Below are 57,671 nucleotides of genomic sequence, written 5' to 3'. Positions count from 1 at the left end.
TGGCAGTTATATAAATCCCGTTTTCCTACAATCCCATTACTGAAAGAGTTACATCTTGGTGGTGGTACTCCTACGTTCTTTTCTCCCGAACACCTTGCAGAAATTCTGGTTCCCATCCTTGCAGATGTGGATATTGATGAGGAAAAAGCTTTCAGTTTCGAAGGTCATCCATCTAATACCACGCCCGAACATTTGAGGACGTTGAAAACCCTTGGATTTACGAGAGTAAGTTACGGGGTGCAGGACAACGATCCCCGAGTACAGGAAGCGATTAACCGCATACAGCCCTGGAGTGATGTGGAAAAGGCCGTGGATGAAGCGCGAAAAGCCGGGTACACTTCTGTAAACATAGACCTGGTGTATGGTTTGCCTTTTCAAACTGCGGAAAGCATGGAGGAAACTGTGAATAAAGTACTGGAATTAAAGCCAGATAGAATTGCATTTTACAGTTATGCACATATACCGTGGAAATCTTGCTCACAGCGGCTTTACGACGAAAATGATCTTCCTTCCGCGGCATTAAAACTTGAATTATATAATATTGGCCGCCGATTATTTACCGCTGCCGGCTACGCCGATATTGGGATGGACCACTTCGCCCTGCCACACGATGATTTGTATCAAGCCTGGGAAAACGGTAAACTCCACCGCAACTTTATGGGTTATACCAATACAAAAACGAATATGCTGATCGGACTCGGTGTTTCCAGCATCAGCGATTCGGGGAGTGGTTATGTGCAAAATCACAAAGAGTTAAAGACTTATTATGAAGCCGTGGAAAAGGGAATACTCCCCGTTGTAAGAGGTTTTTACCTGGATAATATCGATAAATTTTTCCGCCGGCATATTCTTGATATTGCCTGCAACGGCAAAACCGAATTCCACGTGGAACACCAGCAGTTATACGAAAAGTATTCGCTGCCAGTACTCATGCAATTACAAGATGATGGACTGGTAACCGTTTCGTTGAACGGCGTGAATGTAACAGAAACCGGAAAAAGATTTATCCGCAATATTTGCAGGGCTTTTGACTTAAAAGTGTTGCAGGTGCAGGATGCGAAACCACAGATGTTCAGCAAAGCAATATAACCTTACTTTTTTTCACGCAATCGCTTATATATTTTAATAGCGAGCATGAGCAGGGCGGTAAACAGGATGAGTCCTACGAGCCCCCAAATCATGCTCGCTAAACTTTTTAATACCACCAGGAACACGATGGCGACCAGGAAAATAGTAGCCACTTCGTTCCAAACCCTTAACTGTATTGAATTGTAACGGAATATACCTTGTTGCTGCTGCTTGAAAATGGAGTGAAGCAGGAAGAAATAAACATATAGGAAAAGCACAAAACCAAGCTTTATCCACAGCCACATTGGAATAACGCCGTACAGGTACAACATCCATGGGCCGAATATGAGGGTGAGGATGGCGGATGGCCAGGTGATACCAAACCATAAACGCTTCATCATGATCTTATACTGCGTTTGCAAAATGCTGCGCTCAGGTTCGGGCTTATCGTTGGCTTCGGCATTGTACACGAAAAGACGTACGATGTAAAACAGTCCGGCGAACCAGGTAACGATAAAAATGATGTGCAGCGCTTTAACGTAGAAAATAAGCATACCCCGCAAAAGTACGATTTTCGGATAATGTGCCTAATTGATACTGATCATCTCTTAAAGGTTTCCTGCACTTTGGGATGTGTGAGTACCAGGAATGCAACGTAGCCAGTGAAAGAAACCTTAATGAAATAAAACAGAAGGTCCAGCAATATCATTTCAAGCGCCATAATATTTGGGTGTAAGTTTGAATAAACGGTGATTTAGCCAGTCTTTTTGCGAAGTATGGCCTTCACCTTTGGATGTGAAAGCAGTATATAACCAATAGAAAGTGCAATTGCACCTTTGAAAAGGATAACGTTCGGTATTGCCAGGCATGGCAGTAAGTTTTGGATCAATGAATCTAATATACAGAAATTTCGAGAGGAAGTTTTGAGTACTTTGCATAAGCTGCTGCTGCTTTTGTCACTGCTTTTTCCCGGGCCGGACTAAACTGATCAAAAGGAGTTACGTCGATTTGCAGTTTATTTTTCTTCATCGTTCTTTTCCACACACCTGCTACCTTTCCGTTTATAACCACTGTGGATGCGAACTGTCCGTTTTTAGTGCCGGCTATCTTTTGATAATGTTGCTGATCTACCACATGAAAGCGATTGGTGTAACCTAACATATATTCATCAAAACCCGGAAGGAGGTGTATACTCCCGCCAGTATTGGAAACAGTCGCCGTTAACGGAATCCAGTATTCTTCACCATCAATCGTTTCACGTGAAAAATCTGCTTTTACCAGTTCGAAAGCTTCGGTGGCAATCGTGGGTGTAAGACCGCTCCACCACGAAAAATCTTTGATAGTCGCCGGGGCATGACTGGTTAAATACCTGGAAGCGAGTGTGGCTAACGCTTCTTCCCGCTCAAGTGGTTTTGTGGCCGGAGCCCATTCGTCCAGCAAGGCGAAAGTAAATTCTTTACCACGGCGCGGGCCGAAACAAATGAGCTGGTCTATAGCAGCGCGGCCAAGGAAGTGACTGAGGCGGTGTTCGTCGATCGCCAGTTTTTTCTGTAACAGCGCCTCTCCCAGTTCATCGCGTGTCAATATATTCCCACCTTCCAGTTGGTTCGTGATTACTTTCAACCCTTTAACCAGCGTTTTTTCATCGAGCCCCAGTAGCTTATTGCTGGATTTAGCGTTTTGAAGAAGCCGGTCGCGCAGCAAACTTAACATCCAGCGAACATCTTTCGGGGAAACAAAATGTAAGGTATTTCGAAGCGCCCAGGTGCGGATCACCTGTTTTTTGGCAATCGCATCATCAATATCATCTTCGGTGGCCTGCGGTAAACGCAGGGCTATCGACCATTTAGCGCCTGCAAAATCCTGTGCCTGCATAGCACCCAGGGCATGCACAACATCGCCGGCAGCTGTAAAAGGCTGATGCGAAATAAGTTGTTGCTGCAGGCGGAGTTTCGTTAACTGTGCGTTTTTCATTCCATTCTAATTTACGTGGTAATCAATTTACTACAAAGTAAAACGGCCTGGCGACAGCCTTATGTCAGCAGTCCTGATAAAAAATTGTGGGAGATCATCTTCATTATTGCTATTGAGCCGCCGTTGCGTCGCACACTGAGGGGATAGGATCACGATTGGGCGTTTTTAAAAATAAAGCATGTCGTAAATCAATCGTGCCGGGTGTTATAACATCTGCCGTGTCGTTATCTGCCCCTGTCGGGCGTCTTTAGTATCTATCGGGCAGTCTTTAACGTCTGTTTTGTCGTCATCAGCCCCTGACGGATCGTTTTTGCCATTTGTCACGTCATCTTTGCCATCTGTCTTGTCGTTATCAGCCCGTGACGGGTAGTTTTTGGCATCTATTATGTCGTCTTTTCCATCTGTCAGGTAGTTTTTGACATTTGTCGTATCATCATCAATATCTGCCAGGATGTTTTTAACGGCTGTCCGGCTATTTTGGACATCCGTCAAGGCATTTTTGCCTTCTGGCGCGTCCGCCTTAACATCTGTCAAAGTATTTTCGCTATCTGCATTTAAGCAACCTTCTTAAATACAGGGAAAACCGCGCCTGTCTATATTAGATAGTTATCTACCAATTACACCAGTTGCTCCCTCCTAACCGTTTCGCCGATCAGCGCCAGCGCCGGCAATAAATCTGGAGACGACCACTCCGAACCCAGAGCAATCCGTACGCGGTGCCTGTTGTCTGTAAGCGAAAAATCAGCACCGTCCATTACATCTATATCGCGGCTGCGTAGAAAATCCGTGAACTGATAAGTATCGAGCTGCCCCAATGAAAGCCAAATGTGAAAACTGCCAGGGAAGAGGTTATAATCGAGCCCCGTGAAGATCGTATCGATTTTTAATTTTAAATCTTTTGCAATTCGCTGTTTTTCAAGCATCAGCAGTTGCAATTCACCACTTTCCATCAACCACCGGCCGAAATCGGCAAACAAACTACAGCCGCTGCTGGTAGTTAACCGGATCAGGTTTTCTAATCCCGGAAGCAAATTTTTCGGGTGTACGATGTAAGCCGATTTCAGAAAAGGATTAAAGGGTTTAGAAAGACTGTACACATGAATGGTGCGTTCGGGCAGCAGGTTCAGAAACGCTGGTGGTGGATTGTCGTGTAAAAAGCGATAGGCGTCATCTTCCAAAAGATAAACATCTTTAAAAGACTTTACGATCTCCGCGATTTTCAGGCGGCGTTCAAGCGGCATCACAAAACAAGAGGGATTATGAACAGTGGGCTGTATATACACCAACCGGCTTTTGCCAGTAGCCAGGTATTGCTCCAGCGCTTCCGGTATTATACCGTATTCATCACATTCGATCATCCCCAATTTATAACCAAAATGTTGTGCGCACATTTTAAAACCCGGAAAAGTATTGTTTTCTACCCCCACCTCCTGCTCCCGGCCTTTAAACAAAGACAAAATGCAGAACAAAGCACTGTTCGCGCTCGGAATCGTTACAACATCCGAGGTTTCAGAAATTCTACCAATATCACACTTCAGCCAGTTTAACACTGTTTCCGCATCGCGATTACTTACATAAAAACTGCTGGGCGTGCGAAGTAACTGGTACTTATCGGGAGCCGTAAAGCCTGCCGTATATTTTTCAAACACATCCATTTCCTGCGGAATGGAAGGATAGTTAACCCGGAGATTGAGCATGGGGGGGAAATTTAAACAGGGCAAATATAAAGACGGATTCCCGAAACACCTCCGGACAATTGATCAGTAAATTCCGGTTGGAAAGTATCAGGCAAAAACGCACTCATTTTGTTTCCGTCATGATTTTCCTACCTTTGCCCTACCGAAGATCCTTCGGCTGCTGACATCTCTGCACGGGCCAGATGTTCCTACCCCAGGCCCACGAACTAATCTTTTTTACAAAAATTAAGGAATATGTCCTCTATTGGATTTTATTGCGATGCATCCAGCATTGAGCAAAATGCTTTGGAGCAATTGCAACTTTATGTACAGCAGCCGTATGTAGATGCCGTTTGTGCGTTTACTGATATTCACTATTGCGCAGAAAAAGCGCTGCCGGTAGGTGTTGCCTTCGAAACCCAGGATTACTTTTACCCGCTTATTACCGGAAAAGATATCGGTTGCGGGGTGATGTACCTGAAAATCAACAAGACACATTGGCTAAAGCCGTTCAACAAACATGAACACTACCAGGCTTTTTACCTCGCCCATCAAAAAATGACAGATGATGGTTTAGGCGGTGGCAATCATTTTCTGTCAATTGAACAAGACAGCGAAGCCGTATACATCATTTGTCATACCGGCACCCGCGATCGCGGTATAGCCCTCTACCAGCACTTCCGCCAGCTTACGCGCGAGTTTTCGGTGGAGAATGGAAAAGATGTGGAGTATATCCACCGCGATTTTCTGCAACCCGAATTGTTGGAATATTATAACAACACGCTGCAATTCGGGTACAACAGGCGGAAGAGCTTTTGTGTAAAAACGCTACTGTTCCTGCAACAGGCGAATTACATCGCCTGCAACAAAAAAGATATTCCTAAAAACTATCTCGCGCAAAATTTTGCGGAGCTGGATAATGAGGGCGTGCTTTTTGGAACACCTTACGTGCTGGAAGATTCCATTCACAATCACCTGCGTTTCCATGGTAACAGTATCGTACACCGAAAGGGCAGCACCGAGCTGGAAATGGGAAAAACGGCCGTAATTCCATTGTCGATGTCGCGTGGAAGTTTATTGGTACAACCAGTTAACAAAACCGCAATGGGTGCCGCATTAAATTCCTGCGCTCACGGAGCTGGCCGAAAGTTATCTCGCTACAGTGCCATGAAACATTGGAAAACAGTACTACGCGAGAAGGAGCGGAAAGCTTACAAAGCACAGTTCTCCGAATTGTTAGACCGGTCGGGTAATTTCCCTTCCGGTTATATCCAGGAATTCGACTTTGCGTATAAGGAAGATGCGGATATTTTAAAGCATCAGCACTATCTCAGGAAGGTAACTCGGACTGAGGCGGTGGTAACTGTGAAGTATACAGAGATTTAGAAAGATGAATGCAGCTTATTGTTTTGGTGAGTTGCATTCATCTTTAATTGATTAATCGATCTGGTTTTCTTTGCTTATAAGGTTTACGATGACCTTTACTATCATTTCTTTTTCATCGGGTTTACTTTCCGCAATCATAAGTGTGATCGCTACCAGGGTACTATTGTTAATTCGCCTGCTGCCGTTTTGTTTATAGAGTATCGCGTTTTTATCCAGAAACCAAACGAACAGGAAAGCGGCAATTCGTTTATTACCATCTGAAAATGAATGATTTTTGACAATAAAATACAAGAGGATTGCCGCCTTTTCCTCAATACCAGCGTAAAGATACTCACCGTCAAAAGTTTGATAAATTGCTGCCAGCGAGCCCTTGAACGACTGATCTTTTTCATTCCCGAATAAGCTACTGCCGCCGAATTTTTCGCGAAGACTATCAATCGCACTCATCGCTTCTTGATAATTAACCAGGAAAAGCTCCGGCGACTTTGAATGAGGAGTTTTCAATACCTGGTGATCGTATTGATCCAGAATATCCAGCGCAAAGGCATAATCAGTCAGCACTTTTGAGATAGGTGCAGATTCGGCATTCTGTTGTTTACGCATATCTTCATCCAGCAAACGGGTCTTTAAAATATTATTGACCCAATTGCGAAACAAAAGAGCTCTTTTCGAGCGCAGCCGATAGGCAAGCGATATCACGATATCAAGGCTATAAAAAGTTTCAGGCTGCATTTGGATATGGTTAACAGCGACCAGCTCTTCCTCAACCAATATGTCCTGCAAATGCTTGGCGATAATATACTGATTCTCACCGAATAGAATGGTGAGATGTTCGGGATACATTCCAAGGACATTGTTCTGGGAGTAAATATTTACAAGCCCGCCTTGGGGAAGTTGGTAAGCCAGGATTTGTTTGGCTATCATACGGTATTTTTTAGGGTGATGCGATTACATCAAATTAAAAAGATGTTTAGAATGTGTCTGTATCAAACAGACTTCTTACCCGATCAGGAAACAATACCCACCAAAAACAAAAAAGGCCTTGAAGTTTTACCTTCAAAGCCTTCGTGTTTTTTTCGTGGTGTGAGCCGGGATCGAACCGGCGACACATGGATTTTCAGTCCATTGCTCTACCAACTGAGCTACCGCACCATTTTTGTTTGTATCCCTTTATGTTGTAAGGGATTGCAAAGGTAAGGATTAGTTTGAAACAACCAAAAAAACAGCACAAAAAGTTTAAACTTTTTCACCCAATACCCCGCTCCAAAGTTTAGAACGCCATTCCAAAGCAGCTATGGAAGCGGATGTGGCTTCGTTCCATTTTTCTTCGTCGTTACCGCAGAGTTCTTTTACCATTTCCAAGGCAAGCTGTCCGTGATGACCACCATCTACCTCAATATGTCTTTCCAGGTAGTAAGTAAAAATGCTGAGCGTACCGGGGAATTTCGCATCCAGGTCTTTTACCAGTTCATGAAACATATCCGGGATCAGGTCTTCCCTGCCGAAGGTAAAAACAGCCGCCATTACATGCGGTTTGCCGGATGCAATTACGCCGAAAGTAAATTCCAGGAAGCCCTTAACGGATCCCGGGAAATTACTTTCGGCGAGTATTGTATTTATCGGTTTGCCACTGGCCACCTGTTCCAGTAAATGAGTAACAGGTTTGGTGTTCGCGCCGGCCTGGTCCATTGCCCGCAAATAGAGTTCAAAGTGGCTGCAGTGATTGCCCTGCTCGTCCACATCACTCTCCTCTCCACCCACAATTTCATTGATCAGGTAGCGGGTATTTGCAGCACCTTTCGGCACCCAGGGAAGGGTTACGCAGGTAAGTTCTATTTGCAACGCTTTTAACAGCGACATGAAATCCCACACGGCATAAATGTGGTGCTGCATAAATAACTTAACATCCTCCAGCGACTGTAAGTCTTTGTATAATGGATGCGATACTACATGCTCCCTGGCGGGAGCGATAGCCTGTTGTAACCCTTCTATGTTCATTTTCCGTTCTAGTTTCCGTATACCACCAGGAATTTAATACGCATGAGTTTTAACTGCTCCAGCGAATAATTTCCTTCTGATAACTCTTCTTTTGCCAATGCGAGGCTCGATGTTTCGCAGCCTTTAAAGTACTCCAGTATTTCCTCCTGCGCGTAGTCGTCCAGCTCCTCGTCAATACAGTAGTCGAGATTTAACTTGGTGCCGCTGGCTACAATGGTTTCCATTTCGTCCAGCAGTTGCGAGTACGTTAGCTCTTTGTTTTTCGCGATGGTTTCCAGTGTCATCTTTTTATCGATGTTCTGAATAATGAATACTTTGAGGCCGCTTTTGTTCACAACGCTCTTCATTACGAAGTCGTCAGGCTTCACAATATCATTTTCCTCCACGAATTTAGAGATCACATCTACGAACTGTTTGCCGTAGCGGGTGGCCTTACCCTTGCTCACGCCCTGGATTTTTTCCAGTTCCTGGACGGTGGTTGGGTATTGGGTGGCCATATCTTCCAGCGATGTTTCGAGGAAGATAACGAATGGCGGCAGGTTCTTTTCTTTCGCTACTTTTTTGCGCAGCTCCTTCAGCATTTCGAACAGTACGGGGTCGGCAGATGCCTGAGCCTCGGCTGCCGAATCCTCGTCCTCGTCGCCACCACCCTCTTCGTCGAACTGGTGGTTAAGCGAAACCATGATTGAATAAGGCTTCTTCAGAAACTTCTTACCTTTTTCCTGGATCTTGAGCAGGCCATATTCTTCTATGTCCTTCTCTATCAATCCTTCCAGCATCATCTGGCGGAGCAGGGAGTTCCAGAAGTGGGCGTCGAATTCTTTGCCTTCGCCGAACACTTCCAGCTTATCGTGCTTAAAAGTAGAGATCTGCGGATTGGTTTTACCGGTAATGATGTTCACCACATATTCGCCGCCAAAACGCTCTTCGAGCGACTGGATGGCTTTGAGGGCGATTACCACACGGTTTTTTACCTCGATTTTTTCCTTCGGGCTACGACAGTTGTCGCAGTTACCACAGTTTTCCTTTTCCAGCGGTTCGCCAAAATAGTGGAGAATAACCTTACGGCGGCAAACGGAACTTTCGGCGTAGGCCACAGTTTCGTTAATCAGCTGGGCGCCCATTTCACGTTCGCTCAGCGGTTTGTCGCGCATCAGGTGCTCCAGTTTCTGTACGTCCTTGTGGGAGTAGAAGCAAACACAAATCCCTTCGAGCCCGTCGCGACCCGCGCGACCAGTTTCCTGGTAATAGTTTTCGAGGCTTTTAGGAATGTTGTAGTGGATAACGAAACGCACGTCAGGTTTATCGATACCCATACCAAAAGCGATGGTAGCCACAATCACCTCGCATTCTTCCAGCAGGAACATATCCTGGCGGGAGGCGCGGGTACCGGAGTCGAGGCCGGCGTGGTAGGCAACGGCTTTAATGCCATTAGCGACCAGCATGTCTGCCAGTTCTTCGGTGGTTTTGCGGTTAAGGGTATAAATAATACCGCTTTTGCCTTTGTGAGAGTGGATAAACTTAACGATGTCCTTAATCGTTTGGTCCTTTTTGCGCTTCTGGCGGATTTCATAGTACAGGTTAGGGCGGTTAAAGGAAGAAATGAAGATCTCCGGGGTGCGGAGAACCAGGTTCTTCACAATATCGCTCTGTACTTTGGGAGTAGCCGTGGCAGTAAGGGCGATAATCGGCAGATCTCCGTTGATCATGTCTATCATCTCTTTTAACCGACGGTACTCCGGCCTGAAGTCATGACCCCATTCAGAAATACAGTGAGCCTCGTCCACCGCAATGAACGAAATCTCCAGTTCCTTAAAGAAATCGATGTTTTCCTGCTTCGTAAGCGTTTCGGGCGCTACGTACAGCATTTTGGTCTTACCGGTGGTAAGATCACTTTTAACCTTTTTAATCTGGGCCTTAGTTAAGGTAGAATTCAGAAAATGCGCTACATTATCCTTGCTGCTGTACGAGCGGACCAGGTCTACCTGGTTCTTCATCAGCGCAATGAGCGGCGATACGATCAGGGCTACCCCTGGCAGCATAAGTGCTGGCAGTTGGTAACACAATGACTTTCCACCACCGGTAGGCATTATAACGAATGTATCTTTACCCGAAAGGATGCAATTAATAATTTTTTCCTGGTTCCCCTTGAAGGAATCAAAACCGAAATGTTCGTGTAATGCATCCAACAAACTTACCTTTGCAACAGCCATTACATATGAAGTTTTTAAAATAAAACGCGATTATATATCATTCCAGAACCTACAGATGAAAAAAAGGTAGAATGTGTTTTTTGGGGACACGAAATTACTTAAAAAACACCTCTTAGTCAAGAAATTTAATCGGTAGAGGGCATCAATAAAAAAGTGATAAATTTGCAACTGCCGTATGAAACAACAGATACCCGTTAATATAAAAGAAACGGCCGTAAGGACCATAGGACTGGAAGCCGCCGCCATAAGCAGTTTGGAGCAATATATCGACGACGACTTCGAGCAAGCCGTAGAGCTTATTGCACATTGTGAAGGCAGGGTTGTGATTACCGGCATTGGTAAAAGCGCCGCAATTGCCCAAAAAATAGTTGCTACGCTCAACTCTACAGGTACACCGGCAGCATTTATGCACGCAGCCGACGCCATTCATGGCGATCTGGGGATGGTCCGTGATAAAGACATTGTGTTGTGTATCAGCAAAAGCGGCGAATCGCCCGAAATAAAAGTACTGGTACCGCTGGTGAAAAACTTTGGTAATACTTTAATAGCGATGGTGGGTAAGAAAGATTCTTTTCTGGCGCGCTCGGCACAATTTGTGCTGAATACCAGCGTCGAACAGGAAGCCTGTCCCAACAACCTGGCTCCTACCTCCAGCACCACCGCTCAATTAGTAATGGGGGATGCACTGGCGGTTTGCCTGATAGAACTGAAAGGGTTTACTGCAGCCGACTTTGCCAAATTTCACCCCGGTGGTACCCTTGGTAAAAGATTATACCTTAAAGTGGAAGATCTGCGTAAATTGCACGAGCCACCAAAAGTGAACATCAACAGCTCTCTCCGGGAAGTAATTGTAGAGATATCTTCTAAAATGCTTGGCGTTACCGCAGTATTAGATGATAACGGGATGCTGCAGGGGATAATAACAGACGGCGATTTGCGCCGTATGCTCGAAAAAAACATTGAGACCAAAGGAATTACGGCCAGAGAAATTATGTCTGTGAACCCGAAAGCGATCCAGGAAGATGAATTGGCGGTTAATGCTTTGGAAATGATGAGATTATACGATATCACACAACTATTGGCCATGAGAGGTGACCAGTATGCTGGAATTATTCATTTACACGATTTAATAAGAGAAGGAATTATTTAGCGATGACACCCTTGAATAACCATTTCTACGTGGCCATTATGGCCGGAGGTATAGGTAGCCGTTTTTGGCCTTATAGCCGCACCGATTACCCCAAGCAGTTCCTGGACATGCTTAATACGGGAAAAACTTTATTGCAGTGGACGTACGAACGTTTCCTGCAGTTCATTCCTCCCCAGAATATTTATGTGGTTACCCACAACCAATATGTAAACACCGTGGCCGAGCAGTTGCCTGCCCTGCCTGTGGAAAACATCGTTGGCGAGCCTTCGCGTAAAAACACGGCTCCTTGCGTGGACTACATTTCCCACAAAATTCATAAGAAAGATCCTAAGGCGAGCATTATTTGTGCACCGGCAGACCATCTTATACTGGATCCAACATCTTTCACCAGCACTTGCCTTAACGCCCTGCAATTTGTACAAAAACACAGCGCACTGGTAACCCTGGGTATTAAACCTACCCGTCCCGACACGGGCTACGGTTACATCCAGTTCGAAACCCAGCAGGTAGCGGATAATGTTTACCAGGTTAAGACCTTCACCGAAAAGCCCAATCTGGAATTAGCCAGGACCTTCTTAAAAAGTGGCGACTTCCTCTGGAACGCGGGCATTTTCGTTTGGAATACCAAAAGCATCCTGGCGGCCTTTAAAAACCATCTTCCGGAAATGGATGAACTGTTTATCCAGGAAGAAGCCAGCCTTAACACGCCTGCTGAGAAGGAAGTAATCGAAAGGATTTACTCCCAGTGTACCAATATTTCTATCGACTACGGTATTATGGAGAAGGCCGACAATGTGTACGTAATTCCTTCCAACTTTGGCTGGAGCGATTTGGGTACGTGGGCTTCTGCTTACGAAAACCTGGATAAGGACGATCAGGGGAATGCGATACAAGGTAAAAATGTGATGCTGGTAGATGCGGCCAATTGTATGGTGAAAGCACCGAACGATAAACTGGTGCTGTTACAGGGGCTGGATGATTATATTGTGATTGATACGGCCGATGTATTGCTGGTGTGTAAGAAGGAAAATGAGCAGCAGATTAAAGAATATGTAGCAGAAGTAAAAAGACATAAAGGAGATAAATATCTATAAAAAGATAAACGTCTTAAAAGCAAAGCGGCGGAACATTACGTTCCGCCGTTTGTTTTTTATCGCCCTTTTAACTCGATAACTAAGCATTAACGGCAAAAGCTTCGGCTCTTCTTTCCGCCAGCGTGAGGCCACCATTTAAGGTGTCGTCCATCCAGCTTACTTCGCCGGTTTCTACATCGTACATAGCGCCGATGATGCCGATTTCACCATTCTTCACCATTTCGTCCAGGATAGAGCTTTGTTCCAGGATAGCCTGTACAGAACGTTCTACGTGAATATGCGAAACGGCGTCCACGAAAGCGGGGTTGTGCGAGTTACGCTCCGTTTTAATTGTTTGCTCCTGCAAAACAGCCGGGCGGATTTTGTTGAGCAGACCAGTAAGGTTGCCCATTTGAACGCCATCGCACGCGCCTTTGATAGCACCGCACTTAGTGTGACCCAGTACAACAATGAATTTAGAACCCGCAACTTTGGTAGCATATTCGAGGCTGCCCAATACGTTGTCGGAAATAACATTACCGGCCAGGCGGATGCTGAAAATGTCGCCCAGGCCCTGGTCAAAAATAAGTTCCGCAGAGGTGCGGCTGTCCATACAGCTAACAATTGCAGCCATTGGCCATTGACCATCGCGGGTATCGTTTACCTGAGCCAGCAGGTTACGGTTAATGCGCAGGTTGCCCACAAAACGTTGGTTACCTTCTTTAAGAAACTGTAATGTGGTTGCTGGAGTAAGTCCTGCCTGTGATACTTTATCGTGCGTTCTCATGTTCAAATTATTTATTAGTTAAACTGTAATTCTTTAAGTAATTCTTTGTGCGTTCCGTTTGTGATCACCCCTACCGGCTTCTCTTTTGCATTTTCCAGGAAAAGGTGGTCAGTGTTGGAAATTTTATAAGCTTCTTTAAAACCCTTCAAAACAACCTTGATCTTATTCTGTGGCGCTTTGATCTGCGAAAACTCACGGATGATGTCGAGTACGTCCTGATCTATATACGCTGTTTTGCTTGCATCGATTTCTACGGTCGATTCTGCAGGCAGGCGGTCGAGCGTAAGCATGATGTCGGCTTTGTTGAGGAAAGACACTTCCTGAGCAAGTTCCAGGCGGATGAAATCGCCGGTGCGATACTTCTCCTTGGAAAACAGGTAAGGACTTTTCAGGTTACCACGCAGGATAGACAGTACGCTGGCTGCGAGACCAATTGCAACACCCACCAGCAGGTTTGTAGCGATAATGGCAACCACGGTTACCACGAAAGGAACCCATTGGTATTTGCCTTTAGCGAACATTTGCTTAAATACAGAAATCTTACAAAGCTTATAACCGGTTACCAGCAGTACAGCAGCCAGTGTGGCCAGTGGTATAAGATTAAGCAGGAAAGGAATGAGGGCGGCACAAACCAGCAGTAAAGCACCATGCGTGATGGAAGAGAGCCTTGTGCGGCCACCAGCGTTAATGTTGGCCGACGAGCGAACAATTACCGAAGTAATAGGCAAACCACCGATCATACCGCTGATCATGTTACCCACACCCTGAGCCACCAGTTCCCTGTTGGGAGCGGAGTGCCTTTTCAGCGGGTCGAGTTTATCCGTAGCCTCAACGTTCAGCAGCGTTTCAACGGAAGCAACAATAGCAATCGTGAAAGCTGTTATAAGAACTTTTGAATTGGTGATAGAACTGAAGTCGGGCGTTTTAAACTGGCCAATAAAGCTGTTAAAGTCGCTGGCAACTGGCAACGTTACCAGATGTTCTTTAGCAATGATAGCCAACGAAGAATCCGTAGCGATGAACAGCGCGTTCAGGCCCACGGCCGTTAAAACGGCAACCAGCGCAGATGGTACGGCTTTAACTACCGGTATTTTATTCCAGTAAAGAAGAATAAGGATGGAGATGACGGTGATAATCACCGCTCCGGGATGAACATTACCGATCATATCTGTAAGCGCCTGCACCGTGTATCCCTCATCAACATCCGCATTTTTATCGTACCCAAGGGCATGAGGAATTTGGGTGAGGATGATAGTGATACCAATGGCGGTAAGCATACCCGTAATTACATTGGATGGGAAGTAGCTGGCTACTGTACCCGCTTTTGCAAAACCTAAAGCCAGCTGAATGGCTCCTGCCAATACAACGGCCATCAGGAACAATTCGAACCTGCCCAGCGAAACAATCGCTGCAAGTACAATACTGGTCAGGCCTGCGGCCGGACCAGATACGCTCAGGTTAGAACCGCTAAGAGATCCGATAACGATACCGCCGACAATACCGGCGATCATACCAGAGAAAAGAGGTGCTCCTGAAGCCAGGGCAATGCCAAGGCATAAAGGAACGGCAATAAGGAATACTACGAGACCTGCGGACAGGTCTCCTTTCACATTCGAAAAGGGCGATGTCTTATTCATGGTTGTCGAGATTTGCCCAGACACATTAACTCCGTCGGCCCATCAATCGGCACCAGTCAGCAACATTATTGTAAAATAATAATGAAGCCACCATGCACGTGTCAGGACGTGGAAAAGCGTCTGCTAGTTGTTTATAAAAGTGTGAAAAGGTAATGCGCTCCAGGCTGGGGCGCTGTTGAGTTATATAAAATAGGTGTTCGGAGGAGGCGTGTGTATTTCCTTTACAGGACTTGTAGGGATATTCTCGAAAGATTGATAATGCGCAACACTTACAAAAATCGCGTGTTCGATATGCTCACTTAAATCGGAATTTCTTCCATAAAAGTCTTTAAGCAACTTAAACCCGCATTTGGATCCCGAGTTTTCCCCGGAACTGTCCACATGTTCTTCCACAATCTGGTTATTAAACAACAGCTTCCCTACTTCCTTGATAGGAAGCACCTGAATAGACATCAGGCAGAGAAATATGAAGCTTATAAACTTTTTCATTTGAAACACTGACTGTTGCAAAAATAGACCCCAGAGGTTATAATCAAACAAAATGCCGGGAAAAAAAATGTTAAATCGAAAACGTTTACAAAATCATGACTGGTATTTTCCACAAGTTATTCCCAAAACATTCATTTCGTCCCGGCAATACAACCGTTCGTCACTTTTCTTAAAAATGCGAAAAATTCGATTTTTCTTTGGAAAGTTGATGTGGGCGTGAGTCTCTTGTTTAAACAGGGTAATATCCTTAACCGATTATTTTGCTTTCTATGGTATTCGGTATTGCACAGTACTAAAATTCTTCCTACATTTGTGTTGTCAAGTTGATAATTCGAAAACAATTACTCGATAAGGCGAAAAAAACGACTTAAAGCTCACTTGCCATGAACATCGAAAATACACAATCACAAATGAGGAAGGGGGTGCTCGAATTCTGCATCCTGTCTATCATTAAGCAAGGCGAGGCTTATCCTTCAGACATTATTGAAAAGATGAAAGAGGCGAAGCTGGATATTCTTGAAGGTACCTTATACCCATTGCTCACCAGGCTCAAGAATGCGGAATTTCTAACCTACCGGTGGGTAGAAAGTAGTTCCGGCCCTCCCCGCAAGTACTTTTCAATGACTGAAAAAGGGGAAGCCTTTTATAAAGATCTTGAGAATACCTGGAACGAGCTGGCCAATGCGGTTCACCAGTTAACACAAAACACTCCTCCATCCGAATAATATAAGAGACCTAAAACCTAAATCACCGTTCGAAATGAAAAAGATTATCAACATAAACCTCTCCTCCCGCCTGATACCCATAGAGGACAGCGCCTACGAGATACTGCGACAGTATCTCGACAGCCTGAAGCGATACTTTTCGCAGGAAGAAGGTGCCGATGAGATTGTAAGCGATATAGAAAGCAGGATAGCAGAGATTTTCCAGGATAAACTGCGTAAGGGCGCACATTGTATTACCGATGTGGACGTTCTGGAGGTTAAAAGCTCCATGGGCACACCCGAGCAATTTGACGAAGATGCGAAAACTACTGCCGGCACAGAAAACGCGAAACAATCCCAGTTCGGCCCCGACCCCTACATGTTTGCCCGTCCGAGGAAACGTTTTTACCGAGACCCCGAAGGAAAAATCCTTGGTGGTGTGTGTGGTGGCCTGGGCGCGTATTTTAATATAGATCCGCTGGTATTCCGTATTGTGTTTGCACTGTTGGCCATTGGTGGCTTTGGTACCGGCATTGTAGTGTATTTCATCATTTGGATAGCTACACCGGAAGCACTTACTGCGGCAGAGAAACTGGAAATGCGTGGAGAAAGGGTGGATGTTAATAATATTAAGAACACGGTGCAGGAAGAAATGAACGCCTTTAAGCAAAGAATGGGAGGCGTTGGAGACGATATCAAAAATTTTTCTCAGGGCCGCGGAAAACAACTTGGTAACGATGCCGGTAACTTTATCAACAGCCTGTTTATAGGGTTACGTAACGTGCTGGTAGTATTAGCCAAGGGCTTCTTTATGTTCTTTGCAGTAGTGGTACTGCTGTTGCTCGTAATCGGACTGGTTATGGCAACCTTCTTTTCCACGGCCCTTTTCCCTAAAGACCTCATTCTCGCCGACGGTATACAGACCACCCTGTTTTGGCCTACGGTAGTGCTACTCATTGGTGTTCCCATTATTAGTATTGTCATTTTCCTGCTCAGGAAGATGAGCGGTGTTAAGCAGGCCAATAAATACGCAGGTATTACGCTTGGATTTTTGTGGGTGCTTGGAATCGTTTTTTGTATATGGCTGGTGTCTTCAGTGGTGAGCGATTTTCGTACCGGCCCGGTTAAAGGCAACAAGGAGGTGTTTTATCTGAAACAGCCATCTACTGGTAAACTGATACTGCGGGCTGAGGAGGATATGTTAGATATGGACGTAACTCACTTCTTTGACAGTAAGCTTCGGGTAGTAGATGATACGGCTATCATCAATAATATTAACCTGAGAATAATAAAAAGTGAAACAGCGGACTTCCAGGTAGAAATATTGAAAAGTTCAAAAGGCCGTACTGTAGCAGATGCCCGCCGCATGATCCAGCAACTTCATTTCCAGTTAAGGCAGGACGACTCTGTACTATACATCCCAAGCGGCTTCGCTATCCCTAGGTATGCAACATTCCGGGGTCAGGAAATACAGGTTACCATCAAGGTGCCCGTAGGTAAAAAGCTGGATATAGAAAGAGAAGTGCATGAACTGTTCGACTTCGACAGAACAAGATGGAGAGGCGAATGGTGGAATTGGGATGATTTTAACGACAACGACCATGTTGAGCTTAGGATGGAAAGCGATGGTTTCGATAACCTGAACCGTGAAGAGAAAAAGCAGGAAGAGCCGGCGCAGCCTAAGATAGATACCACCGTACCAGAAGCACCTGCGGCACCAGCGCCCAACGACGGCAGGTACCGCTACAAAAGGGAGCCGGCAAAAGCAGATACGACTGCCGCTCCCCGTACAACGGCGGTAACCAACACTCCGGTAGATAACAGCAACGACAGAGAAACGAAAGCCTCCTGGACAAGGGCCTCAATTAATGGTTTTTCTTTCCTGTTTAGCATGTACCGCGACTTAGCAAAGCAATAATTTGTCACAATAAGTTTAGTTTCGAAATGAAATGAAAACCGCGGTTTCTACCGTGGTTTTTTGCTTTTCAGGGCTCTTTTTACTCAAAAAGAAGCTTTCCTGACAATATGCTGCGTCGTTTTTTCCCGATCCGATCACCAGCCTCCCCATTTAATTCATAGTTTTGCGTATTCTAAAAATCTATGAGGAAAAGATAAGGATGCAGGTTCCAATTAAAATTGCGCTTGTTGGAAACCCCAACAGCGGTAAGAGTTCTCTATTTAACGCACTCACAGGGTTAAACCAGAAAGTCAGCAATTTTCCGGGAGTTACGGTCGATAAAAAAACCGGAACAGCTAAGATTTCTGAACAACTGACAGGTACTATTATTGACCTGCCCGGTACTTATAGCCTGTATCCAAAAAGTGCGGACGAGCTGGTAACTTATGATGTGCTCATAGACACCAATAGTGCAGATGCTCCTGATATCATCCTGATTATTGCGGATGCGTCCAACCTGAAACGTAACCTGCTCTTCTGCTCCCAGATCATAGATTTAAAGAAACCAGTGATCATCGGTCTTACGATGATGGACCTGGCCCGTAAGAAGGGTGTGGAAATAGATTTGATGGGTCTTGAGCGCGAACTGGGCGTGCCGGTGGTAGCCATCAATCCACGAAAGAACAAAGGTCTTCCGGAACTGAAGAAGAATATAGAACTTATAGCCCAGCAGAAATTTGGCATTCCCGCCCGCGATTTTATAGACAATAAAGGACTTGCCAATGAGGTGCTGGAAGACGTGCAAAAGGAAGTTCCCGGAATTAGTGATTACGCCGCCCTGCACATTGCCGCCAATAGCAGCGAGCTTGCGTTCCTCTCCCATCAGCAAAAACAAAACATTTCCACCAGCCTCCAGCAGCGGAAGTTTAATAAAACGAAAGTACAGGCCGATGAAATTATGCAGCGTTACGCCCGCATAAAACACATCATGAAAGTGGCTGTAGTGGAAAAAGACCCGCTGGAAACGCAACTGCAAACGGAGAAAATCGATAACCTTTTGCTGCACCGCTTCTGGGGATATTTCATTTTGCTGGTAGTAATGTTCCTGCTGTTCCAAAGCATTTTCCTGGTGGCCTCCTATCCCATGGACCTTATCGAAGCGGGTTTTGGAGCGATAAGCGGATGGCTTACCGACATTTTGCCTGATAATAAGATTACCGATATCTTGGTAAATGGCGTAGTGGCCGGCCTCGGCGGTGTTGCCGTATTCATCCCGCAAATCATGATCCTTTTTGGGCTCATCACCTTGCTGGAAGATACGGGCTACATGGCGCGCATTAGCTTTTTGACAGACAGGCTCATGCGACAGGTAGGCCTTAATGGCAAATCGGTAATGCCGCTGATTAGTGGCGTTGCCTGTGCTGTACCGGCAATAATGGCCGCCCGTAATATTGAAAACAGGAAAGAGCGTTTAATAACGATCATGGTAACGCCGCTGATGAGCTGCTCCGCCCGCCTTCCCATCTATACGATCATGATTGCACTGGTAATTCCGGACCGCAACGTGTTAGGCTTTTTAAGTCTGCCAGGTTTGGTGATGATGGGCCTTTACCTGCTCGGGTTTTTTATGGCCATTTTCATAGCTGCGATTATGAAGCTGATCATTAAAGCGAAAGAGAAGAGCTACTTTATTATGGAGTTGCCTGTATACAGAGCCCCCCGTTGGAAAAACGTGGGCACTACCATGATCGAAAAAGCAAAAATATTCGTAGTAGATGCCGGAAAGGTGATCCTGGTAATTTCTATTATTCTCTGGTTCCTCGCATCATATGGTCCGGGCGACAGAATGGCGCAGGTAACTGCGAAGTACGAGCAACTGCAAAAGCAAACAACGGACTCTGTAGAACTGGCTGATCTCGACAGGCAAATGGGATCGGAAAAATTGTCGAATTCCTACGCTGGTGTGCTGGGTCATGCGATAGAACCAGCAGTTAAACCGCTTGGGTTCGACTGGAAAATTGGTATTGCGCTAATCACATCGTTTGCCGCCCGTGAGGTGTTTGTGGGAACCATGGCCACTTTATACAGCGTGGGTGAAAATGAAGAAGACAACGACGCTACCCTCCGCGAAAAAATGTCGGCCGCGCGATGGACAGATGGCCGGCCGGTGTATACACTGGCAACGGGTATGTCGCTAATGATATTTTACGCCTTCGCTATGCAATGTATGAGTACCCTGGCGATCGTAAAACGCGAAACCAAATCCTGGAAATACCCGATTATCCAGTTTGTGTACATGACCATACTGGCTTACGTGAGTAGCCTGGCCGTGTACAATATTTTCTCCTGATCTTTTTTGTGTTTAAATAGCAAGGGCGTTTGTATATTAGATATATGCAAACGCCTTTTTCTATGAAAAAACTAATACTCCTGCTCGCCTGCAGCGGCTGTTTTAAACTGATGGCGCAAAAGGCATCGGGGCCGATAGATTCTGCGTTGTTGATGAAAGACGTTAAAACGCTGGCAGACAATAAGTTCGAAGGCCGTAAAACCGGTACTAAAGGGAATCGCCTTGCCCAGTTTTACCTGTTAGACAGGTTTAAACAGGTGGGATTGAAGCAGTTCAATAACACCTATGAGCAGCCGTTTTACTTTACCAATAATAAGGGTAAGGTGATGGGGACTAACCTCTACGGCTACATTCCTGGCAAGAGCGAATCGGTAATTGTAATATCGGCACACTACGATCATGTTGGTATTGGCAAACCTAATGAAGCGAAAGACAGTATTTACAACGGGGCTGATGATAATGCTTCCGGCGTGGCTGGGTTACTGGCCATGGCAGTATATTTTAAGAAGAATCCCCCTAATCATACACTTATTTTTGCCGCTTTTGATGCAGAAGAAATGGGCTTACAGGGTGCAAAAGCTTTTGTGGCGAAGTTGCCCGTACCCGCAGCAAATATTGTATTGAACATCAATATGGATATGATTAGCCATAATGATAAAAATGAATTGTACGTATGCGGTACCTCGCATTTTCCGGCATTAAAAAAGCATATAACTGCGGCTGCCGGTAAGAGTAATATAAGTTTGCCAATGGGGCATGACAAGTCGGGAGATGGCGATCAGGATTGGACTGCACAAAGTGATCATCACGCGTTCTTTGTGAAAAAAATTCCTTTCCTGTATTTCGGAGTAGAGGACCATGTGGATTATCATAAGGCGAGCGATGAGTATTCAAGAATAAATCACTCTTTCTTTTACCAGGCAGTACAGAGTATTCTGGAGGTGGTGAAGGAAGCAGATAAGTAAAATAAAAAGAGCGGCCGTTTCGAAAGACCGCTCTTTTTTATGGCAGGTAAAGGTTATTTCTTGAATACAGATGGTAAGTTTTCCTGCGGCTGAATGAGCTGGAACGAAAAGGCTTTATGGTCGAGCGAATGCACTACCGGCGTTGCCTGGAACCTCGGCGGCGCTACTCTCAAACTACCCATGCGGCCGTTAGTAACCTTGTTTAATGCAGCACTCAAAAGCGGCTCTGTAATATCGCCAAATTGTTTAAACTCGTTACCCTCGCTGGCCACTACGTCCGGCGCAAATCCATTAGTATAGTCAGACTGATTGTTCTTGTTAAACGCCTTGGTAATAATCGGCTGTAATCCCCATTTGTTTCGGCGGTCGCCCTGTTGGTATAACGTAGTGGAGCCAACGTTTTTACCATATGTTGTATCACCTACCAACGTTACCGCCATGTAAGGCCTTAGCCCGTTGATAATTAGTTCGCTTGCCGATGCAGTGCGGCTGGATGTAATGATCGCAAAGCGTTCCAGTGTTGCGCCGATGTTCGCACTTTTGGCGAGAAACTTTCTTGACAGCAAAGCCTCTTCCCCGTCTTTTTTGATCTGCGCCAATACATTTGCATTGTACTCCCGATGGAAAAATTCGTCGTTCGTGGTAGCGTTTTTTACGATAAGGCTGGCCAGGTTGATGGTGGATACTTCGTTCCCGCCGGGGTTGTACCGCAGGTCGAGAATAAGGTGGCTGATGCCGGCAGCCTTGAAACGAGTAAACACGGCGTCCACGGCATCGTCGTACGCGGTAGAGTTTTCAGTAGCGCCGGGAGCGAAGAAGTTATACACGAAATAGCCGGTTTTTTTTCCTGCGGTTTCGTACACGGTATCGAGATATACGGGGTTTTCGGCAAACTGCGTTACAGTAAGCGAAACGTTTTTTACCTGGTCGAACTCCTTTGTGACTGCGTTGTAAACGCCAATGCTCAGCGTATGATTTTTATACAGAAGGGCCATCATATTATTGGCCACATACTGAGAGGTGTAGGTGAACGACTGGCCATTTACTTTATAAAAGTAGTCACCTCGCTTTAAACCCGCTGCTTCGGCGGGCGAACCTTTCTTTACATATAAAATGCGCCCGGCCAGCTTATTGTTGCCATAAATAGTCAATTGTGATTCGTAACCCGCTTCTTCTGTTATGCCCGAAAGTTCGTTCAACAGCTCCTGGTAATTATCCTGGATCCAGGAGAAACGATCGTCCGGAGTTTTGAGCAATGAGTAGAAGAACGATTCCGGGTTAACCGATTTGTTCGGGTCCTGTGGCATACTTGTGTTCCAGTAATACCATTCGTTCATGGTTTTATACACCCAATCGTTTACATAGGTATTGTTTTCCGCCAGGTCGTTGTTCTTCTTTTTGCAGGAAGAGAACAACAGCACGGGCACGGTTAACAGAAGGATACATCGGTAGTAGTTGATAGATTGTTGCTTCATTTGTTCAAGTAAGGCTTGCTGTTAAGATAACGAAAAAAGTAAGGATTAATGGGCGGAGGTGACACCAAGTTCGGCCAGCATATTATGGATATCCTGCCGCCAACGGTATTGTACCGTGAGGTGCTGGCCATTATTGGTTTCCCGGTCAAAATCATTTTGCATACGGTTCATTTCCCGGAACGATTCCAGGTATTCGTACTGCACCATGCTATCGTAATCCTCTATGGTAAGCGGCATTGATAGTATTTTCTTTCTGAAGCGCTCGCCTACTACCCGGGTAATATCGAAGTGCAGCTGCTCGTGTTCCAGCGTGGTGCGGTCGCCCTGCGTGCCCCTTATCCAGGAAGCGCTTTTAACCATAAATACCTGTAACTGAAGATTTACCACAAGTGTATCTTTCACCTTCCGGCTGCTGCCTTCGTAGGCAAAGCTCGTAAAACTTACTGCTTCGCTCCTGCCGCTGCGGGAGGGCTGGCCGGTAAAGTCGGCGCTGGTAATGGGTACAGCTGCGTTGTGGAAAACGGTGTCCGAATCCGTGGAGTTGGCCCGCGCATCGTAAATGAAATTGATGGTAAGCACCCTTGCTTTCTGGGCGCTGCCGGGTGTATATATAAATATAAAACAAAGGCAGCCGGCAATAATGAGTGGTAACTGCATTTTTTTTCTCTAAAAACAAGTGAATCAATAATAAGGGGCGGACTCGTGCCGTAATAACGCTGCGAAAGCGCGGCGCTGTATACTTTAGGTAAAGGTAGGGCGTATTTTAACATCTCATTTCGAAAATAGACCCTGCCGTTACGGCCATCCGGCCAAAAAACCTTAAATTACGGGTAACCAAAACAATCTCCCTATGTACGGTGGAGGATATATTTTCGATGAGCCGAACAGGCGTCAGCTGAAAGACGAACAGCAGCACGACGATCCTGAAAAGCTCCTGGAATTCGAAGCGCGTATTACCTCAGGCGCGAAAATAGAGCCGGGCGACTGGATGCCCGTTGAATATCGCAGGCAACTTACCCGGTTAATTGAACAGCACGCCCACTCGGAGGTGATGGGGGCATTGCCCGAAGGCACATGGATTACACGTGCGCCTGGCTTTAAACGCAAACTTGCGCTGATAGCTAAGGTACAGGACGAGGTGGGGCATGGTCAGTTATTATACAATGCGGCGGAAACTCTTGGCAAGCGCCGCGAGACCATGATCAACGATCTGCTGAGCGGGAAGTCTAAATATTCGAACGTATTTAATTACCCTGCCGAAACCTGGGCTGATGTTACGGTAATCGGGTTTTTAATAGATGCGGCTGCCATCGTAAACCAGGTGGCAAACGCAAAAGGTTCTTATGGCCCCTACTGCCGGGCGCTGGAAAGGATTTGTTATGAAGAAAGTTTTCACCTGAAACAAGGCCACGATGCATTTATTGAACTGGCAACCGGTACAAAAATGCAGCGCGATATGGTGCAGGACGCCCTTAACCGCTGGTGGCAACCAATTATGCACTTCTTCGGGCCTCCGGATAAAAACTCTGTGCATAGCGAAAAACTAATGCAATGGAAGGTGAAGATGGCTAGTAATGACGATATGCGTAACCAGTTCCTGGATGCGTACGTGCCTAAAATATGGGAACTGGGCATGACGCTGCCCGATGCCAACCTGCAAAAAAACAGTGAGGGCCGTTGGGGGTATTCCGATCCCGATTGGGATTTGTTCTTTAAGGTAATCAATGGCGATGGCCCCTGTAATAGCGAGCGAATAAAGGTACGCAAGTGGGCAGAGGAAAGCGGGCGATGGGTGCGCCAGGCCCTGATGAACAGCGCAAATGCGAAAGTATTGCCGGTGGCATAAAATACGATTCTCCCAATATTGCTGCTTTCGCCAGGAACAGTTAAAAGAAATGTAATCATGGAAAATAATTCACTGGATCCACGTGTGAACCGGCTGCACCTTTCGGATGCGGCTTCGCTTGTTATTGTAAATGACGGCGAAAACTGGAATGTTTACGAAGTATTTCACCAGGAAAAACGAGGCGCGCATCACGAACACGTGGGGTGTGTACATGCCCCCAGTCCGCAACTGGCACTGGTTTTCGCCAAGGAGCAATTTGGCCGCCGCAAGAAATGTGTAAACATCTGGGTGGTTCGTAGCGTAGACATACTGGCCTTTGAGGTGGAAGACGAAGATATGTTCGCCAACAATCTCGATAAAACTTACCGCGACGCCAGCGGGTTTAAAGTGATGGAAAAAATAAACAAGTACAAAGCGCAGCAGCGCGAAGAAAAATAGAACTTCATGCAAACCAACCCGCTTCAGCAAGCGATAACATACCTGCTTACTAAAATGGCTGATGATGCGCTTATCCTCGGTCATCGTAATTCCGAATGGACGGGCCTGGGGCCGATTATGGAAGAAGACATCGCATTCTCCTCCATGGCGCAGGATAAAATAGGCCATGCACTTGGATTATACAGCATCCTTCACGAAACGTACCATGCTCCCGATCCAGACCAATACGCGTTTTTAAGAGAAGAGAAGGATTATTTATGTTGCCACCTGGTGGAGTTGCCGATAGGTGAATATGATTTTAGCCTGATGCGCCACTTCCTGTTCGACCATGCCGATGCGTTACGCTATGAATTCATGGAAAAGAGCAGCCTGGAGGCTTTACGCCCGTTAAGTAAAAAATTGAAGGGCGAGATAAAGTATCATACACTGCACGCTAACGCCTGGCTCACACAACTCTGTTCGGCTGGCGATGAAAGTTATGCCCGCATGCAATCAGCTTTAGACTATTGTTTTCCACTTGCCCTGGGCATGTTTGAGCGAAGGGAGGAAATGGAAGACAGGTTGATGGATGAAAAAATCTATCCCGGCGAAGAGCAACTGAAAGAAGCATGGTTGGAAAGGATTTACCCCATACTTGTAAAATCATCTCTCAACCTCCCCGACCCTGTTAACACCTCTCCCATTAACGGTGGTCGCCATGGTTATCATACCCAACATTTGCAACCTCTTTTAAACGAAATGAGTGCCGTGTTCCGGTTAGATCCAACGGCAAAATGGTAATCAATGATCAACACAAAAGAAATATATAAAGCACTTGAGCAGGTGATGGACCCGGAAATACCGGTGCTGAACGTACTTGACCTGGGTATGATCACCAGCGTAGTAGTAGGGGATGACGAAAACATTGAAGTGAGAATGATTCCCACATTTGCGGCCTGTCCCGCCGTTGGCTTTATACAGGGGAATATTAAATCGGTGTTGGAGAAGGAACTCAACCGGCCTGTAACCGTGACGCTGGATAAAGAAATTATCTGGAACAGCAACCGGCTTAGCGAAGAAGCCAAAGAAAAGTTGCGCAACTTCGGCCTGGCTGCTCCGCAACGTCATAACGGAGATGGCTATGTGGAAATAATGCTCCAAACCCCTTGCCCACATTGTAATAGCACCAATACCTATCTTCGTTCGCCATTTGGTTCTACACTTTGCAGGGCCATGCATTATTGCAAAGATTGCGGCAATATGTTTGAGCAGTTTAAACCCGTGGAATAATTTTATCAGTAAATCACTAAATTGCCTGCGGGAAGCATTGTACAACAATCCTCTCTGCAAGGGAGGAACAATAGCATTAGCATGAAGATAGGCTTATATTTCGGGTCGTTCAATCCTATTCATACAGGGCATCTTATCATTGCCAATCATGTGGCGTACCACACCGATCTGGATAAAGTTTGGCTGGTAGTGTCGCCGCACAACCCACTTAAATCCTCCTCCTCTTTATTAAATGAACATAACCGTTTTCATTTAGTAGAAATGGCGGTAGAAGGAGAGCAAAGGCTGCGGGCGAGTAATATCGAGTTTTCTTTGCCGAGGCCATCTTATACCATTGATACGCTCACCTACCTGGAGGAAAAATTTCCTACGCAACAGTTTGTGGTGATTATGGGCAGCGATAGCTTCCAGAATATATCGAAATGGAAAAACTACATGAACCTGGTACAGAATTACGAGATATATGTATACCGCCGCCCCGGGCACGATGTACAGCCCATGCACGGTGTAAAGGTGTTAGATGCGCCAATGCTCGACATCTCTTCTACCATGGTCAGACAAAATGTAAAGGATGGAAAATCAATAAAATATCTTGTGCCCGATAGTGTGCAGCGGTACATTTTAGAGAATGGTTATTACAAGTAATTACTCCTCTTTCTTCTTCGTTTCCACCATTTTCTTTTTGCCAGCCGCATCGGTGTTAATGATCTTTACTTCTCGCTTTTTGGTAAAGTATTCGTTGGAATAAATCTCCAGTAACAATAAAAACAGCGATATCAGTAATGGACCGAAAATGAGTCCGATGAAGCCGAACAAGCTTACGCCCACCAGTACGCCGAAGATGGTGATCATGGGGTGTACGTCGCCTATTTTTTTATTTACCGTCAGCCGAAACAGGTTGTCGCTGGAGCCGATTACTACAAGTCCGTAAATCAAAAGTCCTACGCCTCGCCAGGTGTCTTCGGTAAACATGTAAAGGCTTAAGGGGATGAATGCGGCAGCAGCACCGATTACGGGTACCATGGCCATAAAACATGTAATCACAAACCAAAACCAGGGTTGCGGAACGCCGAAAATATAATAGCCGATCAGCGCGGTGAAGCCCTGCAATATTGCTATTAGGGGAATTCCTACAGCATTGGAAATCACCATGTTGCGCACTTCTTTCCCCAGTTTTATCACATTTTCATCTTTTAGGGGAATGTATTCGTACATCGCTTCTTCCATCCGCCGGGCGTGTATGAGCATAAAATAGAGGATAAAGTAAAGAATGGCGATGATGGTTAGGGTGTTGAAAGCAGTTCCCACAAAACCAGGCAGGATGCCGGTAAGATATTCCTGCCCTTTTTGCAGTCGCTCCGGACTGATAATCTTAATGCCGGTGGATGCTTCGATTTTGGCAATAACTCCCTGCACATTGGCCGTTAATTCAGCAGAGTGCGTTACCGCATACTTGATCTTGGACGTTACCATATTAATAAGCGTGCCTACAGGCAATAGTATGATAAGGAACGACAGTACCATAATAAGCACGGCGGCCAGGGGTTTGGGCCAGTTACGCTGTTCCACCAGCCGGAACATATAGGTGCGACCCAGGATGTAAAAAGTTACGGCTCCGAGGAAACCGGGGAAAAATGTGTACAGTTCCGAAAACAGCAGGGCGCCAAGTAAAACGATGATTACCAGAAAGGCAACCTGCTTAAGGCGTTCATTGTCAATTGTGCTCATATGGGAGGTGTTGATCAAACCTACTTAAAATATAGGGATGTAAGTAATTTAGCTAAAAAAATGTGCCAAAGCCACATATTTCACTCATCCTGAATTATTAAGGATAGATTTCCGTTTTGTTAACCGACAATTCTGGAATAATGTTTGTACCCCTTATATCCACACCGGCACCCCAAAATGTGCTGTTGTATAAACCCGATTTTATTCACTCACTTTTAAAAACCTATCGAATCATGGCAAAAAGTTCAAAAGCCGTAGTTACTTTCATCGTTGGCGCAGCAGTAGGTGTTGCAGTTGGTTACTTCCTTAATTCTGACAAAAAAGACGAGTTGGTGGATAAGCTGAAATCACAGGCTGACAAGCTGAAAGACAAATTCAAAAAGAAAAAAGAACAGTATGAAGATGCAATTGAAAACGAACTTGCGTAATCAGCTTTAATCAATTGCACCTAAATTTATTTGCATGGAAGATAATTTCAGCAATTACTTTTCGGAAACAGGAAAGGTTGCCAAAGAATATGTGGAAACCCGCCTTGACCTTATTAAACTACAGGCAGCAGGAAAGTTAAGCAGAGCCCTGGGATTATTTTTTTCCCTGGTAATGGCTTTCCTGCTGTTTTTTATAGTGGTGGTTTTTTTAGGAATGGTGTTAGGTTTCTGGATTGGAGAAATGACCGACAGCTTTACCATGGGATTTGTGTGTGCGGCAGGGTTCTTCATTTTTTTACTTATCCTTGTTCTTGCTTTCCGTAAAAGTCTTATTCAACGCCCATTGTCCAACCTGCTCGTTAAAGAACTGGTAGAGGAAATCCAGGAAAAACAAGAGGAGAAGGAAAGGAAAAAACAAGAGGAGCGTGAGGATGAAAAAGAGTACCACGAAAACATTTAAAGAAAGAAGGCTGACAAATATTTACACATGCCCAAATCAAAAGTAACCGACTTTGCTTCCCTGGAACTGGAAATATCGCGCCTTGAAAAAAGGAAGCGCATGCTCGAAAATGAGCTGGAATATCGCGTAGACTATTTTAAGGAGAACTATAAATCCATGGCCATGAATACCGTCATGCCCGGACTACACAAGTCTGGCGTGTTTGGTACGGTAGGCAAATTCGCGCAGCTGGCCTGGCAAAGCACCGGGTCTAAAAATGTGTTGAAGAGTGTGGCTATGACAGCCCTGGAGTTTATAGCCGTTCGGTTCGGCATCAAGCTTTTTAACAAAGTTACCCATCGCCGAAAAAAGAAGAAGGCCGAGCCGTCTAACGACTAGCCCCATACTTTAGTTCCCTCACTGCAGTTGGCGCAAATATCTATGTTTTTGCGTCCCTGCTTTATTTGTGTGCGGAACTTCACGTACTGACCATCCTGCCACAATGCTTTAAAGGAAGTTTTTTTGAGATCGCCAAGGCGGTGCTGTGCGTCTTTATCGAAGCAGCACGGTACCACCAGGCCATCCCAGGTAATTACCGGGGAGTGCCACAAGCGCCAGCAATGGTTGCCCATTTTATTCTTGATCGCGTAGGTACCGTCGTCCTTTTTATGATAGCGGGAGTATTTATCAATAGTAGGAATGAGTCGGTTACCCTCTTCATAATCATACACTTGTGCTGTTTTAAACCGCACTTCATCTACCCCAATCTCTTTCGCCAGCAACTTAATATCCTCAATCTGGTGTTCGTTGGGTTTTACCACCAGGAACTGGAAGAACACAAATGGCTTCTTCGAATTCAGCTCCTTTTTCCACTTCACGATATTTTTTGCTCCCTGAATAACCTTTTCAAGGTTACCGCCAACACGATACTGCGTATACACATCCTGCGTGGTACCGTCGATGGAAATAATCAGGCGGTCAAGGCCGCTTTCCACGGTTTTTTTTGCATTAGCGTCGGTAAGGTAGTGGGCGTTGGTAGAAGTGGCGGTGTATATTCCCTTTTTGGAGGCATATTCCACCATTTCGAGGAACGAAGGGTTCAGGTAAGGTTCGCCCTGAAAATAGAAAATCAGGTACATGAGCTCTTTAGACAGCTCATCGATCGTTTTACTAAAAAAATCTCTTTCCAGCATCCCTATTGGCCTGGTAAAGGCCCTCAAACCACTGGGACATTCGGGGCAGCGAAGGTTGCACGATGTTGTGGGCTCAAAAGAGATAGATATTGGAAGGCCCCACTGAACGGGAGTTTTACGCCATTTGCTAACGTAATAACTACTCAGCACCTTGCTGGCGTTCCAGGCTCGGCGAAGGGTAAACTTCGACATGAAATTAAGTGCGTCGTTCAGGTTAAAATCGGGCATGGTTTATTCCTTTGTTGCGTAAAAATAAGATAACAATACTGGTTATGTGCATATCTTAAGAAAATATTGCGCTATACTTGCTGTTAAAACAAATACTATACCCTGAAACTGTGAGTAGAAAAAAACGGGGCAACAGCTCTTTTATCCTGTTGCTGATCATATTGGGAATGGCGGCAACCGGTGCCTGGTGGTGGCTTTCGCGCCAAAAGGACCCGGAATTCGTTCGTTATGAAGAGTTTGGCATTGATATGCCGGTAAACTACTCCGTACACGGTATCGACATCTCTAAATTCCAGAAAGAAATTAACTGGATGGCCGTAAAACAGATGCAGGTCGATGATATTCGCATCTCTTTCGCTTTTCTGAAGGCCACCGAAGGTATTAGCCGGCAGGATGCTACTTTTAAACGTAATTGGGATAAAGCCAGGCAGGCAGGCCTTGTGCGCGGGGCGTACCATTTCTTTTACTCCACCCGCGATCCGCTGAAGCAGGCTATCAACTTCCGTAATGTAGTAGAGCTGGAAAGCGGCGACCTCCCGCCTGTGCTGGACATCGAAGTTCACAACAACCAATCGCCCGCCGTCATCCGCAGTACCGCCAAAATCTGGCTTGAGGAAATGGAAAAAGTTTACGGCGTAAAGCCCATCATCTATACTAATATCCGGTTTTACGAAAAGTACCTGGGAAAGGAGTTTGATAAGTATCCTTTATGGATCGCGCATTATTATCAGAAAGACCGGCCGCGCATTACCCGTAACTGGGTGTTTTGGCAGCATAGCGATATTGGGAGAGTAAACGGAATTCGTACCCGGGTGGACTTTAACGTTTTTAAGGGCGACAGCGCGGCCTTGGCAAAATTGTGCTTACCTTAATAATTATACTGTCAATAAAGCGAGGAGTATGACAAACCGAGGTGATGAGCAGGAAAAACAAGAGGAAGAAGAGATGCCGCCAGACGTGCAGGTGCTGTTCTTTTTTATAAGGATCATGCGGACCATTTTCCTTTTTTTCCTGTTGATGATGATCAATGTGTTTTTGGGGCTTTACCTGGGGTTTGCGGTTCCTGAGGAGTCGACGCCGCTACGGATGGTACTGTTTTATAGCTGGTTCACCATCAGCTTGGCGGCATTTATCTACGTCTCCTGGCGGATGTGGCGTAAAAAAATGCCGCCGCCCTGATCATTTGGGGTTATTGATGACGCCAAATTCCTGCGTCCAGTACTCGTTATATCTTCCTACTCCCATTTCTTTAAAGGAGCCGTTCATTAAGTTTTTACAGTGGTCGGGGCTTTTAATCCAACCCGCAATTACTGCTGCTGCATCCTTAGGCCCCTTCGCAATATTCTCCGCATATGCATTCCAACGGTACCCAACAGCATCCAGTCTTGCACCCGGAGTAGCGCCATTACGGCTGTTATGATTGAAGTAATTATTATCGCTCATGTCTTTGCTATGCTTAACGGCCGCGTATTCCAGCAGGTCGTTCCAGGTAACGTTACCAACAGGCGCCATCTGAACACCGCCGCAGTTACAACCTTTGGCACGGGTTTCATTAACCAGCAAAAGCAAAGAATCTTTATTTATTTTATTAGCAATGATCACTACGGTAGGCTCTTCCCCATCGCCAGCACCAGGTGTAATCGGTGTAAGTTCTACCTCTTTCGCACAGCTTGAAAACATGGTAACAAGCACAACCAGCGCAGTAATATTACGGACTAAATTCGTTTTCATTATTCCCAGTTAAAAAGTGATAAACCAAATAGGTACTGGGTTTTTCTTATGCAGGATCGGATAAAACAAGGAGTGTTTTCAGAGGAAGGGTTAAAATCGGAACGTCTGTTCGCTTTGATGGTGTAAAGGTATATCCGGGAATTGAAAAGTCAAGCAATAGGATTGCTAAAGAGATGTTAACGGGAAATTATATATAGTAAATCAATGAGTTAACAAAAGCAGCTATATAAAAGCGGGGACTCCGTTGTGCTGTTGGTGCAGCCTCCTTTCTCACATTATCAACGTCACAACCGGATATGGAAAACGTTATAAAGCTTTGGCAAGCAATTGTTAATTGATCTTCCGGTTCGTTAAGGAGGCCGCTTTGGCGGCACGGTCGTGCGGAGCCCCGCATGGTTTATTCCAGGTATGTATTAAGCTAATTGGAGAGCGTTGTGTCTTATATTATAATAGGAAAACTGTTTCTTATTTAGGTTCTGCAAACTCCTGTGCCCAGAAGTTGCCGATAAGCGCCACGCCCATTTCCCTGTAACGGGCGGCCATTATTACCTGGCAGTGGGTTGGACTGTTTAACCAGCCAGCAACAACCTGTTCTTCGCTAAGATTACCCAGGGCGAGGTTTTCGCCATAAGCGGCCCATTTGTAACCAACGTTTGTTATACGCTGACCAGCATTGGTGCCCGTAGCGCCAGTGTGGCTGAAGTAACCGCTATCCTGCATTTCCTGGGCGTGCAGGTAAGCTGCCTGCTCCAGGCGGGTGTTCCATATTACCGGGCCAACCGGCGCCATCTTTTCACCACCACAGTTGCAGCCGTTAGCCCTGGCAGCATTCACCAGTTCGAGTATTTTAGTTTTGTCGGCATTATTATTCATGGTAAACACAGTGTCTTTTACAGCCACTTCGTGCGGGGGAATGATTTCGGTAGTGGCCTCTTTTGAGCAGGAAGTGAAAAGTAGGAACAAAGCGGTGCCTATTGGCAATAAGCCATTGAAAAATAATTTCATCTTTAATTTTTTAACCAGTAATGTTTTAAATCGCCGGTTTCAAAAGGATGGTGGAAAAAATCTGTGTCGAAGGATGTGTTGGCTAAAATAATTTCGTCTGTTGGTCAGACGTTTGTAGTTGTTTCATTGACGTCACAAAGGTATACCGGCATATTGTTAAATTGCCATTAACAAAGTAAAATTAAAGTTAAGTGCGGCAGTACTACTGCCTTGTATCAAGTAATGTCAGGTTAATTGACTACCTACCCACATATTTTTGTTAATGGCCTAAACGAATTGACAGCAAAGCATTTTATGGAATGTTAATGAGATTTGTTAATGATGATATGGTTTAATATGACGAATAATTTAAGATCGAAAAGATTTACAACAAATTACAATTAAATATAATTTAGGTGTTATTTTAACATAATGGATGATATTATGTGTGCATTACGGATGGTCAATACGCCTTACTATTCCTTTTTCAATTGTTAATGACGAAATTTGAGATGACGTCATTAACAAATAGACGCCCTCCCTTCTATGAATAAGCAACTTTTTATACTCGTTAGCCTTGTTTTACATGCTTTTTCCGGCCAAGGCCAACAAAGTTTACCCACCGACTCTATCCGCGAAGGTGATATTGTGTTCCAGAGCTCTATTTCGCCGCAGTGTAAGGCTATAGAAGCGGCCACTCATTCGCCATGGACGCATTGTGGAATGGTGCTGAAACAAAACGGTGAGTTATATGTACTCGAAGCCGTGGAGCCGGTGATGTATACACCGCTCGAAAGCTGGGCCGCCCGTTCACACAACCACATTGTAGTCAAAAGAGTAAAGGACAATAATGTGGTTAATAGTGGAGTGATCGATAAAATGAAGAAGGCCGGGGAAAAATATAGGGGTAAACATTACGACGCCTTCTTCGAATGGTCGGACGAACGTATTTATTGCTCGGAGCTGGTGTGGAAAATCTATAAGGAAACGACCGGACTGGAGATCGGCAAATTAAAGCCGCTCGGCTCCTTCGACCTCTCCAGCGATATCGTTAAACAAACCATGGCACAACGGTACGGGAATAAAATTCCGCTACAGGAAAAGATGATCGCGCCCTCGGTAATGTTTGATTCTGAATTGCTGACGACTGTATACAAGAACTAACACATACAGGCCCGGCCCCGTACCGGGTTTTTGTTGGCCAGTATATTTCTGGTTATATCCATTACTGAGTGCTCCATCAATGAAAAAAAATAGCCACGGGCAAAGATGCTTTTGCTTTTCGACCATTTTTTATATTGTCGAAGCAGCATACGGAACTAAGTTTACCGGTATATCTCCAGCAACACCGGTCTTTTTTCCTTATCCAACACTTTCTGTAACCGCTCGAAATAATCGGGGTTAAGGGTGGGACAACCATCGCTGCGGCAAATACCAAAAGAACTCTCGCCGAGCGGCACGCAGGCGTGGGAGTGCAACACCACAAAACGGTCGAAAGCGTTGCTGTTCGTAGCATTTAATCCATGCAGTTTATAAGCATGCCCGAACTGCCCGAAGTACTTGGTGCCTATTTTATAACGCCCCAGCGAAGAGCAGCGACTACCATTTACATTCGAGAACACCACCTCTTCAGAAAATAAATTGCCTTTACCCTGACCATGTGCCACCAACGCGGTGCTTACTGTTTTGCTTTTATTCAGATCGTACAACACAAATCGCTTGGTGCCTGAAAACACACTGAAGTCGATGAACAGCGCATAGTTTGTATTGTATTTGTTCTTCTCCGCGTAAAGCTTCAGCGCAACCGCCTTGGCAGTAAGCTTCGCCGCATCCATTGGAGGATGACGCTTTCCGAGTACCGCAGGCGCGTTTTCCTGCTTCTTCATGCGGGCTTTTTTACCACGGTTACACGAAGCGAAAATAAGAACGATAAGGATGGATAAAAGAAAAACAGGCTTACAGGACATAGTTGTTTTAATAGGTTAATGGGATGCCGGGAAAGTGAATTTCCATAAGGCGCTGCAATATACAGCATACTGCACGAAGGATTTTAACGGGATACTTCCTAACTTGTAGTGGTCATTAATATAACCGCTTATGAAAAGCCGTTTGATAAGATGGATTTTACCCGCCATGCTATTCGCCGCCTGTGATCATCCTCCCAAACCAGCGGGTGTGAGCGACACGATTGAAACGGGCATAGCAACAGGGTTTTATGAAGATACGCTGCCTTCTGCTTCATCGCCCGGCCGCCTCGTTCGGCTGAATGTCAGCAGAAGCGGGGAAGTGCGGATGGTGACTGACTACCTCAACTACACGCCCGAAATTATACAAATTGGCAGCCTGTTAGAGCTGGATAGCAGCAAGTTGCGGCTTAGCCTGGTAACCGTTGGCAGCGGCAACCCGGTAACAGATACCATGCTGTTCCGTTTCGATAACGGTAATATGACGTACCTCGGCAACAACTTCGGTAGCGAAGGTTTTACACTCAAAGCAAAGGAGAAACCGGCACCTGCACCCAAAGACCTGGTGTTTTGGGTAAAGAGCGAACAGGATTGCGACCTCGGCCCGGGCTTTGGGAAAACGACGTGTTATGAAGTGCAGTACGGCGATCGGCCTGTTGGCCAACAGGAACCCTGGGAAACATTATCGGAACCCATCACCGGGTTCAATTTTGAAAAGGGACAACTGTTTAAGTTAAAAGTTACCCGCATCCCGCGGGATACGATGGTGCGCGACCGCGGACCGTATGAATACAAATTGCTGCAGGTGCTGGAACAAAAGGCATCAAAGTAACAAAGCATCGCTCCCTCGCTCATCATGAATTGCCGTTACTCTTCCATCAAATATCATCTTACTATCAACATAAAAAAGGGGCCCCGGTAACTCCGGGCGCCCCGTTATGGCTGAGAATAGAAAACGCATGACTAGAAAATCAGCTTGTACCCCACTCCTCTTATATTTACGATCTGTATACGCGAATCTTCTTTGAGGTAACGCCTTAGTTTGGTGATAAACACGTCCATACTACGGGCGTTAAAAAAGTTATCGTCGCCCCACAGGTCGAGCAGGGTGGTTTTACGTTCCATTACCTGGTTGCGGTGTTGACTAAGCCGTTTTAATATTTCGGCTTCGCGGTGCGAAAGGAATTCGGTATGACCATTGCGGGTAAGTGTTTGCCGGGCGTAATTAAATACGTACTGGCCTATGGGGACGGTATCGTCCGCAGTAGAACTGGCAGTTGCCTGGTTACCAAAACGCGCCAGCAGCGATTTCATACGAACAATCAGTTCGTCCATACTGAAGGGCTTCTTCAGGTAGTCGTTGCCTCCCAGTTCAAACCCTTTTACCACATCGGCTGTTTGGGATTTGGCGGTGAGAAAAATGATCGGTGTATACTTGTCCTGCTTACGGATGTCGGTGGTGAGCGTAAAGCCATCCATTTCGGGCATCATGATGTCTAGCACAATGATGTCAGGCTTGTGCTGCTGGTAAAGCTGCCAGGCTTCTTTGCCATTGGATGCGTACAGCATATTATACCCGCGTGTTTCCAGGCTGTCACGAACAATTTGCCCCAGTTGCCATTCATCTTCTACCAGTAATACTTTTGCGCTCATCGTTAATAGTTTAGATCGCCCTGTTATGCGGGAATGTCGATAATAAATTCGCTGCCCTTATCCGGCTCACTGATCACAGAGATGATGCCCTCATGTTTCTCCACGATCTTCTTCACATAACTTAACCCCAACCCAAAGCCTTTTACATTATGCAGGTTGCCTGTGGGCACCCTGAAGAACTTTTCGAAGATGTTTTCGCGGTAGAGCTTAGGGATACCGATGCCCTGGTCTTTAACGCTTACCACTACCCTGCCGCCATTGCTTTTCAGGAGAATAGTAATATCTGCTTTTTCGCGGGAATACTTAATAGCATTATCCACGAGATTGCTGATGGCGTTGGAAAGATGTGTTCTGTCTACGTTTACCACGGGCTCGTCCAGCGGATCGAAGTGGAAGCTAACAGGCTTGGCGGTTTTAAGTCGATGGTTGGTGATGATATTTTCTACCAGCTCGTTCAGGTCGGTTTCTTCTAGGAAGAGGTCGAAGTCTTCTTTCTCTTCAGCAGCAATGTGCAGCACTTTCTCCACCAGGTCGGACAGGCGTTGGAGTTCCTGTTTTGATATGTCGAGATACGTAGTTGTTTTGCGCTGATCGTTAAGCGCGTTAAAGTTCTGCATGGCTTCCACGGCGGCATACACCGTCGCAATCGGCGTTTTCAGCTCATGCGTCATATTGTTGATAAAGTCGTTCTTAACTTCTGATAACTTCTTCTGTTTCAGGATGGTGCGCATCATGTAAAGGAAACAGGTGGTGGTAAGTAACAGTAAAGCCACGGAGCCTACCAGTATCCACAGCATTTGTTTTAGAATGTAGGGAACGGGTGCTTCGAAAGTGGCCTGTACAAAAAGATTACTTAAAGGATTGAAGTTGATCTTGGAAGTCTGGAAGGGTCCGCGTATACGAAGGCTATCGCGAAATCCTTCGCGCGACCAGGAATCGAAACTGGCCTGGAAGGTGTCTATACGGTAACCAGTTGCGATATCGCGGTTGCTGAGTTCTTGTGTATAAATGGAGTCCAGCTTTTTAACAGAAAACCTGTCTTTATAAATATTGTTGAGAATCAGGAAGTCGGAGATCTGCTGCGCCATGGAATCGGCATACACGCGCAGGTTGCGGTTGTCGGGTGATTGTGAAAGGCGAAGTACGGTGGTGTCGGACAGTTCGGTAACGGTTTCTATATCTGCCTTGCCGTGTTGCTGGCGAAATAACATCACCCGCTCTTTTCCCGAAGAGTCCACACGGGCCAGCACCGTAGTTAGTTCTCCCAGGCTGTCCGGGTGAGGAGGCCGCGTTGGCAATGCCCGCTCTGCACGCACACTTTTACTGGCGTAGCCTACTACTACCCCTCCTACGGTTTCCATTACTTTGGGCACCCCACGCTCGAAGCGGCGGTCGTTATCGCGATCGTTATGGGGAAACCGGATAAAGCGGCGTACATCGTTGAACTGCTTATTAAACACGGCGGTACGTAACGCATCATTGATCTCTTTGCTGAACTCGTCTTTGCGCAGTTGATAGCTGGTATAAAGCCAGTAGCCCTGGAACAAATAGATGCCAAGTATACACACGCTCATTAAAATGATAATATTCCGGATACGATTTCGCATAGTTACTAGATAAGCTCGTTTACCGCTACATGAGAGCCGGTTTCAACAAAACTACCTATTTGCGCGCATCGGCGTGCACATGCTTAACAGTAATTAACAGTAAATAAGCCTGGTTAACTTAAGCAACGCAGGATCAAAGTGTTAACATTAATTAACAGTAAATAATACTAGTTAACCGCATAGACAGGAACAATGGCGGAGATTTGTGCTGTCATTCTAAAACCTGGTTATCATGAACTTTTTAACGAAAGCATGCCTTTTCTCCCTCTCCCTTGCGGCTGCCGCAGGAACGCTTAGAGCGCAGGACCCGTCCGGCGTTATTAAATATGAAGTAACTACCCGCTTCGGAGAAGGCGGCGGTGGCGAAAGCCGGATTACGGTGGTTCGCACTGGCGGTGGTGGTGAAACGGTGAATGTATCGGAAGGGTCGGATGTGATCACCTTTGGCCAGACATTTACCTTCAACGGCATATTTGGGAAACTGGAACAGGAGCGCGGCGGCTTCAGCGGTATGTTTATGGGAGGCGCCATGCCTGCCGGTGCTGCCGGCCGTACACAGGAAGTAATTATTTCCGGGCCTGCCGGTGCATCTGCCGGTTCTGCCCGTCCATCAGGAAATGGCGCCGGACAGGGAATACCGCAATTACCCTTCAGGAACACGACGTATATTGACCTTTCGAAAAAGCAGTTTTTGCAGGTATTGGAAACAACCGATGCAAAAAAGGAAGCCTGGTTCACTGCAGAAGAGTTTAAATCACCGGCCGAATTCAAAGAGTCGGACAAGACCAAAAAGATAGCAGGGTACAATTGCAAAAAAGCGACTGTTAAATTAAAAGAAGAAGTGTTTACGATCTGGTATACCACCGAGATCCCGTTAACCTTTTCTCCCATCAATGGTATTGTTCCTCCGAACGGCGGCTTTGTTCTGTCTGCAGAAAGTGCAAGACGCGCTATCGAAGCAAAAAAGGTAGACCTGAAACCGGTGCAGCCGGGCGAAGTAATGCCTCCCGTTACAGCCGAAAAAGTAGATCAGAAAGAGATGAACGAGAAACGCCGGCAACTTATGGAGAAGTTCCGGAACGAGCAACTGGCCAACCAGCAGTAACCATTAGTACACACGCATCAAATTGAATATAAGCAGCACTTAAACTAACGTACGGCTAAAAGACATCGTAATTAGAATTACAGCTCAATCCCTTGTATGAAGAAAGCAATTTTTACACTCTTATTCGCATCACTCACAGTAGTTTCAATGGCGCAGTCGGGCAAGGGCCGCGTTAAGGGAATTATATCCGATCAAACAACCAAAGAGCTGTTGCCTGGTGCAACAGTAGCCTTGCTACACGCCAAAGATTCATCTATAGAAGCATCTGCTTTTGCCGATAAAAACGGGGCATTTGATATACAGGGGATTGATGCCGGAAAGTACCAGCTTTTTATTACTTATATTGGTTATCAGGGCTTTTATAAAACGATTTCGATGGACTCTGCCAAAGTAATTGACCTTGGTGGTGTTACGCTTTCGCAAAAAGGAGTAGCGCTTGGCGGTGTGGAAATCGTGGAGCAAATACCTCCCATCCGCGTAAAACCAGATACCCTGGAATTTAACGCCGGTTCCTTTAAAACAAGAGAGAACGCACTAACGGAAGACCTGTTGAAGAAGCTGCCAGGTGTGGTAGTAGACAAAGACGGTGCTATTACCGCTAATGGTGAAAAGGTGACAAAGGTTTTTGTAGATGGAAAACCATTCTTTGGCAACGACCCCAAGCTGGCCACCCGTAACCTGCCTGCAGACATTATCGATAAAATACAACTGATTGATAAAAAGTCGGACCAGGCTGAGTTTACCGGTGTAAACGATGGCGAGATAGAAAAGATCATTAACATCACTATCAAATCAGATAAACGTAAAGGCATATTCGGCCGGGGTACTGTTGGTTACGGTACCGACGACCGCTACGGCGCAAATGGTATGTTCAATAACTTCCAGAACACCAGGAAGATATCTGTTATAGCCGGTGCCAACAACGTGAACAACATGGGCTTTAGCTTCCAGGACCAGTTTAGCTTCGGCGGCGGCGGTGGTGGCGGCCGTGGTGGCGGAACGAGTGGTGGTGGCTCGGGCCTTAACACCAGCTGGAATGCCGGTCTTAACTTCAACGACGAATATGGTAAAAGGAAACAGGTACGCGTTAACGGCAGCTATTTCATTAACCATATGGACAGGGTAAGCGGCAGCTGGAACAGAAGGCAGCAGTTAACCCTCGGCGAACAAAGGAACCAGGTAACTTACGATACATCCAATGCAGAAAGAACGAACCTGAACCACCGCTTAAATGCACGTATCGAATGGGATATCGACTCCTTTCACTCGGTGATCATCAACCCAAGTTTCTCTTTTAATACGGCCGACAACATGTCGTCTAACAAGGGCTCGGCAGCATTGGCTTTCGATAACTCACCCATTAACACCAGCAGCCGTGTGAACAGCAGCAATGCTACCCGACCAGAGATCAGCGGTGATATCCAGCTTCGCAAAAGGTTCAGGAAAAAGGGCCGGTCGGTAAGCGCCACCTTTGGCCTCGGCTATAATGCCAGCAACCAGGATAACTATACCGACGGTCTCATTTATACTTTTGCCGACGCATATGAAAAGATCACGAACCAGTTGGCGATATCGGACAATGTATCTAAGAACTACAATATCCGCGTAGATTATACCGAACCGATATTTACCGACCGTTACCTGGAACTGGGATATAACTATCGTAACAATGCACAGGATAACGACCGCCGTACTTACCGTTACAATACTGTTACCGACAGGTATGACCTGCTGGACGAAGACCAGACGAACCTGTACCGCAACGATTACTCGAACCAGCAGGCCAGTATTGCCATCCGTACACAGAAGCTGAAGTACGATTACTCTATCGGTGGCCGTTTGCAGATCAACGATCAGACAAGTAATAACCTTACCAAATCGCAGGTTACCAATCAAAATGTGATCAACTTTGCACCAGAGTTAAGGTTTAACTATAACTACAGCCGCAATAAACGTTTACGCCTGAACTACCGCGGTCAAACGCAGCAGCCGAGCATGGACCAGTTGCAACCCGTGCCGGATTCTACCAACCCGCTGTACGTACTGCAGGGTAACCCCGATCTGAAACCTTCATTTACACACCGTGTAGAGGGCCAGTTCAACTCTTTCGATCCGGCTAAGATGGCAGGTTACTTTGTTAACCTGAATGCACAGTACGTAACCAACCAGATCGTGTATTCGGCCCTCATAGATGCGAAAGGCGCCACACAGGCCAAGTACATTAACGTGAGTAGCGGTAACTATAATTTCAATGCAAACATCAGTAACACCATTCCGTTGTTCCATAAGGCAACTTCGTTAAACCTGAATACAGGTTTGGGCTACAGCCGCGCCATCAGCTACCTGAACGATGAACTCAATATTACGAAGAACATGACGGCAGGCGAAAGAGCAAGCCTCAATTACTTCTTTAAAGAGCTGTTCGACGTGTCGGCGGCCGGTTATATTAACTATACGGCAGCCCGCATCGGTGGCGATTCCGTGAGTGCGGAAGACAAAGAGAGAAGCAATACCAACTTCTACGACTTTGGCTGGTCGCTGGACTTTAATGTGAACCTGCCTTTAGGCATCAGGATTGGTGGTGATATAGATTATACGGCTAACCGCGGTCGTGGTGCAGACTATGACCTGGATTACACCATGGTGAACGGCTTCGTTTCCAAAACGGTGTTTAAGAACAAGAAAGGTGAATTTAAGGCACAGGTGTTCGACCTGTTCCGCCAGAACATTGCCATTAGCCGTAACGTAAGCACTGCGCAGATATCCGATTCACGCAACATTGTGTTACAGCGTTACTTTATGCTAAGCTTCACATATACTTTTGGCAAGTTTGGTGGTGGCCGTGGCCGTGGTCAGGGAGGCCCTCCGGGTGGCGAGTTCCGTGGCCGTGGCGAAGGCGGTAACTTCCGCGGTGGTGCTGGTGGCGGAATGAATAATTTCCGCAGAGGTTAGAACAAACGATTTTTATAATAAACAAGCATTTGGTATACCACCGGGGATTCGTTCTCCGGTGGTTTTTTATTTATGCCGATAACTTGTTTATCATCTGAGGCCTTTTACAGCCACCCGCCTGTTCAGGAAATACCGCAATATCCAGCCCAGGGTAAAGGATGGCATGAAATCGAGGCCGGGGAACAGTTCTTCTATGAAGTTGAACATGCTGCCAAAGGTGCCCAGCGAGCCCCCAAACATCCGGTAAAAGATGATGGCAGAAATGGGCGCCCATATTACATCTGCCACTTCTCCGAAAACGGGGATGGCGTAGCTGGCAAATCCGAGAAGGTCCATGAGCAGGCAGAACATCAGTCCGGGGGTATATTTTCTTTCCATAACTACCGCTTTTATATTAATTAATCAAATTGCTTACCAGAATTCTTACGGTGCGGAAAACACAGCAGGGATATCATTTACAAACGAAAGACGGCGATATTTAGTTCATTTACCTAACCCGTTTTGGCCCAGTATTTTAGCGTATTAACAGCTAATTAAGGAATGCTTTGCTGCCGCAGTAGGGCGCCATAAAAAAAACCTTGCATACCAGTGGTTTTTCGAGTAAATTGACACCAGTAAAGACTACCCAAATGTCAAACCATCAATCCCGCAGAGATGCGATTAAAAAAGTAGCGACAATGGCACTCGCAAGTTCCGCGTTATCTTCCCTGGCCACACGTGTGGAAGCTCACGAATCCGCAGTAGATGCGCCGATGAAAGGAAAGATCAATCACTCTGTATGCGCCTGGTGTTATAACGGTATTCCGCTGGAAGACCTGTGTAAAGCTTCGCGGCAGTACGGCATTGCCTCTATCGACCTGGTAGATCCCAAGGATTTTGACCTGGTGAAGAAATATGACCTTACAGTGGGAATGGTGAATTCCAACGGTAAAGACTGGAACATTAATAAGGGATGGAACCGCCCGGAACACCACGAAAAGCTGGTTACCTATTTCGAACACCTGATCGACGAAACGGCTAAAGGCGGGTTTACTAACCTGATTTGCTTTTCCGGCAACCGTAAAGGCCTCGACGATGAGCAGGGCATTATCAACTGCGCCGAAGGACTGAAAAAGGTGATAGGTTATGCAGAGAAGAAAAAAGTGACCCTGGTAATGGAGCTGCTTAACAGTAAAGTGAACCACAAAGACTACCAGTGCGACCGCACCAACTGGGGCGTAGACCTGTGTAAAGCCGTAGGTTCAGACAACTTTAAACTGTTGTACGATATTTACCACATGCAAATCATGGAGGGCGACGTAATACACACCATCCGCGACAACCAGCAATACATTGCACACTACCATACCGGTGGTGTACCAGGCCGTAATGAGATCGATGAAACGCAGGAATTGTACTACCCTGCGATCATGAAAGCGATACACGAAACCGGCTTTAAGGGTTTTGTAGCGCAGGAGTTCGTGCCGAAGCAGGCAGACAAGCTGGCTTCACTGAAGCAGGCGATCAACATTTGCGATATCTGATAATGGAATAAAGCTTACAAGCTATGCGGGGATGGGCGGCAGCTCATCCCTTTTTTGTGTGGGTGTATACACCGCCTGCGGGTACTTTAAACTATTACATTGATTTACAGCCCGCCCGCAGCGTCTATAAGTATCGTAGGTGTATACACCGCCCGCAGGTATGTCAGACACATATGGTAGCCAGTGTATAAACCGCCGACTCACTAATACTTCCAGTCCGCCTTCAACATCCCCATTACCACTGTATCCACATACTGGCCATGCAGTTTTGCACTATGCCGTAGTGTGCCCTCTTTGGTAAACCCCAGCTTAATCGGGATCATCGCACTCCGCTCGTTCTGTAATATAAAGCGGATCTCTATCTTATTGAGTCGCAGGTTTTTAAATGCGAAGGTGATAAGTGCCCGGCAACTGGCCGATACGATGCCCTTACCCTGATACTCCTCGCCTATCCAGTAACCTATTTCGGCTTTCTGTAGCTGGTGGTCCCAGTTGTGGAGATCTAATACGCCGCAGAGGGTTTTGTTTTCCCACATACCAAAGGCAATAGCCTCCTGGTCGTCGGCTTTACGCTGCATCAACTGGATGAAGCGGTAAGAATGTTCCTCGTGGGTGTTGTAATCGACCCAGGGCAAAAAGCGCCGCAGGGTTTTACGGGATGTGTGTATCTGGCCGAACACCATGGGAGCGTGTTCCGGCTGTAGCTGTTTAAGGCTGATAGTGTCGTTTACCTTTATCTCTAACATAAGGGGGCGGTAAACTTACAATCTTATTCCGGCAATTTCTCTAAAAAGCAACAGGCAAGCCCTAAGGCCCACCTGTTGTAGATTATGACTGCAAATGTACTTACCTGGTTAACGCCTGTTGCTGGTCAGCAGGTTCTGCTTCTCCATGTCTTTTACGATCTTCTGGCTGTATGTAACGGCCAAACGGGCGGCCGACGGTGGATCGAACGACTCGGACTGCGCGGAGTAGATCATCTTTTTGTCTTTTACATCATAGAGATTGCTCTCCAGGAAATACTTCGTATTGGTTGTGTAGTAGCCGGGTTCGTAAATATTATTGAAGCGCCAGTTATAGTAACCCCACCACCTTCCGTAGTAAGGTCCGTAAGGGGCGTACGCCACGCGGCCCGGCACATACTGTTTCTCTTTCGATTTATCCAGCATCACGATGGTCATTACCTGGTCTATATCGCGCTCGCGGATTTGCCTAACCGCACGTTGCTCGTTCATATTACGGAACGCCTGTGGTCCATACTCCTGGTAAGCCGATACGGCGTTGTAGCCCTTTGCGCGAAGCGCCAGCACCATTTCGTTTTCCATACTGTTGCGTAACGATCCTTCCTTTTGTGCCACCAGCGCCATTACCAGCACTTTGCTGCGGGTGTTCAGGCTGCCACTGTTGCCGTCTTTCCAGGAAGAGGTAACCTTCGTACTGCTGGAGCAGGCCGCCAACACCAACATCGCGCCTGCCATCATCATTATGCCTATCTTTTTCATAGCGGTTAATTTTGTTTTCCTGAGTATAGAACGCAAAATTGCCATTGGGTTTAACGCGCAAACGCTCATTTAACACAACTTTGGGGCAGATGTTAAAATAGTGAAAATGTGGTGGTACCCGGCGTAACAAATCCTGCTCATCCGCCGTTGCGTCGCACTCTTCAACGGTAGGAACTATATTGGGCAGATGTGTTTCCTGCTCCGCAAAGTTGCCTGCCCCATCAAACGCCTTTATGACTACACGGGCAGCGTAACTGGTGTTTACTTCGTATTCCCAGTGCAGTTTGCGAGTGGGTACCTCAGCGACCCCATGTTCCACCAGTTCGCCTGTTTCATCGTACACCGCTATGGTAACTGCCGTTACGGCAAAGTTGTCGATCGCTGTTACGCGAATTGTGCGGTGTTCGGTTTCCACATTTTTAATTACCGGCGCCTGCATAGCATCTGAAATTGCCATATTGTATGCACTGCAGCCTTCGCGTGCCCTGCTTGTGTAGGCGGCCTTACGTTCGGGGTCGGCAATTACCTGCTTCGCAAACAATTGCGCTTTGCGAAACTGGTTGTTGGCCGCCTGTTGTTTGACGGTGGCCGGCCCTTGGTAGGGCCTTTCTATTGTGCACAGAACCGTTTTGCCATGTTGCTGCCGGAAGTAATGATTTTGCCCGCACTTGCCTGTTAAGCCATAAGTGATGGTGTTTTGTATATATGTAGCCATGATAGTATGTTTTAGGCTACAAAGTTAAGCCAGCCGCCAGGCGAAAACTGTTCCTGAACGGAGGAAAAACTGTTCCCGAACGGAGCATTTTACCAGGAAAACCTGACCTGCACCGCTCACACAAACTTTCGTGTGCCGCCATACTATGAAGGTGGATACAGGAAACATACGGGGAAGATACGTGACGAGCGGCCCCTGAGCGGCATGTGGACGGCCGGTAAGCGGCCGGTTAAAGGTTTTTTAGACCTGCAGGTGTGTTTGCGACAGGTGTTGAGGTATATACATGGCCTTGTTGTCTGCTCAATGTAGTTGTTGCCGCTGAAGAGTGCGACGCAACGATGTTAAATAGTATTCCCACCGCTGATCCCCGAAATAAAAAAAGCCGCAACCCAGATGGATTGCGGCTTTATATAAGTGCGTTGAATTAGTAGTTGATCACCTGCTCTTCGATGGCCTGCGGTATTTCGCGGAAGGTGTACAGTTGTGTACGTAACTGCGGCTCAAAACCGGCTTCGCGGATAGCGTCCTGGATGGATTTGTAGGTGAAACGGTGCGGCGCACCGGCAGCGCTTACCACGTTTTCTTCGATCATGATGGAACCGAAGTCGTTGGCACCGGCGTGCAGGCACATTTGGGCTACCGACTTACCCACGGTAAGCCATGAGGCCTGGATGTTTTTCACATTCGGAAGCATAATGCGGCTCATGGCGATCATACGCAGGTACTCTTCGGCCGTGGAGGTGTTGCGAACACCGCGGATGCGGGCCAGCAGGGTATCCACGTCCTGGAAGGTCCAGGGGATGAAGGCGGTAAAACCGTAGTGACCTTCAGGTTTCTCGCTCTGTACCTGGCGAATATCGACCAGGTGTTCGAAACGCTCCAGCACAGTTTCCACATGGCCGAACATCATGGTAGCCGAGCTGGCGATGTTCAGTTTGTGGGCGGCACGCATTACATCGAGCCACTCCTGGGCGCCACACTTGCCTTTGGAAATGAGGCGGCGCACACGATCGTTCAGTATTTCGGCACCGGCCCCGGGAAGGCTGTCCATGCCCGCGGCCTGTAACGCACGCAATACTTCTATATGGGTGCTTTTTTCGAGTTTAGTGATATGGGCCACTTCGGGGGGGCCAAGGGCGTGCAGCCGTACGTCGGGGAACAGTTCTTTCAGTTGCTTAAACAGGTCCACGTAAAAACTGAGTCCCAGTTCAGGGTGGTGCCCGCCCTGCAGCAACAGCTGGTCGCCGCCGTATTTCACCGTTTCGGTGATCTTACGTTTGTATTCTTCGATGTCGGTAATATAGGCCTCAGCGTGGCCTGGAATGCGGTAGAAGTTACAGAATTTGCAATTGGCCGTACAAACATTGGTGGTATTCACATTCCTGTCTATCTGCCATGTCACCTTTCCGTGCGGTACCTGTTTCTTCCTCAACTCGTTGGCGATGTGCATCAGCTCTGCCAACGGTGCGTTCTCAAACATGTACACCCCTTCTTCCGCTGTGAGGAACTCAAATTCCTGCGCTTTTTTGTATAGATCCCGCAATTGCATATAGCAAAGGTACAAAATAAGTGATCGCGTGTTGTAACCGCTACATATCTTGTTTTAGGCTTGTAATCAGTTCGTTATGCCGTATCTGCTGGTTCAGTGGCGCTTTATTGCCGTTTGTAATAAAAAGATAAGGGAGAGAAGCTGTTTTAAGTTAAATTTATAGAACACCCGATGCGCTGAGCATCCCCGATTATGATAAGAAGCCAAAGTCTGTCACACGCACTGTTTGGTATACTCCTGCTTATTTCCACGTTAGCTGCCAGGGCGCAGAGTTCCGGCGTTGATCTCGAAGGGCAGGATGTTTCCCTCATCACCAAATTTCCCTTCCGGCAATACTATGGAGGCGTAGTGGTTATTCGCGCCACGCTTAATCACTATCCGGATACACTGCAGTTTATCCTCGATACGGGCAGCGCCGGCATATCGCTCGACACCATGGCGTGCGTGAGGCTGGGAATTAAGCTCACCGCGTCAGACAGGGTAGTGCGTGGACTGGGGGCGTCTAAAGTGGTATCGTTTGCACAAAATAATACGCTTAACCTGCCCGGACTCAAAGTGGACAGTCTTAACTTTCACGTGAACGACTATGAACTGATCAGCCAGGTGTACGGTTTGCAGATCGATGGTATTATCGGGTACAGCTTTTTAAGCAGGTACATTGTGACCGTAAACTATGATAACGAGGAAATCGGTGTATACGCCAAAGGCAAAGTACGTTACCCCCGCGGCGGTCATCTTTTAAAGCCGAGTATTTCCAATATTCCTATTGTAGCGGCACCGCTGCGTAACGGCAAACAAACGCTGGACCAGCGTTACTACTTTGATACCGGTGCAGGCATGTGTTTGCTGCTGTGCAACCAGTTTGTACAGGACAGTTCCATCCTGGTAAAAAAGAAGAATAAGGTGATACAAACCGAAGCCCAGGGCCTGGGTGGTAAAATGACGATGTCGATCACCACCATGCAGGAGTTCCGGATTGGCCCCTATGCCTTCCGCAACGTACCCACTTACCTTTTCGACGATATCACCAACATTACCTCGTACCCGTCGCTGGCGGGGATGATCGGCAATGACTTACTGCGCCGGTTTAACCTCATCATCAATTATGAGAAGAAAGAAATTTACCTCTACCCCAATACACACTACCGCGATCAGTTCGACTATTCCTACACCGGCCTTATTATGTACCTCATTGACGGGCGGGTGGAAATAACCGATGTAATCAAAGCCTCGCCGGCAGAAAAGGCGGGACTCAGGAAAGGCGACATCCTGGTGGCCGTGAACAACAACTTTTCCAGCAGCCTGCAGGTTTACCGCGAATTGCTGAAAAACGTAGGCTCACGCCCCACCCTGCTGGTAATGCGCGATAAAGAGCTGCTAATTAAGCGAATAGTAGTAAAAAGCATCCTTTAGTACGAATTTTGCCAGGAAACAGGCCGTAGGCTACATAGCCTGAATGTTATAACTTTGTCCGGCCCAGCCTTTTACAGTGCAGGGCATAGGAAACACTAAACAGTAAATATGATCCACTATAATAGATTTACCCTTTCGAATGGCTTAAGGGTGCTGGTACACGAAGATACCACTACGCCCATGGCAGTGATGAACGTGATGTACGATGTTGGCGCGCGTGACGAAGATCCTTCCAAAACCGGCTTTGCCCACCTGTTTGAACACCTGATGTTCGGCGGTTCGGTAAACATCCCGGAGTACGACGAGCCGCTGCAAATGGCAGGTGGCGAAAACAACGCTTATACGACCAACGACCTTACCAATTACTACATATCACTACCGGCCGAAAACCTGGAAACAGCGTTCTGGCTGGAAAGCGACCGTATGCTGTCGCTGGCATTTTCAGATAAAAGCCTGGACGTACAGCGTAAAGTAGTAAGCGAGGAGTTTAAAGAACACTACATCAACAAACCTTATGGCGATGTGTGGCATAAAATGCGCGAACTGGCGTACAGTACTCACCCCTACCGCTGGATGACCATTGGTAAAGAACTGTCGCATATCGAAAACGCCAGCCTCACCGATGTGAAGTCGTTCTTTTTCCGCCACTACCGCCCGGTAAACGCTATACTCGTGGTGGGTGGAAATGTAAAAACCGAGAAGGTGCGCGAACTGGCAGAAAAATGGTTCGGCGATATAGAGCCGGGCGATAAATATACCCGTAACCTGCCGCAGGAGCCCAAACAAAACAGCGCTCATCTGCTCGAAATAAAATCCAAAGTACCACTGGACGCACTTTACATGGCATACCACATGTATCCCCGCCAGGACCCGCGCTACTACGCAGCCGATCTTATTTCCGACATCTTTAGCGGCGGCGGTTCATCGCGGTTGCACCAGGTATTGGTGAAAGAGAAAAAACTGTTCTCCAACATTGACTGTTACCACTTCGGCAGCCTCGACGCAGGTCTGATGGCTATTGACGGCAAACTGGTAAAAGGCGTGAAAATGAACGACGCCGAAGCCGCGATCAAAGAAGAGATACTGAAGTTACAGGAAAACAAAGTGCAGGAGCGCGAGCTGGAAAAAGTGAAGAACCGCGTGGAAAGCATGCTGGCCTTCGAAGATATGTCGCTGCTAAACCGCGCCAACAACCTGGCCTTTTATGAACTGATCGGAAATGCTGAACAGATGAATACCGAATTCGAAAACTACCAGCGTGTAACTACCGACGATATTCAACGCGAAGCGCAGCTCATTTTCGACGAAAAGAATTCCAACACCATTCATTACTACGCAGAAAATTAATATGATAAACAGAACAGAAGCCCCCCTGATAAAAGATGCAGTAGAATTTGACGTGGTGCTGAAACCTTACGAGAAACATGTATTGGACAATGGCATTCCCGTTTACTCCGTTGCTTCTAACGAACAGGATACGATACAACTGGAACTGGTGTTCCCTGGCGGCAGCTGGTACGAAACAGAAAGCCTGGTAGCATCATCCACCAACTTCCTGATGAAGAACGGCGCCGGTAAACATTCTGCATTGGACATTAACGAGCAGATCGAGTACTACGGTGCTTACCTGAGCCGCGCCAGCAGTCACGAAAACGCCACTTACACCCTGCACAGTTTAACCAAACATATAGAGAAGCTGCTGCCCACTATGGCAGAAGTTATTCTTGATCCCACCTTCTCCGAAGAAGAGCTGGCCACCTTTAAGCAGAACATGAAACAGCGGCTGGTAGTGAGTTTGCAGAAGTGCGACTTTGTAGCCAACCGTTATATTGACAAGTACCTGTTCGGTGAGTTTCACCCATACGGCCGCGTAAGCACCATGATGGCGTACGATGCACTGCAAACCGAAGATCTGCGCGCGTTCTACAAAAAGCAGTACACATTTAACAACTGTAAAATATTCATTGCCGGTAATTTACCCGCTAACATTATCCCCCTGCTTAACCAATACTTTGGTAGCAACGATTGGAATGGCCGCAGCGAAATACTTCGCCCCGATCTGCCTATCATGCCCGCAGAGGAAAAGAAGCACAGGATATTTAACGACGAGAATGGTGTACAAGGCGCAGTGCGCATAGCGCGCCCCTTCCCCAACCGCTACCACCCCGACTTCCCGAAGATGCTCGTCCTTAACACCATCTTCGGTGGCTATTTCGGTTCAAGGTTGATGAGTAACATCCGCGAGGATAAAGGTTATACTTACGGCATTCACTCCCATCTCTCCAACTTCCGCCAAACAAGCGCGCTGACCATTCAAACAGAAGCCGGCCGGGATGTGTGCGAAAAAACGGTAGAAGAAGTATACAAGGAACTGGCCATCCTGCAACAGGAGCAGGTTCCCGAAGACGAACTGATGCTGGTGCGCAACTACATGATAGGCTCCATCCTCGGCGATCTTGACGGTGCGTTCCAGGTAATACAACGCTGGAAAAACCTGATCCTGAACGAGCTGGACGAGAGCTACTTCTACAATAATATCCAGGTGATAAAGAGCATTAGTGCAGCCGAGTTACAAGTGCTGGCACAGCGGTATTTTAATAAAGAGGATTTTTATGAGTTGGTGGTGATATAATCGCCTTGTTGATATTAGGAAAGCCGCGGTGTGTACTGCGGCTTTTTTTGTTTGGAGAGGTGTTAGGCGATTACGTGTTGCCGAAGCAACGCTTCCCCTGGCCGTCATGGCGAGGAACGAAGCCATCCTCGTGCGCAGTCTTCGCTTTAGTAAAGCTCAGCATCCGGGTAACGCAAACGGAGCAACGCTCTCCCAGGGCGTCATGGCGAGGAACGAAGCCATCCTCGTGCGCAGTCTTCGCGTCAGTAAAGCTCAGCATCCGGGTAACGCAAACGGAGCAACGCTCTCCCAGGGCGTCATGGCGAGGAACGAAGCCATCCTCGTGCGTAGTCTTCGCGTCAGTAATTCGCAACTGCGTTATCAGGTTGACAATAGCAAGGCAGGCATCCGTCCCCGTCCGTCTTGATGGGAGCGGCTTGCATTAACAAGAATGTACGTTACGGATTGTATGTTGCTGCGCATTACTTCAATTAATTCAAGGTTTACTGGAGCGAAGACTGCGCACGAGGATGGCTTCGTTCCTCGCCATGACGCACAGGGTGATACCCGCGTTAGCGGGCACACAATAGGATTGGGGCCGTTCGATGATCCGGTCCACTAAAACATCCGGCGACCATTAGTTAGCAGCCCCTCCCTTCAACACCACCCCCTTCCTCACCCCCGTATGTTTCCCCTCGTCAACAGTAACTTCCCCATTCACCAACACATACTTAAACCCGCTCGAATACTGGTGCGGCTTATCAAAAGTAGAGTTATCCGTCACGGTAGCAGGATCGAATATCACAATGTCTGCATAATAGCCGGGTAGCAACAACCCTCTTCCTGTAAGATGAAATTTTTGTGCAGGCAGAGAAGTCATGCGGCGGATAGCCTCTTCCAGACTAATGACCTTTTCATCGCGTACATACTTGCCTAATACACGGGCGTTAGTGCCATAACCACGCGGATGCGGCACACCCACATTGAATTCGCGGATGCTGGCATCGGAAGCAAACATGTTAAAGGGGTATTTCATGATGTACTTCACATCCTCTTCATTCATGCTGTGGAACACCATGCCCGCACCGCCCTGCTGTACCATCGTTAATACCGTGTTTACTTCTTCTTTGAGTTTCGGTTTGTTGCCGCGTATCACGTTTATCTCTGCGATGTTCTTTCCATTAAGCGTGGTGTCTGTTTTGAAATACGCGACTACCGCGTAGTCGAGGTGTTTCATCTTACGCGATTTATAAGTAGCCAGCATTTCGTCTGCTATCTTTTTACGGATAGCGGGTGTTGATAATCGATGTACAATAGAGTCGCGGCCACCCGAAAGCGCCCAGTCGGGCACCATGGTATTAAGCGAAGTGCTGCTGGCCGTGTAAGGGTATTGGTCGATGGTTACTTCTATTCCTTCTGCCCTGGCCTTTTCCACCATCGCTACCGTTTGTTTCGAGTTGCCCCAGTTCTTTTTACCACCTACTTTAAAGTGAGATATTTCTACCGGTATGTTAGCCTGCCTGCCAATGGTGAGGGCTTCTTCAATAGCCTCCGTAACATGATCGGCTTCGTTACGCATATGGGTGGCGTATACACCGTTGTAACGGGCGGCAACTTTGGCGAGGCCTACCACTTCCTCCGTTTTGGCGTACATACCGGGCAGGTAAATAAGCCCGGTGCTAAGTCCTACTGCCCCGTCACGCATGGCCTTTTCCACCATGGCTTCCATTTGCTGCTGTTCCTGCGGCGTAGGCTTACGATCGCTGTTGCCTATGATGGCGCGGCGAACATCGTTGTGGCCGATAAAGGAGGCCACGTTTACAGCTAGTTTAGTGCTGTCGAGTTTATAGAAGTAACGGGCAAGGTCGGGATTAGAAGAGCCGCAGTTGCCCGTAATCACCGTGGTAACGCCATCGAGAATAAAATTATCGGCCGTCGGCACTTTAAATTCATCGCCTTCGATGTGCGTGTGTACATCGATAAAACCGGGAGCGACGGTGAGGCCTTTGGCGTCGATGGTTTTAGTGGCGGTATAAGTGCCGCGTGGCAGAATTTTACCATTCGCAATGGCGAGGTCGCCGTAGTACCAGTTATTACCGGTGCCGTCGATAATGCGGGCGTTCTTTATGAGCAGGTCACATTGCTGGGCCTGCGTAAGCGTGTAACACAACAGCAAGGCGCCGGTGAACAGTATTTTTCTCATCCTCTGAAGTTTAGGTCCGGTTGATAAAAAGGCTTAACTACTATGGTCGGCAACGATCTTCCATTCACCCTTTATCTTTTGAAGGGTAAGGCTAAAGTGACCCGATATGTCGCCGATGGTACGCACCAGGCTCCATTTGCCAATCACCAGGTACACATCCTTAGCCAGCAGTTTAAATTCCAGCAGGTTAAAGGTGAGCTGGCCCATGGCGTCTTTGTTAGGGTACGATTTCTTATACCGGTCCAGCGTAGCCTGCCAGCCATAAGTCACCCCGTTTTTACCAATAAACAGCAGCGAGTCCGATTTCCAGTAAGTGGTCATGAACGTTTCGAGGTCCTGGCGGTTCCAGGCGTCGGATTGCACCTTCATCAGGGCTTTTATCTTTTCCACCTCATTTTGCTGTGCTTTTGCAGTAATGGTAGGGGCAAATACAAATATTGCTATGATAATGATGAGTGAACGCATGTTAAATTTTTAGCAAAAGATAAACAGTTTTTAGCGCGCAGCATGTTCCGATTATGCTACCTTTGCACAACATAAAAAAATAGACCGAAGTATAAAAATATAAGCTATGCCCGGATATGAACTTTTCGACGACGCGGAAAAGAAAGAAGTAATGGATGTGCTGGAAACAGGCATCTACATGCGTTATGGCTTTGATGGCCCACGTAAGGGCATCTGGAAGGCGAAGGAACTGGAGCAGGCGCTTTGCGAGCGTTTCGATGTGAAGTACGCGCAGCTTACGTCCAGCGGTACCACCGCCCTTACCACTGCTATGGCAGCCCTTGGTATTGGTTATGGTGATGAAGTGATCATGCCTACTTTTACCTTCGTTGCCAGCTTTGAAGCTGTATTATCCGTGGGCGCTATTCCCGTGCTGGTAGATGTGGACGATACGCTCACACTCGACCCTGCCGCAGTAAAAGCTGCCATCACTCCCAAAACAAAGGTGATCATGCCGGTACACATGTGTGGCGGTATGGCCGACCTCGATGCACTGAAGGCTATTTGCAAAGAGCATAACCTGCTGCTGCTCGAAGATGCCTGCCAGGCCATTGGTGCTACCTATAAAGGTCAGGCGCTCGGTTCTATCGGTAACGCCGGTACTTTCTCCTTCGACTTCGTTAAAACCGTTACCTGCGCCGAAGGTGGTGTTGTACTCACCAACGACGAACAGGCTTATACCAAATCCGATGCGTTCTCCGATCATGGTCACGACCACCTGGGCGTTGATCGTGGTGCCGACCTGCATCCTTTCCTTGGAGTGAACTACCGTATTTCCGAACTGCACGCAGCAGTAGGTCTTGCACAAATCCGCAAGCTGGACAAGTTCCTGGAAATTCAGCGTAACAATAAAGAGGTGTTGAAAGCAGCACTGGAAGGTATTCCGGGTGTTACTTTCCGTCGCCTGCCCGATCCTAAGGGCGATGCTGCTACCTTCCTCAGTTTCTTTTTGCCCGATGCAGAGAAAGCTGCTGCTGCTGCTGCTGCTATTAAAGCAGCCGGTATCCCTGCTTTCTACTGGTTCGATAACAACTGGCACTACATCCGCAAATGGAATCACTTTAAAGAAGGGATATCACTTACAGGATTTGGCCCTGAAGTAAAACAAGCGATGGAAACTTATAAAACCAAACAGTTCCCTGCTTCCGATGCGATCATCAGCCGCACCATTTCAACGCCCATCAACCTTACCTGGGATGATGCCGAACTGGCGGCGAGAGCGGAGAAACTGGCTAAAGCTGTTAAAAGCGTTTTATAAGAGATAATGACAAAATTTTCACCACGATATAAAGGAGTGGCGCAGCGTTAAACACTGTGCCGCTCCTTTGTGTTGTCAGAGAAATAAAATACGGAATGAAAAAGATAGCCATGATCCCCGCACGGTATGGGGCTTCCCGCTTTCCGGGTAAGATGATGGCCCAGCTGGGCGGCAAATCTGTTATACGGCGCACCTACGAATCGACTGTAAATACAGGGGTGTTCGACGAGGTGATCGTGGTAACAGACAGCGATATCATTTATAATGAAATTACCCAGCATGGCGGTAAAGCCGTGATGAGTAAAAAAGAGCACGAATGCGGCTCAGACCGTATCGCCGAAGCGGTGGCCGACATGGATGTGGAGATCGTGGTGAATGTGCAGGGCGACGAACCTTTCACACAAAAGGAACCACTGGAGAAACTGTTGAAGGTGTTTGAGGGCGAAGAAGGTAAAAAGGTACAGGTAGCATCGCTGATGCAGGTGCTGACCGACCCCGCGCTGGTGGCCGACCCTAACTACGTGAAAGTGGCGGTGGACCTGAACTTCAACTCACTCATGTTCTCCCGCTCCGTAATACCTTATCACCGCGACCAAACGGTTACGCCTGTATATTACGAGCATATTGGTATTTATGCTTTCCGTAAAGAAACGCTGCTCGCCTTTACCCAGTGGCCGATGACGCCGTTGGAAACCGCCGAAAAAGTAGAATGCCTGCGTTATCTTGAGCATGGTATTCCATTAAAAATGGTGGTTACCGAATACATGGGGGTGGAGATAGATACGCCGGAAGACCTTATAAGGGCAGAGAAATTTTTGTAACAAAGACTCAGTTAAACCAACGATATGAAATTCAGGAACTTTAAAATGATAGGATACGTGATCTTCGGTCGCGGTTCCTTTGGACAGCTAGACGAGATCATTGCGCCACAGCGTAAAGGCGATGCGCCCATGATCTTTTTTGTGGACCATGTTTTTGAAGGCAACGCGGCGTTCAACGCCCGTATTCCATTGCGTGGTAAGGACAAGGTGATATTTATAGACGTTACGCACGAACCTAAAACTACTTATGTGGACAGGCTGCGCGACGAGCTTACAGCCGAATTCGGAACAGTGTCCGGCATCATCGGTATTGGCGGCGGCTCCGTAATGGACATGGCCAAAGCAGTATCCCTGATGATGAACAACCCCGGTTCCTCAGCCGATTACCAGGGCTGGGACCTTGTGAAGTTCCCGGGTGTTTATAAAGTAGGTATTCCCACACTGGCCGGTACCGGAGCCGAAGTAAGCCGCACCTGCGTGCTGACAGGCCCTACCCGTAAACTGGGCATGAACTCCGACTTCACCCCCTTCGACCAGATCGTACTCGATCCCGAATTAATAAAAGATGCGCCGGTGAACCAGCGTTTCTATACCGCCATGGATTGCTATATCCATTGCATTGAAAGTCTGCAGGGCACCTACCTCAACGCCTTCAGCAAGTCTTACGGCGAAAAAGCATTGGAGCTTTGCCAGGAAATATTCCTGAAAAAAGATAACTGGGACGATGATGCCGACGATAAACTGATGATGGCATCTTACGCCGGCGGTATGAGTATTGCCTACTCCCAGGTAGGTGTTGCGCATGCCGTGAGCTATGGCCTGGCTTACCTTTTGGGCACTAAACACGGTATCGGTAACTGCATCGTGTTCGATAAAATTGAAGAGTTTTATCCCGAAGGTGTGAGAGAATTCAGGCAGATGGTGCAGAAGCATAATATCGAAATTCCGCAGGGTATTACCAAAGGGTTGACCGATGCAGATTTCAATACCATGATAGACGTATCGCTGGGTATGGCACCACTGTGGGAAAACGCCCTTGGCTCCACCTGGAAAGAGCAGATGACACGCGAGCGTTTACGTGCGCTGTACGAGCAATTCTAAACCGTTGTTTATTACGTATATTTATTTAACACGGCGGACCATTAATCTGGTTCGCCGTTGTTGC

The 57,671-nt window shown here is 46.9% G+C and carries 54 protein-coding genes and 1 tRNA gene (1 of these 55 cut by a window edge); 29 read left to right on the top strand and 26 right to left on the bottom strand.

Translation table 11 applies throughout. From position 1 onward, the window contains the following. Positions 1–1,089 carry the 3' portion of an oxygen-independent coproporphyrinogen III oxidase gene (gene hemN / locus QZT80_RS20040; RefSeq protein WP_295126258.1) on the top strand. The gene continues 264 nt to the left of window position 1, outside the view, so the window shows 1,089 of its 1,353 coding nt (coding positions 265–1,353); its start codon lies beyond the left edge, outside the window; the stop codon is at positions 1,087–1,089. Positions 1,090–1,091: 2 nt separating this feature from the next. Here hemN and QZT80_RS20035 read toward each other — a convergent pair whose 3' ends face one another. The 4 genes from QZT80_RS20035 to QZT80_RS20020 all read right to left on the bottom strand — a co-directional run bounded on the left by QZT80_RS20035 (position 1,092) and on the right by QZT80_RS20020 (position 4,739). Beyond that, complete coding sequence (locus QZT80_RS20035; RefSeq protein WP_295126255.1) at positions 1,092–1,622, bottom strand: CopD family protein; 531 nt, start codon at positions 1,620–1,622, stop codon at positions 1,092–1,094. Positions 1,623–1,962: 340 nt separating this feature from the next. After that, entirely contained in the window at positions 1,963–3,042 is a 1,080-nt protein-coding gene (locus QZT80_RS20030) for a winged helix DNA-binding domain-containing protein (RefSeq protein ID WP_295126252.1), read from the bottom strand. A gap of 204 nt (positions 3,043–3,246) precedes the next feature. Then, positions 3,247–3,576: a hypothetical protein gene (locus QZT80_RS20025; RefSeq protein WP_295126249.1), complete on the bottom strand. Its 330-nt coding sequence runs from the start codon at positions 3,574–3,576 to the stop codon at positions 3,247–3,249. Between the two features lie 83 nt (positions 3,577–3,659). Next, positions 3,660–4,739, bottom strand: a complete 1,080-nt coding sequence (locus QZT80_RS20020; protein WP_295126246.1) for an aminotransferase class I/II-fold pyridoxal phosphate-dependent enzyme — start codon at positions 4,737–4,739, stop codon at positions 3,660–3,662. A gap of 234 nt (positions 4,740–4,973) precedes the next feature. Between QZT80_RS20020 and QZT80_RS20015 the strand changes: the two genes are divergently transcribed. After that, the gene (locus tag QZT80_RS20015; RefSeq protein ID WP_295126243.1) at positions 4,974–6,104 is read left to right on the top strand and encodes an RtcB family protein; all 1,131 of its coding nucleotides are present in this window, start codon (positions 4,974–4,976) and stop codon (positions 6,102–6,104) included. 51 nt (positions 6,105–6,155) lie between these two features. Here QZT80_RS20015 and QZT80_RS20010 read toward each other — a convergent pair whose 3' ends face one another. From QZT80_RS20010 to recQ, 4 genes are all read right to left on the bottom strand, one after another. After that, complete coding sequence (locus tag QZT80_RS20010) at positions 6,156–7,028, bottom strand: Fic family protein (RefSeq protein ID WP_295126240.1); 873 nt, start codon at positions 7,026–7,028, stop codon at positions 6,156–6,158. A gap of 155 nt (positions 7,029–7,183) precedes the next feature. Next, positions 7,184–7,256: transfer RNA gene (locus QZT80_RS20005), tRNA-Phe, on the bottom strand. A gap of 84 nt (positions 7,257–7,340) precedes the next feature. Then, positions 7,341–8,102 (bottom strand): DUF3050 domain-containing protein, encoded by a 762-nt coding sequence (locus QZT80_RS20000; RefSeq protein ID WP_295126237.1) that lies wholly within the window; start codon positions 8,100–8,102, stop codon positions 7,341–7,343. A gap of 8 nt (positions 8,103–8,110) precedes the next feature. Further along, positions 8,111–10,315 (bottom strand): DNA helicase RecQ, encoded by a 2,205-nt coding sequence (recQ, locus tag QZT80_RS19995; protein WP_295126234.1) that lies wholly within the window; start codon positions 10,313–10,315, stop codon positions 8,111–8,113. A 175-nt stretch (positions 10,316–10,490) separates the two neighbouring features. Here recQ and QZT80_RS19990 point away from each other — a divergent pair, with 175 nt between their 5' ends. After that, positions 10,491–11,465, top strand: a complete 975-nt coding sequence (locus QZT80_RS19990) for a KpsF/GutQ family sugar-phosphate isomerase (protein WP_295126231.1) — start codon at positions 10,491–10,493, stop codon at positions 11,463–11,465. 2 nt (positions 11,466–11,467) lie between these two features. After that, positions 11,468–12,559, top strand: a complete 1,092-nt coding sequence (locus QZT80_RS19985) for a mannose-1-phosphate guanylyltransferase (protein WP_295126229.1) — start codon at positions 11,468–11,470, stop codon at positions 12,557–12,559. A 79-nt stretch (positions 12,560–12,638) separates the two neighbouring features. Here QZT80_RS19985 and QZT80_RS19980 read toward each other — a convergent pair whose 3' ends face one another. Together QZT80_RS19980 and QZT80_RS19975 are read right to left on the bottom strand one after the other, a co-directional pair. Continuing rightward, positions 12,639–13,325 carry a carbonic anhydrase family protein gene (locus QZT80_RS19980; RefSeq protein WP_295126226.1) on the bottom strand — a complete coding sequence of 229 codons (687 nt, stop codon included), beginning with the start codon at positions 13,323–13,325 and terminating at the stop codon, positions 12,639–12,641. 14 nt (positions 13,326–13,339) lie between these two features. Continuing rightward, on the bottom strand, positions 13,340–14,962 hold the full coding sequence (locus QZT80_RS19975; RefSeq protein WP_295126223.1) for a SulP family inorganic anion transporter: 1,623 nt from the start codon (positions 14,960–14,962) through the stop codon (positions 13,340–13,342). An 872-nt stretch (positions 14,963–15,834) separates the two neighbouring features. Between QZT80_RS19975 and QZT80_RS19970 the strand changes: the two genes are divergently transcribed. The 4 genes from QZT80_RS19970 to QZT80_RS19955 all read left to right on the top strand — a co-directional run bounded on the left by QZT80_RS19970 (position 15,835) and on the right by QZT80_RS19955 (position 21,367). Then, positions 15,835–16,176: a PadR family transcriptional regulator gene (locus QZT80_RS19970; RefSeq protein ID WP_295126220.1), complete on the top strand. Its 342-nt coding sequence runs from the start codon at positions 15,835–15,837 to the stop codon at positions 16,174–16,176. Between the two features lie 34 nt (positions 16,177–16,210). Further along, positions 16,211–18,073, top strand: a complete 1,863-nt coding sequence (locus QZT80_RS19965; RefSeq protein ID WP_295126217.1) for a PspC domain-containing protein — start codon at positions 16,211–16,213, stop codon at positions 18,071–18,073. A 163-nt stretch (positions 18,074–18,236) separates the two neighbouring features. Continuing rightward, positions 18,237–20,402: a ferrous iron transport protein B gene (gene feoB / locus QZT80_RS19960; RefSeq protein WP_295126214.1), complete on the top strand. Its 2,166-nt coding sequence runs from the start codon at positions 18,237–18,239 to the stop codon at positions 20,400–20,402. A 62-nt stretch (positions 20,403–20,464) separates the two neighbouring features. Continuing rightward, on the top strand, positions 20,465–21,367 hold the full coding sequence (locus QZT80_RS19955; protein ID WP_295126211.1) for a M20/M25/M40 family metallo-hydrolase: 903 nt from the start codon (positions 20,465–20,467) through the stop codon (positions 21,365–21,367). Between the two features lie 53 nt (positions 21,368–21,420). Here QZT80_RS19955 and QZT80_RS19950 read toward each other — a convergent pair whose 3' ends face one another. Together QZT80_RS19950 and QZT80_RS19945 are read right to left on the bottom strand one after the other, a co-directional pair. Further along, a complete protein-coding gene (locus QZT80_RS19950; protein ID WP_295126208.1) occupies positions 21,421–22,842 on the bottom strand; it encodes a S41 family peptidase in 1,422 nt (473 codons plus the stop codon). A gap of 45 nt (positions 22,843–22,887) precedes the next feature. Further along, the gene (locus QZT80_RS19945) at positions 22,888–23,499 is read right to left on the bottom strand and encodes a hypothetical protein (protein ID WP_295126205.1); all 612 of its coding nucleotides are present in this window, start codon (positions 23,497–23,499) and stop codon (positions 22,888–22,890) included. Positions 23,500–23,692: 193 nt separating this feature from the next. Between QZT80_RS19945 and paaA the strand changes: the two genes are divergently transcribed. From paaA to nadD, 5 genes are all read left to right on the top strand, one after another. Then, positions 23,693–24,688 (top strand): 1,2-phenylacetyl-CoA epoxidase subunit PaaA, encoded by a 996-nt coding sequence (gene paaA, locus QZT80_RS19940; protein ID WP_295126203.1) that lies wholly within the window; start codon positions 23,693–23,695, stop codon positions 24,686–24,688. A gap of 57 nt (positions 24,689–24,745) precedes the next feature. Then, on the top strand, positions 24,746–25,126 hold the full coding sequence (locus tag QZT80_RS19935) for a hypothetical protein (RefSeq protein WP_295126200.1): 381 nt from the start codon (positions 24,746–24,748) through the stop codon (positions 25,124–25,126). 6 nt (positions 25,127–25,132) lie between these two features. Further along, positions 25,133–25,906, top strand: a complete 774-nt coding sequence (paaC, locus tag QZT80_RS19930) for a 1,2-phenylacetyl-CoA epoxidase subunit PaaC (RefSeq protein ID WP_295126197.1) — start codon at positions 25,133–25,135, stop codon at positions 25,904–25,906. A gap of 3 nt (positions 25,907–25,909) precedes the next feature. Next, positions 25,910–26,395: a 1,2-phenylacetyl-CoA epoxidase subunit PaaD gene (gene paaD, locus QZT80_RS19925; protein WP_295126194.1), complete on the top strand. Its 486-nt coding sequence runs from the start codon at positions 25,910–25,912 to the stop codon at positions 26,393–26,395. Positions 26,396–26,476: 81 nt separating this feature from the next. Further along, entirely contained in the window at positions 26,477–27,040 is a 564-nt protein-coding gene (gene nadD / locus QZT80_RS19920) for a nicotinate (nicotinamide) nucleotide adenylyltransferase (RefSeq protein ID WP_295126191.1), read from the top strand. Here nadD and QZT80_RS19915 read toward each other — a convergent pair whose 3' ends face one another. Beyond that, positions 27,041–28,123, bottom strand: a complete 1,083-nt coding sequence (locus QZT80_RS19915) for an AI-2E family transporter (RefSeq protein WP_295126189.1) — start codon at positions 28,121–28,123, stop codon at positions 27,041–27,043. It lies immediately after the preceding gene. 233 nt (positions 28,124–28,356) lie between these two features. On the opposite strand from QZT80_RS19915, the gene QZT80_RS19910 reads away from it, so the two are divergent. The 3 genes from QZT80_RS19910 to QZT80_RS19900 are packed head-to-tail and all read left to right on the top strand — an operon-like array spanning position 28,357 to position 29,389. Beyond that, positions 28,357–28,551 carry a YtxH domain-containing protein gene (locus QZT80_RS19910; RefSeq protein WP_295126186.1) on the top strand — a complete coding sequence of 65 codons (195 nt, stop codon included), beginning with the start codon at positions 28,357–28,359 and terminating at the stop codon, positions 28,549–28,551. A gap of 34 nt (positions 28,552–28,585) precedes the next feature. Then, on the top strand, positions 28,586–29,011 hold the full coding sequence (locus tag QZT80_RS19905) for a phage holin family protein (RefSeq protein ID WP_295126183.1): 426 nt from the start codon (positions 28,586–28,588) through the stop codon (positions 29,009–29,011). Positions 29,012–29,038: 27 nt separating this feature from the next. Continuing rightward, a complete protein-coding gene (locus QZT80_RS19900) occupies positions 29,039–29,389 on the top strand; it encodes a hypothetical protein (protein ID WP_295126180.1) in 351 nt (116 codons plus the stop codon). Here the strand turns inward: QZT80_RS19900 and QZT80_RS19895 are convergent. Continuing rightward, positions 29,386–30,411: an SPASM domain-containing protein gene (locus QZT80_RS19895; RefSeq protein WP_295126178.1), complete on the bottom strand. Its 1,026-nt coding sequence runs from the start codon at positions 30,409–30,411 to the stop codon at positions 29,386–29,388. The two genes, QZT80_RS19900 and QZT80_RS19895, sit on opposite strands and share 4 nt — an antisense overlap. Positions 30,412–30,521: 110 nt before the next feature. Between QZT80_RS19895 and QZT80_RS19890 the strand changes: the two genes are divergently transcribed. Further along, positions 30,522–31,283, top strand: coding sequence for a glycoside hydrolase family 25 protein (locus QZT80_RS19890; RefSeq protein WP_295126174.1), 762 nt, complete (start codon positions 30,522–30,524; stop codon positions 31,281–31,283). 28 nt (positions 31,284–31,311) lie between these two features. After that, complete coding sequence (locus QZT80_RS19885) at positions 31,312–31,590, top strand: hypothetical protein (RefSeq protein ID WP_295126172.1); 279 nt, start codon at positions 31,312–31,314, stop codon at positions 31,588–31,590. Here QZT80_RS19885 and QZT80_RS19880 read toward each other — a convergent pair whose 3' ends face one another. Continuing rightward, complete coding sequence (locus QZT80_RS19880; protein ID WP_295126169.1) at positions 31,591–32,142, bottom strand: CAP domain-containing protein; 552 nt, start codon at positions 32,140–32,142, stop codon at positions 31,591–31,593. Positions 32,143–32,607: 465 nt separating this feature from the next. After that, the gene (locus QZT80_RS19875) at positions 32,608–33,147 is read right to left on the bottom strand and encodes a CAP domain-containing protein (protein ID WP_295126166.1); all 540 of its coding nucleotides are present in this window, start codon (positions 33,145–33,147) and stop codon (positions 32,608–32,610) included. Between the two features lie 525 nt (positions 33,148–33,672). Here QZT80_RS19875 and QZT80_RS19870 point away from each other — a divergent pair. Next, a complete protein-coding gene (locus QZT80_RS19870; RefSeq protein ID WP_295126164.1) occupies positions 33,673–34,290 on the top strand; it encodes a YiiX family permuted papain-like enzyme in 618 nt (205 codons plus the stop codon). A 161-nt stretch (positions 34,291–34,451) separates the two neighbouring features. Here QZT80_RS19870 and QZT80_RS19865 read toward each other — a convergent pair whose 3' ends face one another. Continuing rightward, positions 34,452–35,012 (bottom strand): murein L,D-transpeptidase catalytic domain-containing protein, encoded by a 561-nt coding sequence (locus QZT80_RS19865; RefSeq protein WP_295126160.1) that lies wholly within the window; start codon positions 35,010–35,012, stop codon positions 34,452–34,454. A gap of 211 nt (positions 35,013–35,223) precedes the next feature. Here QZT80_RS19865 and QZT80_RS19860 point away from each other — a divergent pair, with 211 nt between their 5' ends. Then, positions 35,224–35,922 carry a DUF4377 domain-containing protein gene (locus tag QZT80_RS19860; RefSeq protein WP_295126157.1) on the top strand — a complete coding sequence of 233 codons (699 nt, stop codon included), beginning with the start codon at positions 35,224–35,226 and terminating at the stop codon, positions 35,920–35,922. Positions 35,923–36,053: 131 nt separating this feature from the next. Here QZT80_RS19860 and QZT80_RS19855 read toward each other — a convergent pair whose 3' ends face one another. After that, positions 36,054–36,743: a response regulator transcription factor gene (locus tag QZT80_RS19855; protein ID WP_295126155.1), complete on the bottom strand. Its 690-nt coding sequence runs from the start codon at positions 36,741–36,743 to the stop codon at positions 36,054–36,056. Positions 36,744–36,766: 23 nt separating this feature from the next. Continuing rightward, complete coding sequence (locus tag QZT80_RS19850; protein ID WP_295126152.1) at positions 36,767–38,350, bottom strand: HAMP domain-containing sensor histidine kinase; 1,584 nt, start codon at positions 38,348–38,350, stop codon at positions 36,767–36,769. 232 nt (positions 38,351–38,582) lie between these two features. Between QZT80_RS19850 and QZT80_RS19845 the strand changes: the two genes are divergently transcribed. Beyond that, positions 38,583–39,455, top strand: a complete 873-nt coding sequence (locus QZT80_RS19845; RefSeq protein ID WP_295126150.1) for a GLPGLI family protein — start codon at positions 38,583–38,585, stop codon at positions 39,453–39,455. A 96-nt stretch (positions 39,456–39,551) separates the two neighbouring features. Beyond that, positions 39,552–42,407 (top strand): outer membrane beta-barrel protein, encoded by a 2,856-nt coding sequence (locus tag QZT80_RS19840; RefSeq protein WP_295126146.1) that lies wholly within the window; start codon positions 39,552–39,554, stop codon positions 42,405–42,407. 90 nt (positions 42,408–42,497) lie between these two features. Here QZT80_RS19840 and QZT80_RS19835 read toward each other — a convergent pair whose 3' ends face one another. Then, the gene (locus tag QZT80_RS19835) at positions 42,498–42,785 is read right to left on the bottom strand and encodes a hypothetical protein (protein ID WP_295126143.1); all 288 of its coding nucleotides are present in this window, start codon (positions 42,783–42,785) and stop codon (positions 42,498–42,500) included. Between the two features lie 251 nt (positions 42,786–43,036). Here QZT80_RS19835 and QZT80_RS19830 point away from each other — a divergent pair, with 251 nt between their 5' ends. Beyond that, positions 43,037–43,930, top strand: a complete 894-nt coding sequence (locus QZT80_RS19830) for a TIM barrel protein (protein ID WP_295126140.1) — start codon at positions 43,037–43,039, stop codon at positions 43,928–43,930. A gap of 203 nt (positions 43,931–44,133) precedes the next feature. Here the strand turns inward: QZT80_RS19830 and QZT80_RS19825 are convergent, their stop codons facing one another. The 4 genes from QZT80_RS19825 to mqnC all read right to left on the bottom strand — a co-directional run bounded on the left by QZT80_RS19825 (position 44,134) and on the right by mqnC (position 47,696). Further along, positions 44,134–44,676 (bottom strand): GNAT family protein, encoded by a 543-nt coding sequence (locus QZT80_RS19825; protein WP_295126137.1) that lies wholly within the window; start codon positions 44,674–44,676, stop codon positions 44,134–44,136. 108 nt (positions 44,677–44,784) lie between these two features. Continuing rightward, complete coding sequence (locus QZT80_RS19820) at positions 44,785–45,255, bottom strand: hypothetical protein (protein ID WP_295126135.1); 471 nt, start codon at positions 45,253–45,255, stop codon at positions 44,785–44,787. Further along, the gene (locus QZT80_RS19815) at positions 45,167–46,147 is read right to left on the bottom strand and encodes a hypothetical protein (RefSeq protein WP_295126132.1); all 981 of its coding nucleotides are present in this window, start codon (positions 46,145–46,147) and stop codon (positions 45,167–45,169) included. The genes QZT80_RS19820 and QZT80_RS19815 overlap by 89 nt, the downstream gene beginning before the upstream one ends. Before the next feature lie 424 nt (positions 46,148–46,571). Continuing rightward, positions 46,572–47,696 carry a cyclic dehypoxanthinyl futalosine synthase gene (mqnC, locus tag QZT80_RS19810; RefSeq protein WP_295126129.1) on the bottom strand — a complete coding sequence of 375 codons (1,125 nt, stop codon included), beginning with the start codon at positions 47,694–47,696 and terminating at the stop codon, positions 46,572–46,574. Positions 47,697–47,888: 192 nt separating this feature from the next. On the opposite strand from mqnC, the gene QZT80_RS19805 reads away from it, so the two are divergent. The 3 genes from QZT80_RS19805 (at position 47,889) to QZT80_RS19795 (ending at position 51,741) form a co-directional block, all read left to right on the top strand. Further along, positions 47,889–49,109, top strand: a complete 1,221-nt coding sequence (locus QZT80_RS19805) for an aspartyl protease family protein (RefSeq protein WP_295126126.1) — start codon at positions 47,889–47,891, stop codon at positions 49,107–49,109. Between the two features lie 108 nt (positions 49,110–49,217). Further along, positions 49,218–50,456, top strand: coding sequence for a pitrilysin family protein (locus tag QZT80_RS19800; RefSeq protein ID WP_295126123.1), 1,239 nt, complete (start codon positions 49,218–49,220; stop codon positions 50,454–50,456). A 1-nt stretch (position 50,457) separates the two neighbouring features. Further along, positions 50,458–51,741 carry a pitrilysin family protein gene (locus QZT80_RS19795; protein ID WP_295126120.1) on the top strand — a complete coding sequence of 428 codons (1,284 nt, stop codon included), beginning with the start codon at positions 50,458–50,460 and terminating at the stop codon, positions 51,739–51,741. 616 nt (positions 51,742–52,357) lie between these two features. On the opposite strand, the gene QZT80_RS19790 is transcribed toward QZT80_RS19795, so the two are convergent. Both QZT80_RS19790 and QZT80_RS19785 read right to left on the bottom strand, forming a co-directional pair. Further along, a complete protein-coding gene (locus QZT80_RS19790; protein ID WP_295126118.1) occupies positions 52,358–53,923 on the bottom strand; it encodes an amidohydrolase family protein in 1,566 nt (521 codons plus the stop codon). A 33-nt stretch (positions 53,924–53,956) separates the two neighbouring features. After that, a complete protein-coding gene (locus tag QZT80_RS19785) occupies positions 53,957–54,388 on the bottom strand; it encodes a DUF4440 domain-containing protein (protein WP_295126115.1) in 432 nt (143 codons plus the stop codon). A gap of 106 nt (positions 54,389–54,494) precedes the next feature. Here QZT80_RS19785 and QZT80_RS19780 point away from each other — a divergent pair, with 106 nt between their 5' ends. From QZT80_RS19780 to QZT80_RS19770, 3 genes are all read left to right on the top strand, one after another. Beyond that, the gene (locus QZT80_RS19780; protein ID WP_295126112.1) at positions 54,495–55,685 is read left to right on the top strand and encodes a DegT/DnrJ/EryC1/StrS aminotransferase family protein; all 1,191 of its coding nucleotides are present in this window, start codon (positions 54,495–54,497) and stop codon (positions 55,683–55,685) included. Positions 55,686–55,780: 95 nt separating this feature from the next. Further along, positions 55,781–56,506, top strand: coding sequence for a 3-deoxy-manno-octulosonate cytidylyltransferase (gene kdsB, locus QZT80_RS19775; protein WP_295126109.1), 726 nt, complete (start codon positions 55,781–55,783; stop codon positions 56,504–56,506). A gap of 24 nt (positions 56,507–56,530) precedes the next feature. Beyond that, positions 56,531–57,607: an iron-containing alcohol dehydrogenase family protein gene (locus tag QZT80_RS19770; RefSeq protein WP_295126106.1), complete on the top strand. Its 1,077-nt coding sequence runs from the start codon at positions 56,531–56,533 to the stop codon at positions 57,605–57,607. The last annotated feature ends 64 nt before the right edge of the window (positions 57,608–57,671 follow it).

Origin of the sequence: uncultured Chitinophaga sp. (assembly GCF_902168175.1) — a bacterium.
Taxonomy (GTDB): domain Bacteria; phylum Bacteroidota; class Bacteroidia; order Chitinophagales; family Chitinophagaceae; genus Chitinophaga.
Note: the sequence above shows the minus strand (reverse complement) of the source record. Positions and strands in the feature narration are given on the sequence as shown.

What these genes read in the sequence shown, in the direction of transcription:
- QZT80_RS19875 (WP_295126166.1), bottom strand. Translation starts at nt 33,147, where the DNA reads ATGAAATTATTTTTCAATGGCTTATTGCCAATAGGCACCGCTTTGTTC.
- QZT80_RS20020 (WP_295126246.1), bottom strand. Translation starts at nt 4,739, where the DNA reads ATGCTCAATCTCCGGGTTAACTATCCTTCCATTCCGCAGGAAATGGAT.
- QZT80_RS19915 (WP_295126189.1), bottom strand. Translation starts at nt 28,123, where the DNA reads ATGAGCACAATTGACAATGAACGCCTTAAGCAGGTTGCCTTTCTGGTA.
- QZT80_RS19880 (WP_295126169.1), bottom strand. Translation starts at nt 32,142, where the DNA reads ATGAAAACGAATTTAGTCCGTAATATTACTGCGCTGGTTGTGCTTGTT.
- QZT80_RS19770 (WP_295126106.1), top strand. Translation starts at nt 56,531, where the DNA reads ATGAAATTCAGGAACTTTAAAATGATAGGATACGTGATCTTCGGTCGC.
- QZT80_RS19790 (WP_295126118.1), bottom strand. Translation starts at nt 53,923, where the DNA reads ATGAGAAAAATACTGTTCACCGGCGCCTTGCTGTTGTGTTACACGCTT.
- QZT80_RS19935 (WP_295126200.1), top strand. Translation starts at nt 24,746, where the DNA reads ATGGAAAATAATTCACTGGATCCACGTGTGAACCGGCTGCACCTTTCG.
- mqnC (WP_295126129.1), bottom strand. Translation starts at nt 47,696, where the DNA reads ATGCAATTGCGGGATCTATACAAAAAAGCGCAGGAATTTGAGTTCCTC.
- QZT80_RS19865 (WP_295126160.1), bottom strand. Translation starts at nt 35,012, where the DNA reads ATGAAGAAGCAGGAAAACGCGCCTGCGGTACTCGGAAAGCGTCATCCT.
- paaC (WP_295126197.1), top strand. Translation starts at nt 25,133, where the DNA reads ATGCAAACCAACCCGCTTCAGCAAGCGATAACATACCTGCTTACTAAA.
- QZT80_RS19805 (WP_295126126.1), top strand. Translation starts at nt 47,889, where the DNA reads ATGATAAGAAGCCAAAGTCTGTCACACGCACTGTTTGGTATACTCCTG.
- QZT80_RS20030 (WP_295126252.1), bottom strand. Translation starts at nt 3,042, where the DNA reads ATGAAAAACGCACAGTTAACGAAACTCCGCCTGCAGCAACAACTTATT.
- QZT80_RS19900 (WP_295126180.1), top strand. Translation starts at nt 29,039, where the DNA reads ATGCCCAAATCAAAAGTAACCGACTTTGCTTCCCTGGAACTGGAAATA.
- QZT80_RS19795 (WP_295126120.1), top strand. Translation starts at nt 50,458, where the DNA reads ATGATAAACAGAACAGAAGCCCCCCTGATAAAAGATGCAGTAGAATTT.
- QZT80_RS19965 (WP_295126217.1), top strand. Translation starts at nt 16,211, where the DNA reads ATGAAAAAGATTATCAACATAAACCTCTCCTCCCGCCTGATACCCATA.
- QZT80_RS19785 (WP_295126115.1), bottom strand. Translation starts at nt 54,388, where the DNA reads ATGCGTTCACTCATCATTATCATAGCAATATTTGTATTTGCCCCTACC.
- QZT80_RS19885 (WP_295126172.1), top strand. Translation starts at nt 31,312, where the DNA reads ATGACAAACCGAGGTGATGAGCAGGAAAAACAAGAGGAAGAAGAGATG.
- QZT80_RS19895 (WP_295126178.1), bottom strand. Translation starts at nt 30,411, where the DNA reads ATGCCCGATTTTAACCTGAACGACGCACTTAATTTCATGTCGAAGTTT.
- QZT80_RS19905 (WP_295126183.1), top strand. Translation starts at nt 28,586, where the DNA reads ATGGAAGATAATTTCAGCAATTACTTTTCGGAAACAGGAAAGGTTGCC.
- QZT80_RS20035 (WP_295126255.1), bottom strand. Translation starts at nt 1,622, where the DNA reads ATGCTTATTTTCTACGTTAAAGCGCTGCACATCATTTTTATCGTTACC.
- QZT80_RS19815 (WP_295126132.1), bottom strand. Translation starts at nt 46,147, where the DNA reads ATGGCTACATATATACAAAACACCATCACTTATGGCTTAACAGGCAAG.
- QZT80_RS19910 (WP_295126186.1), top strand. Translation starts at nt 28,357, where the DNA reads ATGGCAAAAAGTTCAAAAGCCGTAGTTACTTTCATCGTTGGCGCAGCA.
- QZT80_RS20000 (WP_295126237.1), bottom strand. Translation starts at nt 8,102, where the DNA reads ATGAACATAGAAGGGTTACAACAGGCTATCGCTCCCGCCAGGGAGCAT.
- QZT80_RS19955 (WP_295126211.1), top strand. Translation starts at nt 20,465, where the DNA reads ATGAAAAAACTAATACTCCTGCTCGCCTGCAGCGGCTGTTTTAAACTG.
- QZT80_RS19975 (WP_295126223.1), bottom strand. Translation starts at nt 14,962, where the DNA reads ATGAATAAGACATCGCCCTTTTCGAATGTGAAAGGAGACCTGTCCGCA.
- QZT80_RS19945 (WP_295126205.1), bottom strand. Translation starts at nt 23,499, where the DNA reads ATGCAGTTACCACTCATTATTGCCGGCTGCCTTTGTTTTATATTTATA.
- QZT80_RS19850 (WP_295126152.1), bottom strand. Translation starts at nt 38,350, where the DNA reads ATGCGAAATCGTATCCGGAATATTATCATTTTAATGAGCGTGTGTATA.
- QZT80_RS20015 (WP_295126243.1), top strand. Translation starts at nt 4,974, where the DNA reads ATGTCCTCTATTGGATTTTATTGCGATGCATCCAGCATTGAGCAAAAT.
- QZT80_RS19830 (WP_295126140.1), top strand. Translation starts at nt 43,037, where the DNA reads ATGTCAAACCATCAATCCCGCAGAGATGCGATTAAAAAAGTAGCGACA.
- kdsB (WP_295126109.1), top strand. Translation starts at nt 55,781, where the DNA reads ATGAAAAAGATAGCCATGATCCCCGCACGGTATGGGGCTTCCCGCTTT.
- QZT80_RS19845 (WP_295126150.1), top strand. Translation starts at nt 38,583, where the DNA reads ATGAACTTTTTAACGAAAGCATGCCTTTTCTCCCTCTCCCTTGCGGCT.
- QZT80_RS19970 (WP_295126220.1), top strand. Translation starts at nt 15,835, where the DNA reads ATGAACATCGAAAATACACAATCACAAATGAGGAAGGGGGTGCTCGAA.
- QZT80_RS19990 (WP_295126231.1), top strand. Translation starts at nt 10,491, where the DNA reads ATGAAACAACAGATACCCGTTAATATAAAAGAAACGGCCGTAAGGACC.
- QZT80_RS19980 (WP_295126226.1), bottom strand. Translation starts at nt 13,325, where the DNA reads ATGAGAACGCACGATAAAGTATCACAGGCAGGACTTACTCCAGCAACC.
- QZT80_RS19950 (WP_295126208.1), bottom strand. Translation starts at nt 22,842, where the DNA reads ATGAAGCAACAATCTATCAACTACTACCGATGTATCCTTCTGTTAACC.
- recQ (WP_295126234.1), bottom strand. Translation starts at nt 10,315, where the DNA reads ATGGCTGTTGCAAAGGTAAGTTTGTTGGATGCATTACACGAACATTTC.
- QZT80_RS19985 (WP_295126229.1), top strand. Translation starts at nt 11,468, where the DNA reads ATGACACCCTTGAATAACCATTTCTACGTGGCCATTATGGCCGGAGGT.
- QZT80_RS19800 (WP_295126123.1), top strand. Translation starts at nt 49,218, where the DNA reads ATGATCCACTATAATAGATTTACCCTTTCGAATGGCTTAAGGGTGCTG.
- QZT80_RS19835 (WP_295126143.1), bottom strand. Translation starts at nt 42,785, where the DNA reads ATGGAAAGAAAATATACCCCCGGACTGATGTTCTGCCTGCTCATGGAC.
- paaD (WP_295126194.1), top strand. Translation starts at nt 25,910, where the DNA reads ATGATCAACACAAAAGAAATATATAAAGCACTTGAGCAGGTGATGGAC.
- QZT80_RS19780 (WP_295126112.1), top strand. Translation starts at nt 54,495, where the DNA reads ATGCCCGGATATGAACTTTTCGACGACGCGGAAAAGAAAGAAGTAATG.
- QZT80_RS19820 (WP_295126135.1), bottom strand. Translation starts at nt 45,255, where the DNA reads ATGGAAAACGAAATGGTGCTGGCGCTTCGCGCAAAGGGCTACAACGCC.
- QZT80_RS19855 (WP_295126155.1), bottom strand. Translation starts at nt 36,743, where the DNA reads ATGAGCGCAAAAGTATTACTGGTAGAAGATGAATGGCAACTGGGGCAA.
- QZT80_RS19825 (WP_295126137.1), bottom strand. Translation starts at nt 44,676, where the DNA reads ATGTTAGAGATAAAGGTAAACGACACTATCAGCCTTAAACAGCTACAG.
- QZT80_RS19860 (WP_295126157.1), top strand. Translation starts at nt 35,224, where the DNA reads ATGAAAAGCCGTTTGATAAGATGGATTTTACCCGCCATGCTATTCGCC.
- QZT80_RS19840 (WP_295126146.1), top strand. Translation starts at nt 39,552, where the DNA reads ATGAAGAAAGCAATTTTTACACTCTTATTCGCATCACTCACAGTAGTT.
- nadD (WP_295126191.1), top strand. Translation starts at nt 26,477, where the DNA reads ATGAAGATAGGCTTATATTTCGGGTCGTTCAATCCTATTCATACAGGG.
- QZT80_RS19870 (WP_295126164.1), top strand. Translation starts at nt 33,673, where the DNA reads ATGAATAAGCAACTTTTTATACTCGTTAGCCTTGTTTTACATGCTTTT.
- paaA (WP_295126203.1), top strand. Translation starts at nt 23,693, where the DNA reads ATGTACGGTGGAGGATATATTTTCGATGAGCCGAACAGGCGTCAGCTG.
- QZT80_RS20010 (WP_295126240.1), bottom strand. Translation starts at nt 7,028, where the DNA reads ATGATAGCCAAACAAATCCTGGCTTACCAACTTCCCCAAGGCGGGCTT.